The sequence below is a fragment of the Asanoa iriomotensis genome (assembly GCF_016862515.1).
GTDB lineage: Bacteria > Actinomycetota > Actinomycetes > Mycobacteriales > Micromonosporaceae > Asanoa > Asanoa iriomotensis.
In genome coordinates this window covers 56,307-111,085 of the sequence record NZ_BONC01000015.1, presented here as the reverse complement: position 1 = coordinate 111,085, position 54,779 = coordinate 56,307, and the positions used below count along the sequence as shown (strand labels likewise).

At 70.7% G+C, this 54,779-nt stretch carries 58 protein-coding genes, 2 pseudogenes and 1 riboswitch (1 of these 61 only partly in view); of the genes and pseudogenes, 27 read left to right on the top strand and 33 right to left on the bottom strand.

Going from position 1 to position 54,779, the window contains the following annotated elements; genetic code table 11:
• The 4 genes in view from Air01nite_RS13415 to Air01nite_RS13400 are tightly spaced (at most 55 nt apart) and all read right to left on the bottom strand, a layout consistent with a single transcriptional unit that may run on beyond the window.
• Window positions 1–602 carry the 5' portion of an ATP-binding cassette domain-containing protein gene (locus Air01nite_RS13415; protein WP_203702432.1) on the bottom strand. 202 nt of this gene lie to the left of the window's left edge, so the window shows 602 of its 804 coding nt (coding positions 1–602); the start codon lies at window positions 600–602; its stop codon lies beyond the left edge, outside the window.
• Window positions 599–1,639 carry an ABC transporter permease gene (locus Air01nite_RS13410; RefSeq protein WP_239090690.1) on the bottom strand — a complete coding sequence of 347 codons (1,041 nt, stop codon included), beginning with the start codon at window positions 1,637–1,639 and terminating at the stop codon, window positions 599–601. Before Air01nite_RS13410 ends, Air01nite_RS13415 begins: the two co-directional genes overlap by 4 nt.
• Window positions 1,636–2,622: a sugar ABC transporter substrate-binding protein gene (locus tag Air01nite_RS13405; RefSeq protein ID WP_239090689.1), complete on the bottom strand. Its 987-nt coding sequence runs from the start codon at window positions 2,620–2,622 to the stop codon at window positions 1,636–1,638. Before Air01nite_RS13405 ends, Air01nite_RS13410 begins: the two co-directional genes overlap by 4 nt.
• Before the next feature lie 55 nt (window positions 2,623–2,677).
• Entirely contained in the window at window positions 2,678–3,676 is a 999-nt protein-coding gene (locus tag Air01nite_RS13400) for a Gfo/Idh/MocA family protein (protein ID WP_203702430.1), read from the bottom strand.
• Window positions 3,677–3,771: 95 nt separating this feature from the next.
• Between Air01nite_RS13400 and Air01nite_RS13395 the strand changes: the two genes are divergently transcribed.
• From Air01nite_RS13395 to Air01nite_RS13380, 4 genes are read left to right on the top strand one after another with little or no spacing between them, the layout of a single operon-like run.
• Window positions 3,772–4,509, top strand: coding sequence for a GntR family transcriptional regulator (locus Air01nite_RS13395; protein WP_203702428.1), 738 nt, complete (start codon window positions 3,772–3,774; stop codon window positions 4,507–4,509).
• 10 nt (window positions 4,510–4,519) lie between these two features.
• Entirely contained in the window at window positions 4,520–4,735 is a 216-nt protein-coding gene (locus Air01nite_RS13390; RefSeq protein ID WP_203702427.1) for a hypothetical protein, read from the top strand.
• 12 nt (window positions 4,736–4,747) lie between these two features.
• Window positions 4,748–5,323: a dihydrofolate reductase family protein gene (locus Air01nite_RS13385; RefSeq protein WP_203702425.1), complete on the top strand. Its 576-nt coding sequence runs from the start codon at window positions 4,748–4,750 to the stop codon at window positions 5,321–5,323.
• Window positions 5,320–6,063, top strand: coding sequence for an SIR2 family NAD-dependent protein deacylase (locus Air01nite_RS13380; RefSeq protein ID WP_203702424.1), 744 nt, complete (start codon window positions 5,320–5,322; stop codon window positions 6,061–6,063). The genes Air01nite_RS13385 and Air01nite_RS13380 overlap by 4 nt, the downstream gene beginning before the upstream one ends.
• A 12-nt stretch (window positions 6,064–6,075) precedes the next feature.
• Here the strand turns inward: Air01nite_RS13380 and Air01nite_RS13375 are convergent, their stop codons facing one another.
• The 4 genes from Air01nite_RS13375 to Air01nite_RS13360 form a co-directional block, all read right to left on the bottom strand.
• Entirely contained in the window at window positions 6,076–6,279 is a 204-nt protein-coding gene (locus tag Air01nite_RS13375; RefSeq protein WP_203702422.1) for a DUF2795 domain-containing protein, read from the bottom strand.
• A 105-nt stretch (window positions 6,280–6,384) separates the two neighbouring features.
• Window positions 6,385–6,624 carry a hypothetical protein gene (locus tag Air01nite_RS13370; protein WP_203702421.1) on the bottom strand — a complete coding sequence of 80 codons (240 nt, stop codon included), beginning with the start codon at window positions 6,622–6,624 and terminating at the stop codon, window positions 6,385–6,387.
• Window positions 6,621–7,448 carry an NAD(+) synthase gene (gene nadE, locus Air01nite_RS13365; protein ID WP_203702419.1) on the bottom strand — a complete coding sequence of 276 codons (828 nt, stop codon included), beginning with the start codon at window positions 7,446–7,448 and terminating at the stop codon, window positions 6,621–6,623. Before nadE ends, Air01nite_RS13370 begins: the two co-directional genes overlap by 4 nt.
• A gap of 25 nt (window positions 7,449–7,473) precedes the next feature.
• Entirely contained in the window at window positions 7,474–8,247 is a 774-nt protein-coding gene (locus Air01nite_RS13360) for an SDR family NAD(P)-dependent oxidoreductase (protein WP_203702416.1), read from the bottom strand.
• Window positions 8,248–8,575: 328 nt separating this feature from the next.
• Here Air01nite_RS13360 and Air01nite_RS13355 point away from each other — a divergent pair, with 328 nt between their 5' ends.
• Entirely contained in the window at window positions 8,576–9,766 is a 1,191-nt protein-coding gene (locus tag Air01nite_RS13355; RefSeq protein ID WP_203702415.1) for an LCP family protein, read from the top strand.
• Here the strand turns inward: Air01nite_RS13355 and Air01nite_RS13350 are convergent.
• The 3 genes and pseudogenes from Air01nite_RS13350 to Air01nite_RS41895 all read right to left on the bottom strand — a co-directional run.
• Window positions 9,750–11,039, bottom strand: a complete 1,290-nt coding sequence (locus Air01nite_RS13350; RefSeq protein ID WP_203702413.1) for an MFS transporter — start codon at window positions 11,037–11,039, stop codon at window positions 9,750–9,752. The two genes, Air01nite_RS13355 and Air01nite_RS13350, sit on opposite strands and share 17 nt — an antisense overlap.
• A gap of 9 nt (window positions 11,040–11,048) precedes the next feature.
• Window positions 11,049–11,831, bottom strand: a complete 783-nt coding sequence (locus Air01nite_RS13345) for a hypothetical protein (protein WP_275408198.1) — start codon at window positions 11,829–11,831, stop codon at window positions 11,049–11,051.
• A gap of 25 nt (window positions 11,832–11,856) precedes the next feature.
• Window positions 11,857–12,234 (bottom strand): annotated as a pseudogene (locus Air01nite_RS41895) (aKG-HExxH-type peptide beta-hydroxylase); the annotation flags it as partial.
• 16 nt (window positions 12,235–12,250) lie between these two features.
• Between Air01nite_RS41895 and Air01nite_RS13340 the strand changes: the two are divergent.
• Window positions 12,251–12,859, top strand: coding sequence for an MmyB family transcriptional regulator (locus Air01nite_RS13340; RefSeq protein WP_239090688.1), 609 nt, complete (start codon window positions 12,251–12,253; stop codon window positions 12,857–12,859).
• 69 nt (window positions 12,860–12,928) lie between these two features.
• Window positions 12,929–13,717, top strand: coding sequence for an SDR family NAD(P)-dependent oxidoreductase (locus Air01nite_RS13335; RefSeq protein WP_203702411.1), 789 nt, complete (start codon window positions 12,929–12,931; stop codon window positions 13,715–13,717).
• A 17-nt stretch (window positions 13,718–13,734) separates the two neighbouring features.
• Here Air01nite_RS13335 and Air01nite_RS13330 read toward each other — a convergent pair whose 3' ends face one another.
• The 4 genes from Air01nite_RS13330 to Air01nite_RS13315 form a co-directional block, all read right to left on the bottom strand.
• Window positions 13,735–14,052 (bottom strand): hypothetical protein, encoded by a 318-nt coding sequence (locus Air01nite_RS13330; protein ID WP_203702410.1) that lies wholly within the window; start codon window positions 14,050–14,052, stop codon window positions 13,735–13,737.
• 54 nt (window positions 14,053–14,106) lie between these two features.
• The gene (locus Air01nite_RS13325; protein ID WP_203702409.1) at window positions 14,107–14,604 is read right to left on the bottom strand and encodes a DUF3592 domain-containing protein; all 498 of its coding nucleotides are present in this window, start codon (window positions 14,602–14,604) and stop codon (window positions 14,107–14,109) included.
• A 103-nt stretch (window positions 14,605–14,707) separates the two neighbouring features.
• Entirely contained in the window at window positions 14,708–15,250 is a 543-nt protein-coding gene (locus Air01nite_RS13320) for an RICIN domain-containing protein (protein ID WP_203702408.1), read from the bottom strand.
• 175 nt (window positions 15,251–15,425) lie between these two features.
• Window positions 15,426–16,364, bottom strand: coding sequence for a GntR family transcriptional regulator (locus Air01nite_RS13315; RefSeq protein ID WP_203702407.1), 939 nt, complete (start codon window positions 16,362–16,364; stop codon window positions 15,426–15,428).
• 94 nt (window positions 16,365–16,458) lie between these two features.
• Here Air01nite_RS13315 and Air01nite_RS13310 point away from each other — a divergent pair, with 94 nt between their 5' ends.
• From Air01nite_RS13310 to Air01nite_RS13300, 4 genes are all read left to right on the top strand, one after another.
• On the top strand, window positions 16,459–17,043 hold the full coding sequence (locus Air01nite_RS13310) for a GNAT family N-acetyltransferase (protein ID WP_203702405.1): 585 nt from the start codon (window positions 16,459–16,461) through the stop codon (window positions 17,041–17,043).
• 29 nt (window positions 17,044–17,072) lie between these two features.
• Window positions 17,073–17,948: an alpha/beta fold hydrolase gene (locus Air01nite_RS13305; protein WP_203702403.1), complete on the top strand. Its 876-nt coding sequence runs from the start codon at window positions 17,073–17,075 to the stop codon at window positions 17,946–17,948.
• 72 nt (window positions 17,949–18,020) lie between these two features.
• Complete coding sequence (locus Air01nite_RS41090) at window positions 18,021–18,206, top strand: hypothetical protein (protein ID WP_239090698.1); 186 nt, start codon at window positions 18,021–18,023, stop codon at window positions 18,204–18,206.
• Entirely contained in the window at window positions 18,146–18,889 is a 744-nt protein-coding gene (locus Air01nite_RS13300; RefSeq protein WP_239090696.1) for an exo-alpha-sialidase, read from the top strand. The genes Air01nite_RS41090 and Air01nite_RS13300 overlap by 61 nt, the downstream gene beginning before the upstream one ends.
• Window position 18,890: 1 nt before the next feature.
• Here Air01nite_RS13300 and Air01nite_RS13295 read toward each other — a convergent pair whose 3' ends face one another.
• Together Air01nite_RS13295 and Air01nite_RS13290 are read right to left on the bottom strand one after the other, a co-directional pair.
• The gene (locus Air01nite_RS13295; protein WP_203702400.1) at window positions 18,891–19,373 is read right to left on the bottom strand and encodes a hypothetical protein; all 483 of its coding nucleotides are present in this window, start codon (window positions 19,371–19,373) and stop codon (window positions 18,891–18,893) included.
• Window positions 19,374–19,486: 113 nt separating this feature from the next.
• Window positions 19,487–19,990, bottom strand: a complete 504-nt coding sequence (locus Air01nite_RS13290; RefSeq protein WP_203702399.1) for a winged helix-turn-helix transcriptional regulator — start codon at window positions 19,988–19,990, stop codon at window positions 19,487–19,489.
• Window positions 19,991–20,065: 75 nt separating this feature from the next.
• Between Air01nite_RS13290 and Air01nite_RS13285 the strand changes: the two genes are divergently transcribed.
• The gene (locus Air01nite_RS13285) at window positions 20,066–20,575 is read left to right on the top strand and encodes a pyridoxamine 5'-phosphate oxidase family protein (protein WP_203702398.1); all 510 of its coding nucleotides are present in this window, start codon (window positions 20,066–20,068) and stop codon (window positions 20,573–20,575) included.
• A 26-nt stretch (window positions 20,576–20,601) separates the two neighbouring features.
• Entirely contained in the window at window positions 20,602–21,264 is a 663-nt protein-coding gene (locus Air01nite_RS13280) for a Type 1 glutamine amidotransferase-like domain-containing protein (protein WP_203702397.1), read from the top strand.
• On the opposite strand, the gene Air01nite_RS13275 is transcribed toward Air01nite_RS13280, so the two are convergent.
• Window positions 21,261–22,283, bottom strand: a complete 1,023-nt coding sequence (locus Air01nite_RS13275; protein ID WP_203702396.1) for an aldo/keto reductase family protein — start codon at window positions 22,281–22,283, stop codon at window positions 21,261–21,263. The two genes, Air01nite_RS13280 and Air01nite_RS13275, sit on opposite strands and share 4 nt — an antisense overlap.
• Window positions 22,284–22,361: 78 nt before the next feature.
• On the opposite strand from Air01nite_RS13275, the gene Air01nite_RS13270 reads away from it, so the two are divergent.
• Window positions 22,362–23,837: a GGDEF domain-containing protein gene (locus Air01nite_RS13270; RefSeq protein ID WP_203702395.1), complete on the top strand. Its 1,476-nt coding sequence runs from the start codon at window positions 22,362–22,364 to the stop codon at window positions 23,835–23,837.
• Here the strand turns inward: Air01nite_RS13270 and Air01nite_RS13265 are convergent.
• Entirely contained in the window at window positions 23,831–25,231 is a 1,401-nt protein-coding gene (locus Air01nite_RS13265) for an MFS transporter (protein ID WP_239090687.1), read from the bottom strand. The genes Air01nite_RS13270 and Air01nite_RS13265 overlap by 7 nt on opposite strands.
• Window positions 25,232–25,299: 68 nt before the next feature.
• On the opposite strand from Air01nite_RS13265, the gene Air01nite_RS13260 reads away from it, so the two are divergent.
• Window positions 25,300–25,740, top strand: coding sequence for a winged helix-turn-helix transcriptional regulator (locus tag Air01nite_RS13260; protein ID WP_203702394.1), 441 nt, complete (start codon window positions 25,300–25,302; stop codon window positions 25,738–25,740).
• On the opposite strand, the gene Air01nite_RS13255 is transcribed toward Air01nite_RS13260, so the two are convergent.
• Together Air01nite_RS13255 and Air01nite_RS13250 are read right to left on the bottom strand one after the other, a co-directional pair.
• A complete protein-coding gene (locus Air01nite_RS13255; protein WP_203702392.1) occupies window positions 25,734–26,534 on the bottom strand; it encodes a L,D-transpeptidase family protein in 801 nt (266 codons plus the stop codon). The two genes, Air01nite_RS13260 and Air01nite_RS13255, sit on opposite strands and share 7 nt — an antisense overlap.
• Window positions 26,535–26,556: 22 nt before the next feature.
• Window positions 26,557–27,291: a DivIVA domain-containing protein gene (locus Air01nite_RS13250; protein ID WP_203702390.1), complete on the bottom strand. Its 735-nt coding sequence runs from the start codon at window positions 27,289–27,291 to the stop codon at window positions 26,557–26,559.
• Between the two features lie 213 nt (window positions 27,292–27,504).
• Here Air01nite_RS13250 and Air01nite_RS13245 point away from each other — a divergent pair, with 213 nt between their 5' ends.
• The 3 genes from Air01nite_RS13245 (at window position 27,505) to Air01nite_RS13235 (ending at window position 31,835) form a co-directional block, all read left to right on the top strand.
• On the top strand, window positions 27,505–28,893 hold the full coding sequence (locus Air01nite_RS13245; RefSeq protein ID WP_203702389.1) for a DEAD/DEAH box helicase: 1,389 nt from the start codon (window positions 27,505–27,507) through the stop codon (window positions 28,891–28,893).
• Between the two features lie 83 nt (window positions 28,894–28,976).
• A complete protein-coding gene (locus tag Air01nite_RS13240) occupies window positions 28,977–30,407 on the top strand; it encodes an SGNH/GDSL hydrolase family protein (protein WP_239090686.1) in 1,431 nt (476 codons plus the stop codon).
• A gap of 246 nt (window positions 30,408–30,653) precedes the next feature.
• A complete protein-coding gene (locus Air01nite_RS13235; RefSeq protein WP_203702387.1) occupies window positions 30,654–31,835 on the top strand; it encodes a Cmx/CmrA family chloramphenicol efflux MFS transporter in 1,182 nt (393 codons plus the stop codon).
• Window positions 31,836–31,936: 101 nt separating this feature from the next.
• Here the strand turns inward: Air01nite_RS13235 and Air01nite_RS13230 are convergent, their stop codons facing one another.
• From Air01nite_RS13230 to Air01nite_RS13220, 3 genes are read right to left on the bottom strand one after another with little or no spacing between them, the layout of a single operon-like run.
• On the bottom strand, window positions 31,937–32,197 hold the full coding sequence (locus Air01nite_RS13230; RefSeq protein WP_203702386.1) for a hypothetical protein: 261 nt from the start codon (window positions 32,195–32,197) through the stop codon (window positions 31,937–31,939).
• A gap of 47 nt (window positions 32,198–32,244) precedes the next feature.
• On the bottom strand, window positions 32,245–32,745 hold the full coding sequence (locus tag Air01nite_RS13225) for a DUF6985 domain-containing protein (RefSeq protein WP_203702385.1): 501 nt from the start codon (window positions 32,743–32,745) through the stop codon (window positions 32,245–32,247).
• Window positions 32,746–32,749: 4 nt separating this feature from the next.
• Complete coding sequence (locus Air01nite_RS13220) at window positions 32,750–33,226, bottom strand: HIT family protein (RefSeq protein ID WP_203702384.1); 477 nt, start codon at window positions 33,224–33,226, stop codon at window positions 32,750–32,752.
• Window positions 33,227–33,257: 31 nt separating this feature from the next.
• Between Air01nite_RS13220 and Air01nite_RS13215 the strand changes: the two genes are divergently transcribed.
• The 3 genes from Air01nite_RS13215 to Air01nite_RS13205 all read left to right on the top strand — a co-directional run bounded on the left by Air01nite_RS13215 (window position 33,258) and on the right by Air01nite_RS13205 (window position 35,658).
• Window positions 33,258–33,899, top strand: a complete 642-nt coding sequence (locus tag Air01nite_RS13215; RefSeq protein ID WP_203702383.1) for a TenA family protein — start codon at window positions 33,258–33,260, stop codon at window positions 33,897–33,899.
• 68 nt (window positions 33,900–33,967) lie between these two features.
• Window positions 33,968–34,966: a permease gene (locus Air01nite_RS13210; RefSeq protein WP_239090685.1), complete on the top strand. Its 999-nt coding sequence runs from the start codon at window positions 33,968–33,970 to the stop codon at window positions 34,964–34,966.
• A complete protein-coding gene (locus Air01nite_RS13205) occupies window positions 34,963–35,658 on the top strand; it encodes a TIGR03943 family putative permease subunit (protein ID WP_203702380.1) in 696 nt (231 codons plus the stop codon). The genes Air01nite_RS13210 and Air01nite_RS13205 overlap by 4 nt, the downstream gene beginning before the upstream one ends.
• Here the strand turns inward: Air01nite_RS13205 and Air01nite_RS13200 are convergent, their stop codons facing one another.
• The 5 genes from Air01nite_RS13200 to Air01nite_RS13180 all read right to left on the bottom strand — a co-directional run bounded on the left by Air01nite_RS13200 (window position 35,659) and on the right by Air01nite_RS13180 (window position 41,832).
• A complete protein-coding gene (locus Air01nite_RS13200; RefSeq protein ID WP_203702378.1) occupies window positions 35,659–36,756 on the bottom strand; it encodes a hypothetical protein in 1,098 nt (365 codons plus the stop codon).
• A 48-nt stretch (window positions 36,757–36,804) separates the two neighbouring features.
• Window positions 36,805–37,782, bottom strand: a complete 978-nt coding sequence (locus Air01nite_RS13195; RefSeq protein WP_239090695.1) for a ribonucleotide-diphosphate reductase subunit beta — start codon at window positions 37,780–37,782, stop codon at window positions 36,805–36,807.
• A gap of 17 nt (window positions 37,783–37,799) precedes the next feature.
• Complete coding sequence (locus Air01nite_RS13190) at window positions 37,800–40,145, bottom strand: ribonucleoside-diphosphate reductase subunit alpha (protein ID WP_203702376.1); 2,346 nt, start codon at window positions 40,143–40,145, stop codon at window positions 37,800–37,802.
• A 122-nt stretch (window positions 40,146–40,267) separates the two neighbouring features.
• Window positions 40,268–40,476, bottom strand: a riboswitch (cobalamin riboswitch).
• A gap of 135 nt (window positions 40,477–40,611) precedes the next feature.
• Window positions 40,612–40,764, bottom strand: coding sequence for a hypothetical protein (locus Air01nite_RS13185; RefSeq protein WP_203702369.1), 153 nt, complete (start codon window positions 40,762–40,764; stop codon window positions 40,612–40,614).
• A gap of 90 nt (window positions 40,765–40,854) precedes the next feature.
• Complete coding sequence (locus tag Air01nite_RS13180) at window positions 40,855–41,832, bottom strand: hypothetical protein (protein WP_203702368.1); 978 nt, start codon at window positions 41,830–41,832, stop codon at window positions 40,855–40,857.
• A gap of 89 nt (window positions 41,833–41,921) precedes the next feature.
• Between Air01nite_RS13180 and Air01nite_RS13175 the strand changes: the two genes are divergently transcribed.
• From Air01nite_RS13175 to Air01nite_RS13165, 3 genes and pseudogenes are all read left to right on the top strand, one after another.
• Complete coding sequence (locus Air01nite_RS13175; RefSeq protein ID WP_203702366.1) at window positions 41,922–42,431, top strand: MarR family transcriptional regulator; 510 nt, start codon at window positions 41,922–41,924, stop codon at window positions 42,429–42,431.
• Between the two features lie 50 nt (window positions 42,432–42,481).
• Window positions 42,482–42,601, top strand: a pseudogene (locus Air01nite_RS13170) (DUF779 domain-containing protein); the annotation flags it as partial.
• An 18-nt stretch (window positions 42,602–42,619) separates the two neighbouring features.
• Entirely contained in the window at window positions 42,620–43,033 is a 414-nt protein-coding gene (locus Air01nite_RS13165) for a DUF1801 domain-containing protein (protein ID WP_203702365.1), read from the top strand.
• 534 nt (window positions 43,034–43,567) lie between these two features.
• On the opposite strand, the gene Air01nite_RS13160 is transcribed toward Air01nite_RS13165, so the two are convergent.
• The gene (locus Air01nite_RS13160; protein WP_203702363.1) at window positions 43,568–44,158 is read right to left on the bottom strand and encodes an MYXO-CTERM sorting domain-containing protein; all 591 of its coding nucleotides are present in this window, start codon (window positions 44,156–44,158) and stop codon (window positions 43,568–43,570) included.
• Window positions 44,159–44,353: 195 nt separating this feature from the next.
• Here Air01nite_RS13160 and Air01nite_RS13155 point away from each other — a divergent pair, with 195 nt between their 5' ends.
• Both Air01nite_RS13155 and Air01nite_RS13150 read left to right on the top strand, forming a co-directional pair.
• On the top strand, window positions 44,354–45,460 hold the full coding sequence (locus tag Air01nite_RS13155) for an AI-2E family transporter (RefSeq protein WP_203702362.1): 1,107 nt from the start codon (window positions 44,354–44,356) through the stop codon (window positions 45,458–45,460).
• 67 nt (window positions 45,461–45,527) lie between these two features.
• Window positions 45,528–46,190, top strand: a complete 663-nt coding sequence (locus Air01nite_RS13150; protein ID WP_203702360.1) for an HAD family hydrolase — start codon at window positions 45,528–45,530, stop codon at window positions 46,188–46,190.
• On the opposite strand, the gene Air01nite_RS13145 is transcribed toward Air01nite_RS13150, so the two are convergent.
• Together Air01nite_RS13145 and Air01nite_RS13140 are read right to left on the bottom strand one after the other, a co-directional pair.
• Window positions 46,183–49,329 carry a BTAD domain-containing putative transcriptional regulator gene (locus Air01nite_RS13145; RefSeq protein ID WP_203702358.1) on the bottom strand — a complete coding sequence of 1,049 codons (3,147 nt, stop codon included), beginning with the start codon at window positions 49,327–49,329 and terminating at the stop codon, window positions 46,183–46,185. The genes Air01nite_RS13150 and Air01nite_RS13145 overlap by 8 nt on opposite strands.
• A 52-nt stretch (window positions 49,330–49,381) precedes the next feature.
• A complete protein-coding gene (locus tag Air01nite_RS13140; RefSeq protein WP_203702357.1) occupies window positions 49,382–50,083 on the bottom strand; it encodes a GNAT family N-acetyltransferase in 702 nt (233 codons plus the stop codon).
• 136 nt (window positions 50,084–50,219) lie between these two features.
• Here Air01nite_RS13140 and Air01nite_RS13135 point away from each other — a divergent pair, with 136 nt between their 5' ends.
• Window positions 50,220–53,678 (top strand): S8 family peptidase, encoded by a 3,459-nt coding sequence (locus tag Air01nite_RS13135; protein ID WP_203702356.1) that lies wholly within the window; start codon window positions 50,220–50,222, stop codon window positions 53,676–53,678.
• A gap of 4 nt (window positions 53,679–53,682) precedes the next feature.
• Here the strand turns inward: Air01nite_RS13135 and Air01nite_RS13130 are convergent, their stop codons facing one another.
• Window positions 53,683–54,648: a helix-turn-helix domain-containing protein gene (locus tag Air01nite_RS13130; RefSeq protein WP_203702355.1), complete on the bottom strand. Its 966-nt coding sequence runs from the start codon at window positions 54,646–54,648 to the stop codon at window positions 53,683–53,685.
• Between the last annotated feature and the right edge of the window lie 131 nt (window positions 54,649–54,779).

Sequence of the window (54,779 nt, the reverse complement as noted above, 5' to 3'; positions counted from 1 at the left end):
TGGGTGATGAAGATGACCCCCAAGCCGGCATCCCGAGCCTTGACCACATAACGAAGCACCAACCCGGACTGCTTGACCCCCAACGCGGCCGTCGGCTCGTCAAGGATGATGACCCGCGCCCCGAAGTAGATGGCTCGCGCAATCGCCACACACTGCCGCTGCCCACCCGACAAGCTCGCCACCGGCCGCTCGAGATCCGGGATCACAATGCCCATCTTGGACAGCTCAGCGGCACAGATCCGCTTCATCGACGCGATGTCGAGCATACGAAGAAGGCCCGAACGCAGCTCGTTGCCGAGGAAGAAGTTCCGCCACACCGACATCAGCGGCGCCAGCGCCAGATCCTGGTACACCGTCGCGATCCCGGCCGCCTGCGCGTCCCGCGGCGACCCGAACGACACCGGCGAACCGTCAAGCGACACCTCGCCGGCGGAATGCGGATGCAACCCCGACACGATCTTGATCAATGTGGACTTGCCCGCGCCGTTGTCGCCCAGCACGCAGGTCACCTCGCCCTGCCGCACCGACAACGACACATCCCGCAGCGCGTGCACATTCCCGTAGCTCTTTCCCACGTTCGACAACGAGAGGATCGCAGTCATCGCAGATCGGCCCGCCTCTTCACGTACAGGTTGACGATCGTCGCCAGCAGCAGCATCACGCCCAGGAACGTGCGGAACCAGTCCGGGTTCCAGCCCGCGTAGTTGATGCCCAGTTGGGTCATACCGAAAATCAATGCACCGATCGACGCGCCGACCACCGACCCGTACCCACCGGTCAGCAGGCACCCGCCGATCACCGCGGCGATGATGAAGATGAACTCCTTGCCGACGCCCTCGCCCGACTGCACGGTGTTGAACTGGAACAGCAGGTGCATGCCGGAGAGCCACGCGCAGAACCCGACGGCCATGAACAGCCCGACCTTCGTCGCGCGGACCGGCACGCCGACCGCCCGGGCCGCGCCGGCGTCGCCGCCGACGGCGAAGATCCAGTTGCCGATGCGGGTACGCAGCAGCACGTACGCGGCGATGAGCGTAAGAAGCACCCAGTACAACACCGTAATCTTTAAATTGATCGGACCAATAGTCACTTCAGAACCGAACACCGCGTGCGCACTGGCGAACCCGTCCATGTCGTTGATGCCGGCGCTGGCGACGTTGCCGGTCGCGATCCGGGTCACGCCCAGGTTGACGCCCTGCAGGACGAAGAACGTGCCCAACGTGACCAGGAAGCTCGGCAACCCGGTGCGCAGCAGCAGCCAACCGTTGAACGCGCCGATCGCGACCGCGAGCACCAGCGAGAACAGCACCCCGACCCACACGTTGAGGCCGAAGTTCCACGCCAGCAACGACCCGGACAGGCCCGCCGTGGTCACCGCCACGCCCGCCGACAGGTCGAACTCGCCACCGATCATCAACAGCGCCACGGGTACGGCCATCATCCCGATCGTCGACGCTCCATAGAGGATCGTGCCCACGTTGGCGACGTTGCGGAACGGCTCGGCGACCGCCATGAAGAGCAGGAAGATGACGACCGCCGCCACCAGCGAGCCGACCTCCGGGCGGCTGAGCACCCGGGCCGCGAGCGGCCGGCCGGCGACCCGGTCGTCCCGGGCCGCCAGCTCCTCGACGGTGCTCACCGCTTGCCGTTGTTGGCGTACTGCTCGACCGACGCCACGTTGCCGCTGTCGATGAAGGCCGGGCCGGTCAGCGTCGCCTGCCCGCCACCGATCGTGTTGCCGTTGGTCTTGTAGAGCCAGAGGCTGTCGACGGCGAGATACCCCTGCAGGTACGGCTGCTGGTCGACCGCCCACATCACCTGGCCGCTCTTGATGGCGCCGACCAGCTCCTTGTTGGTGTCGAAAGTGGCGACCTTTGCCTGGCTGCTGGCGTCCTTGATGGACTGCACGGACGCCATCGCGAACGGCGCGCCGAGGGTGAGCACCCGGTCGATCGCCTTGTCCTGCTGCAGCTTCGAGGTGACCGCGGCCTGCACGCCGGGCATGTCCGTACCAGTGACGTAGATCTTCTCGATGTTCGGGAAGCTCTCCTTGGCGCCGTCGCAGCGCGCCTCGAGACCGACGTTGCCCTGCTCGTGGATGACACAGAGGGCCTTCTGCGCCCCGTCGGAGGCGAGTTTCTGCCCGGCCGCCCGACCGGCGATCCGCTCGTCCTGGCCGAAGTAGCCGAGCACGCCCATCCCCTGCCAGGCGTCGATGCCGCCGTTGAGCGCGACGACCGGCACGCCGGCCTGCGCCGCCTTGGTCACGTTGGCCTTCATCGCGTCCGGCTTGGCCAGCGTCACGGCGATGCCGTCGACTTTCTTGTCCACCGCGGACTGCACCAGGTTGGCCTGCCCGGGACCGTCGGGGTCGGCCTGGTACTGGAGGTCCACGTTGTCCTTCTTGGCCGCGTCCTCGGCACCCTTGCGGACCAGGTCCCAGAACGTGTCGCCGGGCGCCGAGTGGGTGATGAACGCGATCGTCATCCGCGGCGTGTCGGCGGTGCCGGCGTTGGTGGACTCCTCTTCGGACTGCTTGCCGCCGCTGGAGCTGCACGCCGCCAGCGCGAGCACGGCCGCGGCTCCCGTCGCCAGCAGGGACATCCGAAATCGGTGCGTCATCTCGTTCTGCCTTTCTCTAACCGCCGGCTCGTCAAAGCGGCGATCTCGGTCGGGTTCACGCGCCCTTGATCTCCACCAGGGCGATGGGCTGGTGTGCCGCCCGGGACAGCTCACAAGCCTCGGCGACCCGGAACGCCGCCAGGGCGTCCCGCACGGTGCACGGCGACGGGCGGGCGCCACGGGCGACGTCGACGAACGCGGCCAGTTCGGCCTCGTAAGCCGGCCGGAAGCGGTCCATGAACGACTGGTGGCGCGGACCCGCGGGCCACGCGTCGACGGGCTCGGCGGAGTCGAGCGCGAGTGAGTGGTCGAGGCCGACGCCCAGCGCGCCCTTCTCGCCGAGCACCTCCAGCCGCACGTCGTGGCCCGCGCCGTTGTAGCGGGTCGCGGAGACGAGCACGATCGTGCCGTCGTCAAGGGTTAGCAGGGCGCCGCCGGTGTCCACGTCGCCGGCCGCGGTGAAGAACGGCGCGCCCTTGTTGGCTCCCGTCGCGTACACCGTGGACACCTCGCAGCCGGTTACGAACCGCACGATGTCGAAGTCGTGCACCGAGCAGTCGCGGAAGATGCCGCCGGAGGTGGCGATGTAGGCCGCCGGCGGCGGGGTCTGGTCGTGGGTGTTGGCGCGGATGGTGTGCACGAAGCCGAGCTCGCCGCATTCGATCGCGGCCCGGACCCGGCGGTAGCCTGCGTCGAAACGGCGTTGGAAACCGATCTGCACGGGTACGCCGCTGCGCTCCACCAGCGCCATCAGCTCGAGCGTCTCGTGCAGGGTGGCGGCGACGGGCTTCTCGCAGAAGGTGGGCAGACCCGCGGCGACGCCGGCCGCGAGCAGAGTGGCGTGCGCGGGCGTGGCGGCCGCGATGACGAGAGCGTCGACGCGGCCGATCAGTGTCGCGGTGTCCTCCGCGACCGGGACGCTCAGCTCGGCGCCGAGTGCGCGGGCGGCGGCCTGGTCGGCATCGGTGATCACGAGGTCGACGGCGTCCAGCGAGGACAGCGTGCGGGCGTGGAAGGAGCCGATCCTTCCCACCCCGACCAGGCCGATCCGCATGCAGCGTAGCGTGCACGCACGTCAATATTACGTCAAGTATTTGTTCCAACATTTTTACGTAACGTCAACCTAGCGCGACACGGTACAGTTCGCGCATGGCGCTCCAGGTGGGCGTGACGATCGACCGGTCGTCGCCCGTGCCCCTCTACCACCAGCTCGCCGAGCAGTTGCGCTCCGCGATCGACGACGGCCGGCTCAAGCCTGGCGACCCGTTCGAGAACGAGATCGCCCTCGCCGAGCGCCTCGACCTGTCCCGGCCGACCGTCCGCCGGGCCATCCAGGAGCTGGTCGGCCAGGGCCTGCTGCTGCGCCGCCGCGGGCTGGGCACCACGGTCGCCAACCGCAAGGTCCACCGGCGGGCCGGGCTGACCAGCCTCTACGAGGACCTGGAACGTGCCGCCGGGTCGCCCAGCACGGTCGTCCTCGGGCACGAAATGGTCCGCGACGAGCGGATCGCGGCCGAGCTCGACCTGCCACCCGACACCGACCTGCTCGCCATCGTCCGGCTGCGCCTCGCCGCCGGTCAGCCGCTGGCGATCCTGCGCAACTGGCTGCCACCCCGCTCGGCCAACCTGTCCGCCGAGGAGCTTTCGGCACAGGGCCTCTACGCCCTGTTGCGGGCCCGGGGCGTCCGGGCGGTGGTCGCGCACCAGGAGATCGGCGCCCGCACCCCGACCGCGTTCGAGCGCCGCCAACTCGGCCTCAAGGCGTCCGAGCCGGTGCTGACGATGACCCGCAGCGCGTTCGACGCGGCCGGTGTCGCGGTCGAATACGGGGACCACTGCTACCGGGCGCGGGACTACACCGTCGACGTCACCATCGACGAACGTTAGGCTGCGGACCGTGAAGCTCGGTTTCCTCGGCCTGGTCTGGCTGGCGTCGGCCGCGATGACCGTCTCGGGGCTCATGCACGCGCTCAGCGCGCCCGGCCGCTGGAGCGGCTTCGTGGTCATGCTCACGGTGACGGCCCTCGCCACCATTTTGCTGGCGGTGTCGATCCGGGGCTCGGTCGTTCGTGTAGGTGAGGAGAGGCCGGCGACGGACCGGCCACCCACCTGAGGGAGACCGACCATGGGCAAGCTCGTTGTGATCGAGAACGTGACACTGGACGGCGTGATGCAGGCACCGGGCGGCGCCGACGAGGACACCCGGGGCGGCTTCACCCACGGGGGTTGGGCCCGCCCCTACATGGACCACGTGATGGCGAAAACGATGGGCGAGGGCATGCGCGCCGAGGGCGCCCTGCTCTTCGGCCGCCGCACCTACGAGCAGTTCCACGGTTTCTGGGCGGGGCAGACCGACGGCAACCCGTACACCGAGGTGCTCAACCGGAGGCAGAAGTACGTGGCCTCGCGTACGCTCTCGGAGCCTTTGCCTTGGCAGAACTCGTCCCTGCTCGGCGGTGACGTCGTTTCGGCCGTGACCGATCTCAAGAGGACGGTCGACCTCGCCGTGCTCGGCAGCGGCGAGCTGGTGCGTTCGCTCGCGGCCGCCGGTTTGATCGACACCTACACGCTGTCGATCCACCCGCTCACGCTCGGCACGGGCATCAAGCTGTTCGGCGAAGGAATGGACACAATGGACCTCATCGAGGCGGTGCCGACGACGACGGGCGTCATCATCGCAACCTACGGCGTACGCGAATGATTGACGAGGCGGCGGCCGCGCTCGGCGCGGCCGGCCGCGTCGTCGTCTTCACCTGCGCGGGCATCTCGGCCGAAAGCGGCGTGCCGACGTTCCGCGACGACCTGACGGGCTTGTGGGCACGTTACGACCCGGAACAACTCGCCACCCCGGAAGCGTTCGACACGGACCCGGACCTGGTCTGGGGCTGGTACGAATGGCGTCGCGCCCGGGTCCGCCAAGCCTCGCCGAACGCGGGGCACGTGGCGGTCGCCGCGATCGAGGCCCGCGTCCCGGGCAGCGTGGTCGTCACACAGAACGTCGACGACCTCCACGAGCGGGCGGGTTCCACGGCGCCGATCCACCTGCACGGCAGCCTGTTCGCACCGCGCTGCGCCGCATCGGCCCACCCGGCGGAGCTTCCGGAGTCGGCGGCTGCTTCCGATGGCGGTCGAATAGAACCTCCACGATGTACGGAGTGCGACGCGCTCGTCCGCCCAGGCGTGGTGTGGTTCGGCGAGCCGCTGCCGGAAGCGGCGTTGAGTGCCGCGGTCGACGCCTGCGGCGACTGCGACGTGCTGCTGACAGTCGGCACGTCCGGCGTGGTCTATCCGGCGGCCGCGCTCCCGCTGATCGCCGCCAGGGCAGGCGCCACGGTGATCCAGATCAACCCGGACCGGACGCCGCTTGACGACGTCTGCACGTTCAACCTGCGCGGCACCGCCGCCCAACTCCTCCCGGCGTTGGTCAGGTCCGCCTTTTGATCCCCCGTCTCGTCACGCCGGGTCGGGAATGCGCTCCGCCCGTTCCCGCACCTCGACCAGGTTGCGGTAAACGCCGACCGGGAGCCGTCGGATCAGGCCGAGCGTCAGCTCGTCGACCTTCCGTACCCGCGCATGGTTGACCAGGTCCTGCCTGTTGGCGGGGAAGCCGGCGTCGCGCAACACCGTCGCGACCGCGTCCCATTGATTCTTCCGCATGAGTGGCTGATACCCGAGTTGAGCGATCGTCAATGACGCCCGCGCAAAAGGGCGCTTGCCACCAATGGCCCGCCAGTGGGCATTCGGCCCGCAGGCCAGGCCGCCTTACTCCGATGTCGCGCGCCAGCGGAATTGCTCGTCCGGCTCCTCCCGGCGATCGAGGACACCTGCTTGCACGAGCACCAACAAGGTTTCATGAAGTCCGTTCCCCAGCGCGTTGTCGGTCCAGAACACGCCCTTCGTCTCCGCGAACGCGCGTCCTTCGAACAGGCCGAGTGCGCGACCGAGCTCGTACTGCGCGCCGTCCCAATCGGTCCACTCGCCAAGGCGTTCAGCGAGCGTCATCGCCGCCACCAGTCGTCGAACGGAGTGGCCGGCACGGTCCGCTTGTGGCGGGTGGCGAGGTAGAGCGCCTCCACCTTCGCCGCCAGGTCCGGGGAGACGTCGAGACCTTCGAGATAGTCGTCGATGTGGGTGTACGTCAGGCCGAGCGCCACCTCGTCGGGCAGCGCCGGGCGGTCGTCTTCGAGGTCGGCGGTCGGGACCTTCTCCCAGGCGCTGGGTGGAGCGCCCAGCTCCTGCAGCAGCGCGGCGCCCTGGCGCTTGGTCAGGCCGGTCAGCGGCGTGAGGTCGACGCCGCCGTCGCCGTACTTGGTGAAGAACCCCGTCACCGCCTCCGCCGCGTGGTCGGTGCCGACGACGAGCAGGTTCAGCTGACCGGCGATCGCGTACTGGATGACCATGCGCTCACGGGCTTTGATGTTGCCCCGCACGAAATCCCGCAGGGGCAGATCCCCCAGACTCCCCGCCACCTCCGCCGCAACGGCGTCCGCGCTGGGCTTGACGTTGACCACGACCGTGCGGTCGGGCTGGATGAACCGCAGCGCGGTCTGCGCGTCGGACTCGTCGGCCTGCACACCGTAGGGCAGGCGCACGGCGACGAAGACCGCGTCGCGCCCGTCGGTCCTCAGCTCCTCGACAGCGAGCTGACACAGCCGACCCGTCAGCGTGCTGTCCTGGCCGCCGCTGACACCCAGGACGAAGCCCTCGGCCGGCGTCGACCGCAGGAAGCCCTTGAGGAAGTCGACCCGCCGCCGGATCTCGACCTTCGGAACGATGACCGCCTTGACACCGAGCTCGTCGAGAATCCGCTGCCGCACGTCCGCCACGCGGTCACTGTAGTGACCAGCGCGGTCAGAGGTCGAAGCCGCCCGACACCTCGATGTTCTGCGCGGTGATCCATCGGCTCTCGTCACCGAGCAGCGACACGATCGCCGCAGCGACGTCCCCGGGCTCGCCGATGCGGCCCAGCGCGGTCTTGGCGGCCAACATCGGGATCACGTCCGGGTACGCGTCGAAGCCGACCACACCGTTGGCGTCGGCGAGCCGGGTGTGTGTCGGGCCGGGAGAGACCGCGTTCACCCGGATCCTGCGGCCGGCCAGCTCCTTGGCCAGCATCCGCGTCCAGACGATCACACCGCCCTTCATGGTCGCGTACGCCGTGTAGCCGGGTTCGGCCGAGCCGGTCGGCACCGCCGAGCTGCTGCTGACGTTCACGATCGCTGCGCCCTCGGCAAGCAACGGCAGAAGCGTTTGAGTCAGGAAGTACGGCCCCTTGAGCAGTACGTTCATGAACCGGTCGAACAGATCTTCGGTCACGTCCTCGAACATGGCCATGCCGCCGAAGCCGGCGTTGTTCACCAGGTAGTCGAAGCGGTCGACCTGCCACGTGTCGCGCAGCGCCGTGGCGACCTGCTCACGGAACGCGGCGAACTCGGTGGTGCGGCCCACGTCGAGCCGGAACGCGACCGCCGTGCCGCCCTCTTTGGCGATCGCGGCCACGGTGTCCTCGGCGCCGGCCGGATTGCCGCTGTAGGTGAGGATCACCCCCACCCCGCGCTGCGCGAGCTGGACAGCCGTCGCCTGCCCGATTCCCGAGCTGCCACCGATGACGATCGCGACTGACATGGTTCAACCCTTCGTTTGGTACGTCGTACGTTGTGTCCCAAATATCGCCGGCCGAAAGGGTCTGACAGTAGAACGATTCTCGTCTGTTCTTGCCCATTCCTTTCAGATTCCGACGGCCATGCGGGCGCTCGGGATCGTTCGATGTCGGCGGCGGCCCGGCGCGACGGCACCACACTGTGGACGGATCGCCCCCTCCCGAGGTGGGCGTGGAAATGACCGAACAGCAGGTGTCGTTGCGTACCAGATCGCGGTCCGGGCGGGCCGCTGCAATGTTTGCGGCTGCCGGACTCGTCGTGGTTAGCGGACGTCGGCCAAGGGAGGAAACGCGATGGGTGCGACCAGACCGGGGAACGCGAAGCGCACGCGCGGACGCGCAGCGGTCGGTGCCGCGGCAGTCGGCGCCCCACCGCCGGACGCCGCACGGCGCCGGAAGCGCCCGGCCATCCCGCGGTGGACGCGCGTCTGCACCGTGCTCGGCGCCATCCTCATGGTCGTCAGCGGCGGCCTGCTGGTCTCGGCTGAGGCGCTGCTCGCCCGCTACGAGGGCGCGGTCGCGACCGAAGACCTCTTCGGCGACGGGCAGGCGGCCAAGGTCAGCGACATCAAGGGCCCGCTCAACATCCTCCTCGTCGGAATCGACCCGCGCGACGACACGACGCTCCCGCTCGCCGACTCCATCATGATCATGCATATTCCGGCCGGGCTCGACCGCGGTTACCTGTTCTCGTTGCCGCGGGACCTGCTGGTCGACATTCCCGCGTTCGAGAAGTCCGGGTACCGCGGTGGTCGCGACAAGCTCAACGCGGCGATGGCGCTGGGCAGCCGCCGGTCGGACACGACACCCGACCGGGCGCAAGGCTTCGAGCTGCTGTCCAAGACGATCTCCGGCCACACCGGCATCGAACGGTTCGACGCGGGCGCGATCATCAACTTCAGCGGCTTCCGCAACATCGTCGACGCGATGGGCGGCGTCACGATGTACATCGACCAGAACGTCAAATCCGAACACATGCGACCCGACGGGAAACACCGGCCCAGCAACAACTGCGGCTGCCCGCACCCCTATATCGGGCCGCGAGTCGAGTACACGGTGGGCACTCATCATCTCGAGGGCTGGCAGGCGCTCGACTACGTCCGGCAACGCTACGGACTGCCCAAGGGCGACTACGACCGGCAACGCCACCAGCAGCAGTTCGTCCGCGCGATGGCCAAGCAGGCCCTGAGCAGGGACGTGATCACCAATCCGCTCACGCTCGACAAGGTGCTGCGGGCGGCGGGCAAGTCACTGGTGTTCAGCGGCCGCGGCCACTCGGTCGCCGACTTCGGCCTCGCGCTGCGCGGCCTGCGCGAGGACACCATCTTGATGATCAAGCTGGAAGGCGGCAGCATCATCGAGAACGGCAGGTACCGCGGTGAAGAGCTCAAGCCCGTCGCAGAGGACTTCTTCGCCTCTGTCCACAACGGAACCGTCGACGCGTTCATCGCCCGCAACCCCCGCCTGGTCAACGCCGCCAAGTAGCACCGCGTGCCTCTCTGGGATCTCGGATCCGGAGGATGGACGGTCTGGCTATCAGTGGCATCACCAGAACGTTCCCGCAGCCGGCGAGGATCAATCCGACGTGGCTGCCCAGAGCGGTTCCGAGGATGCCACCGACAGCGCTGCCCAATGGCATGGACCCGTAGATGACGAAGCGGTAAACGCCTTCCACGCGTGCCAGGTCGCCATAGGCCACGGCGGACTGGCGTAGCGTGGGCGATAGAACGTTGAACCCGCCCAGCGCGACCGAGATGACGAACTCGAAGGCCATCAGATACAACGCCAGTTCCGTGCCGTGAAACGGCAGGATGGCCATCAGAAGCGGAACGGGACCCGCCACGACCATCAGTGCGGCCATGGCCCGCCCGTGACCCAGTCGGCGAGCGATGTGAACGACGATGACGGTTCCGATGAACGCGCCGACGCCGCCCACGGTGAAGATCAGGCCGTACAGCGAAGCCGTCACGCCGTTCTCGGTCACCGCCCAGATCACCAGATTGACCAGAAAAGCCTGGTTGGCCGCGTTGAAGATTCCGATGCTGGCTGTCACGTTACGCAGGGCTGGATTGCCCAGCAGAATGCGAATTCCGGTGGTGAAGCCACGAGGGCGGGCGTCGACGCCTTGACGCGGCTCCGCCCGACGCGCTGCCGCCACGCCGACGGCGCTCGCGACAAAGCTGACAGCGTCGACGATCAGCGCGATGGGCGCTCCGAGCGCGTTCACCAGGAACCCGCCCAGGCCTGGCCCGCCGATCGATGTCACGGTGGCCGAACCCTGCATCGCCCGGTTGGCGGCGCCGAGATCACGTTCCGGTACGAGCGAGGGCAGATAGGCGAAGGCGCCGATGTCGAACACGACAGTGGCCGCGCCGATCATGAGAGACACCGCGATGAGCAGCGGCAGGGACAGGGCGTCGAGCATGTACGCGACGGGGATGGTGGCCAGCGCGATCGCACGGAACAGGTCCGCGGCGATCATTATCCGGCGTTTCGGGCGGCCAGCGAGCCAGTTCCCTACGAACAGGGGAAGAAGCAGGTAGGGCAGTGACATCGCCGTCGTCACGGTGCTCACGCCGCTGGTGCCACCGTGCAAAGTGGTCGCCGTCAGCAACGGCAGCACCGTGAAGGTGGTCGCGGTGCCGATGGCTGACGCGCTCTGCCCCGCCCAGTACCACCGAAAATCGGGGTTCGACCTCAGTAGGCCACTTTCCCGAGATCTTCGGTCCCGCACCCGCGCGCGTAATGTCGAGGCCATCGGCGACAGCTAGTCGCCGACTGTCGTCACGTGTTGCAGCCAGCCGGAGAGCGCTATCGGATCGATGCGATCGCCGTGCTGCCTGGCAACGCGCTGATGCACCGCACGCACCACTTCAGGATGCGCAAGCAGCATCAGGCTCGCTGGACTGGCGGGCGCCTGACGCTCATAGGCGAGAGCGAGACCGCTCCAGGTGAAGTCATCGCCGCCGTCTTCCGAGATCTGACGAAGATATCCGGTCACGGCTTCCTCAAACCTGCCCATGACGAATGCGACGTCGGCGGCGCTCGCGTTGGCATCGACGCTGCCGAGCTCCGCGGGGTTGGCCTGCAGGTGCTCCATCCGTGCCGGGTCTTCGAGGAGGACGTACAGCAGTGCGATCCGGGGGTTGGTGCGGTGGGGCGCCGCGCTTTTGTCGAAGGTGAGGCGCACAGTGCCCGATGGCGCGGGGACTTCGCCGTGCGCTCGCCACGCCTGCGCCAGCCGGTCGATGTCAGCCATCTCCGGCCGCCGCAGCAACCGCCAGCTCACCAGACGGTCCGCCGTGGCGGCGTTGGCCCGGTCCAACGGCCCTGTCGGCACCGACTCGGCCGCCCACTGCTGGAGCTCGGCATCGAGCAGGGCGAGGAAACGACGCCCCATCTCCGTCAACGGACCGTTGGTGCGGGCCAGTGCCGTGGCTTTGATCTCCTGATCGCGCCAGTGCGCGAACTCGACGTGCGCCAACTCGCCCGCATCTGGTCGATGCCGGCGTACCCGCCAGAAGTCGGTCACGCCGAGTTGAGCGTAGATGCCATGAAAGAAGTGCGCCGAACGGTCGCGGGTCGTCCCGCCAAGGCGCGTAGTACCGCGGCTCCTCGTCCGGATCGAACAACCTCTCCATGTCGAGCAACGCGCCCAGTTTGAGGTGCTGGAACTCGTGGATGAGCGTCACCGCCAGCAGGGGCGCACTGTGCTGCCTGGTCGTGGCGATCGCCCCGAACGCGTCCGCGGAAGTGATCGCCGAGCTGCGCCGGTGCGGATACGGCTTCAGCGGGACAATCGCCTGCAGGCCAGCGGTCAGGCCCTCCACGTACTTGGGATAGTCCTCCTCGAGGATCTGCCACGCCTGCGCGAACAGGTCCTCGAACGATGCCGCCTCATCGTCGGACAGGCGAGAAGCCTGGTACACGTGGCTGGAGCAGGGCCGCGACATCAACGTCTCCACGGATGTGCTCGACGCGGTCAGCGGCGCCCTGCGGCTGAGCGCCGCGGAGCGGGCGCATCTTTACGTGCTGGCGGGCCTGCGGCCGCCGTGTGCCGACCTGCACGCCGACCGCGGCGCGGCGGTCACGCCCGAGCTGCGGCAGCTGTTGGACGGGTGGTCGCCGCGTCCGGCGGTCCTGCGCGACCGGCACTGGAACCTGCTCGCCGTCAACGACGCGGCCGAGACCATCTACGGGTACGGACCAGCGGACCACAACTGCCTCGTGACCTTCTTCACCAGCGCCCGCCACCGCGACGCGCACCTGCACTGGGCGGCGGCAGCGCCGGCGGTTGTCGCCGCGTTCCGGGCCGACGTCGCGCACGCACCGGACGATCCGCAGTATCGCCGGCTGATCGACGAGCTGCGCGCGATGAGCCCCGAGTTCGCGGAGCTGTGGGCCCGCCACGATGTGGACGTGCCGCGTCAGATGGTCAAGGCGGTGCGGCACCCCGAGGCCGGCGAGCTGTTCTTCGACACGACGACCCTCGCCGTGGTCGACCATCCGGCCTGGTTCCTCGAGCTGTCCAACCCTCGCCCCGGGACCGGCACGGCGGAGCGGCTGCGTACCCGCTGATCCTGGTGGTGCCAGACCCTGGATCGCGGCGCACTGGTCGCGTCGTCCGCGCGGCTCGACGCTGGTGGCATGCAGAACCTCTCCCGATTCGACGGCAGGATCGCTCTGATCACCGGTGGCACCAGCGGCATGGGGCTCGCCACCGCGCGCCGGTTCCTCGCCGAGGGCGCGCAGGTGGTCGTCACCGGGCGCGACAAGGCCCGGCTGGACGCCGCGGTCGAGACGCTCGACGGTGGTGAGCGCGTCCTCGCGGTGCGTGGCGACGTAGCCGACCTCGCCGACCTCGACGCGCTGATGGACGCGGTCCGGCAGCGCCACGGCCGCCTGGACGTGCTGTTCGCCAACGCCGGCACCGCCTCGTTCGTGCCGACGTCGTCGGTGTCCGAAGCCGACTTCGACCGTACCGTGGCCATCAATTTCAAGGGCGTGTTCTTCACGATCCAGAAGGCGCTGCCGCTGCTGCGGTCCGCGCCGACGGCGGCGGTCGTGATCAACGCATCGTGGACGCTCCACCGTGGACTGGCCAATGCCGCCGTGTACGCGGCGACGAAGGCCGCGGCACACAACCTGACGCACACCCTCGCGGCCGAGTGGGGTCCACAAGGGATCCGGGTGAACTCGGTGAGCCCCGGCTACATCGCGACGCCGATGTTCGATGCGGAGATCCCCGTCGAACAGCACGCCGGCGTGCTCGACCAGGTGGTCGCGGGCCGGTTCGGGACCGACGAGGACGTCGCGGGCGCGGTCGCGTTCCTGGCCTCAGACGAGGCGTCGTACGTCAACGGCCAAGATCTGATCATCGACGGTGGCCTGGTCTCTTCGGCGACGGCCCTCGGCATCGCGGAACTCCCCGACTGACCGCATCGGCTACCCGGTTACACGTCGGCCTGTCCGGCGTCGCGTGTAGAAGGAGAACGGCGGCGCCGCAGCCAGTTACGAACGTCGTGCGCGGCGATGATGGTCCAGAAGATGAGGGCGGGCCAGATCAGATGCGCCCAGCGGCCGCCGAGCAGCACCGCGGCGCCGAGCAGCACCAGAGCGGTGCTCTCCACCAGCACCAATCGGACGCTCTTGCCGGTGGAGTCACGGGCTTGCGCGCCGCCGCCGAGCAGCAGGGTCGCGGCGCGGCACAGGCCGACGCCGCCGAACACCAGGAGCATCCAGCCGCCCACCTCCGCCAACCAATTGGGCATCGGGGGCTCCCTGTCGTCGCCGCTCTATTGATCGAGTGTAGGTCGGGCCAGCGGCTACGCGCGCCGCTCCCGCAGCCGGCGCCGGAACCTCATCAGTTCCGCGGGTACGACCAGGCCGCCTGCCACCGCGAACGGCAGGGGCAGAAAATCGATCCACCGCCAGATCGACGCACTCACTTCCCGCACGACGGACGGGTGGTGCGGGTCGTAGCGGACCTGGATGACGTCACCCGGGCCCGGTCGTTGCTCCACGCTGTCCATAATGGCCGTGACACCGACCGGGCCGCTCTCGTAGGCCAGGTTGAGGGTGGGTGAGCGCCCGTCGTAGTTGGTGCGCACGACGCGAGCGTCGGCAACCTCTCCACGCCTCTCCAGCGCGACGTTCTCGTGCACCTGCCATCCCACCAACGTGACGAACAAGCAGGTGAGCAATGAGGTGAACAGAAGCCACAAGCCCGCCGTCAGCGCTGTCGTCCCGTCGCCACGTACCCACCCGAGGACGACCTCCTCGTAGCGCGACGCGCGGCCAACGGGATCCAGCTCCGGCGGCAAGACTCCGACTCCTTCGCTGCGACGACAGCCGACGGCGACAGTGTATTGCCGAGACGGCGGGCCGCCGCCGGATCGGGTCCGGCGGCGGTCGCGGCAGAGACGGTCAGGCGACGAACGTCCACAGCTGGTCCTGGGCGCTGTCCGTCGGTGACATCTTGCAGTCCCAGGTGACCAGCCACGTTCCGTTCGTGATGGCGCCGCCCGGGATGGCCAGGCACAGGCCGGTGACCTGGTTCACCAGGAAGTAGCGGTTCGTGGTGCCGTCGGCCAACCATGCCCGCCACATCGTTCGCGAGGGCATGTTCGCGTTGCAGAACTCCTGCGTCAGCTGCGAACCCTTGGCCCAGCCGGCCAGGCAGAGCCCGCTGTTCGTGTTCCGCAGACCGAAGACCTGGCCGCCGGCGGCCTCCTCCCACTTCCGGAACGTCTGACCGGGCTTCCTCGGGCTGTACTGGCAGTCCCAGGTCTGGATCTTCTTGCCCACGACGAGGGACGCCGCCGGCACGTCGACACATCGGCCCACTCGCTGGGGCGCGGCGTAGATGAGGAATGTTCCATCGGCGGCCTGGGCGGGAACGGTTGACATGCCCGCGATCGACGCCGCGACCAGGAACGCGGCGAGCAGACGGGCGAGAAAACGGTTCATCCGGTCTCCGTTCGAAACGACGGCGGGTCGGCGCCCACCGCTCGATCCAGAGAATCCCGACCCTGCCGGCAGTCCTCAACCACCTCGGCTGTTCGAGGTCGTTCGAGATCGTTCAGTCCCCGCAGCCGGAACCTGCCGTTCTGCCGTGCGACACACGCCCGTCGCCCAGCGGCAACTACACGCCGGTAAGGAGGACCGCGAAACCGTCGAGATGGCGCGCGAGGCCGAACTCGAAGAGCCCGTCCAGATCGGAGACCGCGTCCGGCGGGATCGCCGCCAACAGCGGGAACCGACCGCCGGACAGGAGTTCCTCGGTGCGCGAGCGCTGGGTCAGTCGCCAGCCGGCCAGCGTGATGCCGGTCTCCTGCTCCGCCTCGATCTCGTCCGACATGGACAGTGCGTGCGTGACGACCAGCCCGTGCAGCGTGAGCGCCTCGCGGATCCGCGTCGAGATGGGCAGGCCGAGCCCGTCCAGCGCACGCAGCGTCCACTCCGTGTGTGCCGCCATCGCGGGCACGAGCAGCGGGCGGGTGAACGACACCGCCCTGGGCAGCCACAGGTGGCGGCGGAACAGGTCCCATTCCAGCCGGGCCACGAGCTCGAGTTTGGCGCGCCATCCCGGCGGCCCCGGGACGGGCAACGCTGACTCGCCGAAGACCTCGTCGGCCATCTGCGCCACGAGGTCGTCCTTGTTCGCCACATGCCGGTACAACGACATCGGTCCGACGCCCAACTCGACCGCCAGGCGCCGCATCGACACCGCGTCGAGGCCCTCGACGTCGGCGATCTCGATGGCGGCGCGGAGCACCTGCTCGCGGCGCAGCGCGCGCCTGGCTGCGCCGGGCCGCCGCCCGCTCGGTGCCATGGTGCCGCCGGGCGGTTGCGTCAGGCTGACCACCGTGCCGGAGCCGACCGTGGCCTCGACCAGACCTTCGTCGCGGAGGGTCGCGATCACCTTGGTCGCGGTCGCGGCCGCGACACCCCACCGCTGAGCGATCTGGCGGATCGACGGGACCCGGTCACCCGGCCCCAGCTCGCCGGCCAGGATCCGGGCCCGGATTTCCGCCGCGACCCGCCGATATGGCGGATCGGGCCGCTGCGTGGACGAAGACATCGGAACCGAGTGTACTAGCTCACTCGCTCCCGACCCAGCTCACTTGATCGCGACGAAGGTGGCTACAGCAAGGGCACATTCTTAGGCTGACAGCATGACAGATACGGCGTACGCAACCGTCTCGCGGACGGACGACGCGGGCCGGCGGGCGGTGGTGGCGATCCTCACCGAGGCGTTCATGGACGACCCTGTCGTCTGTTGGCTCTTCCCCGACGCGAGCGAACGAGGTCGTCTCCAAGCCGGCTTCTACCGCTCCCTGCTCGCCCACCCCGCCGCACAGGCAGGCCTGGTCGGCCGAGGCGAAGGAACCGCGGTGTGGCTGACGCTCGCCGCCGGTCAAGCGCCCCACCCGGACCCGCCCGAGGCGGGCGGGGACTTCGGCGCGCACGGCGCCCGGCTGCTGGCGCTCGGTCAGGCGCTGGCGCAGCGACACCCCGGCGGCGAGCGGCACCTCTACCTGCCGGCGATGGGCGTGGTCCGGAGGCGGCAAGGAGCCGGGCTCGGCTCGGCGCTGTTGCGACACGGCTTGTCGCAGGCCGCAGGGCTCGGCGCCTATCTCGAAGCGAGCTCGCCGCGCAGCCGAACCCTCTACATGCGACATGGGTTCGAGGACCTCGGCGAGCCGATCCGCCTCGACGGCGGTCCACCCCTGTGGCCGATGTGGCGAGCACCGCGGTGAACGACTTCCCCACCAAGGATGACAGCTCCATGACGACCAACCACGACAGCGACCGGCGACCGCCGACCCTGGTGTTCCTGCACGGCACCCACACGTCGTCCTTCTGGGCGTCCGGCCTGATCAGAGAGCTCACCCTGCGCGGCCACCGCGCGGTGGCCGTCGACCTTCCGGGGCACGGCGACGAGGCGGTCATCCCCCGTGCGTACCAGGCCCCGCAGGACCTCGACGCGCTGGCCACCGAGCCGTCGCCGCTCGCCGCGGTCACCATCGACGACTACGTAGAGCGCGTCGTCGGCGTCGTCCGCCGAGCCCGCCGGCAAGGACCTGTGATCCTCGCCGGCGCCAGCCAGGGCGGCGTCACGGTGAGCCGGGTCGGCAACACCATCCCCGAACTGCTCGAACGGGTCGTCTACGTCGCCGCCTACTGTTGCGTCGACCTGCCGAACATGACCGCATACCTCGACACGCCGGAGAACAGCGAGAGCCTGCTCCCCCTGGTGGCGGCGCTGGCGGTCGGCGACCCGGCGGCGCTGGGCGTGGCCCGGATCAACTGGCGCTCGGCCGACCCGGCGGTGTTCCACGGCGTCAAGCAGTGCCTGGCCGGCGACTTCAGCGACGAGGCGGTGCGCCGCCTGCTGCACATGTTCGAGCCGGACGAGACCGCCAGCATCCCGCTGGCCGAAGCCCGCGGTGAAGCGGACTCCTGGGGTCGTATACCGCGCACGTACGTGCGCTTCACCCACGACCGCCTCATTCCGAAGGCGCTCCAGGACCGGTTCATCGACGAGGCCGACCGCCTGACACCGGACAACCGGACGGACGTGCGCAGCGTGCCAGCACCGCACTGCGGGCCGTTCGACCGGCGCGAACTGGTGGAGATCTTCGCCGAGCTGACGAGCCGCTGACCGCGCGGCAGGGTCGCCGGCCGGCCCTGTCCCAGACATTCTTGCCATTCGATGTCTTGTGGGGGGAGCGCGATGTCTGTTGTCCGTCGCACCGCGGCCGGTGCGCTGGCCTTGCTCACCGTCCTGGTCGGTGCCGCCGGTCCGGCGTACGCCGCCGTCGACGATCCCGCGCAGTCGGCGACGCCGTACCACGTCGGATTTCCGCTCTTCCGCAGCGCCAACATGGCGAACCGGAAGGGCGGCGGCACCTGTATCTGACCCGCAGCGTCGACGACGGCGCCACCTGGTCGACCCCGCAGGACCTGGCCACCCAACTGATTCCGGCCGGGTGGGCGTGGGACGCGGTCGGGCCCGGCATCGGGGTCAAGCTGAGCACCGGCGAGCTGGTCGTGCCGGCCAAGGGGCGCAACCTGATCGGCCGCGGCACGCCCGGCAACCGCACCTGGTCGATGCAGCTGCTCGGCGAGTCCAACAACGAGGGCACTGTCGCCCAGACACCCGACGGCCGGCTCTACCGCAACGACCGGCCGAACTCCGGCGACTACCGCCGGGTCGCCCGGGGCACGCTGGGCGGCTTCGGCGCCTTCGCCAACGACACCGGGCTGCCCGATCCGCAGTGCGAGGGCGCGGTCCTCGTCTACAACCTCGACGCGCCCGCACGGACGATCTTCCTGAACTTCGCCTCGACGAGCAGCCGCCGGGAGATGCGGGTGCGCATCAGCTACGACGCGGACGCCAACCGCTACACCTACGGCCGCAAGCTCGGCGACGCACCGATCGCCGGCGCCGGCAAAGCCAGCATGACCAAGACCACCGACTTCCGGATCGGTGCGCTCGTGGAGACGGACTTCTTCGAGTACGGCAGCGACCCGCGCTCGCACCGTGCGATCGTCTGGCGGCGCTTCAACCTGTCGTGGATCCTCAACGGCCCCGGGGCCTGAGTCAGCTCGCGGGCTTCGAGTAGTTCTCGTTCTGCCCGCAGGTGCGGCCGTCGTTGGTGGTGTAGTTGCAGAGCGTTATCTTGACGCGGTTGATGCCGCCGACCAGGTTCGTGTCGCCGATGGTGAAGCCCGGCTCCGAGTACCAACCGTGGACGCAGTACGCGACCCTGGTCACGGTGTGGATCTTCTTGCTGCCGGCGAACGACTCGAAGACGACCTCGGTGTAGAGGTGGCCCGTGCAGTTCCGCCAGCCCGACGGGTAGATCACGGGATACACGGTCGCCGTGCGGTTGTGCCATTCGATCTGGCCCTCGGTGCAGCCCCAGTCGATGGTTTGCGTGGCGTGGCACGCCACCGTGCTGTTCGGGTTGCCGGAGACGTTGAAGTTGGACACCGGTGCGGCTTGCGCGGGCGCCGCCCACGCGATCGTCGCGACGACGGTCGCCACGGTCAGCGCGAACGCCGTGAACACCTTGCTGCGCATCGAGTGATGCCCTCCCCCGGTGGAATCCGGGGGCAGACAGAAACGTCCACATTGGTGAACGACGCCCCCGCGATTGCCGGAGATCCTAAGCGGTCGGCATCGATGGCCGCAAACTAGCGCGCTTGCGCCACCGCGGCCTCGTACGCCGCCTGCAGCTCGGCGAAGACCGACGGCGTGCCCTCCGGACGCGGGATGCCCAGATGCTGCTCGCGCAGCTCGTCCATGAACCGCGACCACAGCGCCGGCCCGCCCCGCTCGAGCAGCTCGGCGCGCACCGACAGCTCGTGGCTGGCCGGCATGTGCCGCCGCCCCCACGAACCCAGCGCCGCCATCACCGGCACGAGCTGCACGCCCGCCTCGGTGAGGCTGTAGCGGATCTTCTGCCGGTGGGTCTCGTCGGACGACCGCCAGAGCAGCCCGTGTGCGACCAGCCTGCGCAGCCGGTCGGCGAGGATGTTGGAGGCGATCCCCTCCTGCGACCCCGTCAGCAGCTCGCGGAAGTAGTGCCGGTTGCCGAACATCATGTCGCGCAGCACGACCAGCGACCAGCGGTCGCCCATCACCTCGACCGCCAGGTTGATCGGGCAGCCGGACCGGTGCACCTGTCCCTCATCCATCAGACAACGATGGTAGCATCCAACCGATTGCACATTGCAATCGGTCTCGAAGGCGCAACCAGTTTCGGAGGCGTGATGAAGCCGACGACCGAACGCATCGACCGGCGCTACAGCGACCCCACGGCCCAAGCCGTCCCGTGGACCGACGCCGAGGCGAGACTGGCCGCGGCGGAGGTCGCCTGGGTCGTCACCGTGCGGCCCGACGGCCGTCCACACACGACACCGATGGTCCCGGTGGTCCAGGACCGCAAGGTCTACTTCCACACCGGCAGCACCGAGGTGAAGTACGCCAACCTCCAGGCCAACCCGCACGTGCTCGTGCTGGCCGGCGACACCGCCTGGGACCGCGGCCTCGACGTGGTCGTCGAAGGCACTGCCGCGCCGGTGACCGACGAGGTGCTGCTGCGCCGGCTCGCCGCGCTCTACCGCGACCGCTGGGACGGCCGCTGGGAGCTCGACGTCCGCGACGGCGCCCTGGTCTCCCCCACCCCCGACACCCAGCTCGTGGTCTTCGAGGTGACGCCGGACAAGGCGTACGGCCACGCCAAGGGCGACCCCTTCAGCCAGACCAACTACCGCCTCTGACCGGCGGCGACCAGCGAAAGGGCACCATGAAGCTTCTCCTCACCGACTCGGGCATCAAGAACGCCAGCATCAAAGCCGCCCTGCTCGACCTGCTGGGCAAACCGATCTCCGAGTCCACCGCGCTGTGCATCCCCACCGCGATCTACGCCAACCCCCGCGGTCCCTTCAACGCCTGGCAGTTCGTCAGCGGGCAGGACCCCGACTGCGCGATGACGGAACTGGGTTGGAAGGCCGTGGGTCTGCTGGAGCTGACCGCGCTGCCGAGCGTCGACAAAGACCGTTGGGTCCCGCTGGTACGCGAGGCCGACGTCCTGTTGGTCGGCGGCGGCGACGCCATCTACCTGCACCACTGGATGCGCGAGTCCGGGCTTGCCGACCTGCTGCCGTCGCTGACCGAGACGGTCTGGGTCGGGCTGAGCGCCGGCAGCATGGTGATGACCCCGCGCATCGGCGAGGACTTCGTCGGGTGGAAGTCTCCCGCCGGCGACGACCGCACGATGGGGATGGTCGACTTCTCGATCTTCCCGCACGTGGGCCACCCGTCCCTGCCGCTCAACACCATGGAAGCCGCCGAGAAGTGGGCGGCCGGCATCGGCGGTCCGGCGTACGCGATCGACGACCAGACCGCCATCAAAGTGATCGACGGCGACGTCGAGGTCGTCTCCGAAGGCCACTGGAAGCGCTTCTAACCGCGCGCCCAGCCCTCCTTGACCGCGAACATCTGCGCGGTCTTGCGGGCGTCGGTGTCGACCAGGTCGCCGAGCGTCTCGTCGACCCGCCGCAGGACGTCGTCGCCGAGCGACACACCCGCGGCGGCGGCGTTCTCGGTGACCTGGTCCGGCCGGGACGCCCCGATCAGCGCGGTGCTGACGCCGGGCCGGTGCAGGGTCCACGCGATCGCGAGCTGTGCCATCGACAGCCCGGCGTCGGCGGCGATCGGCCGCAGGCCCTGCACCCGGGTCAGCAGCTCGTCGCCGAGCACCCGGGCGATGAACCGCGGCGCGCGCCCGTCGCCGGCGGCCCGCGAACCGGGCGGCGGCGCCTGACCGGGCTGGTACTTGCCGGTCAGCACGCCCTGCGCGAGCGGCTGGAACGCGATCTGGCCCAGCCCTTCGGCGAGCGACAGCGGCACCACCTCGGGCTCGATGACCCGCCACAGCATGTTGTACTGCGGCTGGTTGGACACCAGCCGGCTGCGCAGCCCCAGCTCGGCCCCGATGTCCAGCGCGGCGCGGATCTGCTTCGCGGTCCACTCCGAGACACCGAGGTAGCGCACCTTGCCCTGGCGCACGAGGTCGTCGAACGCGATCAGCGTCTCGTCCAGCGGCGTGCGGTCGTCGAACCGGTGCGCCTGGTAGAGGTCGACGTAGTCGGTGCCGAGCCGGCGCAGCGACGCATGGCACGACTCCATGACGTGCTTGCGCGACAGGCCACGGTCGTTGGGGCCGGGGCCGGTCGGGTTGCAGACCTTGGTGAGGATCTCGACCGACTCGCGCCGCACCCCGCGCAGCGCCTCGCCGAGCACGGTCTCGGCGGCGCCCATCGCGTACACGTCGGCGGTGTCGAAGGTCGTGATGCCGGCGTCGAGGGCCGCTCTGACACACGCGGTCGCCGCCGCGCGCTCGACCGACTCGCCATGGGTGAGCCAGTTGCCGTAGGTGATCTCGCTGAGCATGAGTCCGCTGGCGCCGAGCTGACGATGCTTCATGATCATGCAGGGTACGCCTCTCTGCCGAATCTGCCGTATCTCGGGTGTACGGTTGAATTCGGGTATGAAATGTGGCTATTGCTCCTAATCGGGGCCGGGCTCGCGGGCGCCGTCCTTGGGACCGGCTCGCTGCTCCTCAGCGCGATCACCGCGATCGCGGCAACAGCCGTGCTCGTGGTCGTGCTGCTGGTCAAACGCCCGGCGGTGCCGGCGGCCTGGTGGCTCCTGGCCGGCTGCTCCGGGATCATCAGCTATGCCCGCCTGTCGTACGCGACACAACGCGCGGGAACGACCGCCACGCACGGGGTGGGGTCGGGCGACATCCGCGCCTGGATCGTCTATGCGGCGCTCGGCGGCGCGCTGATCCTGTTCACCGGCCGGGCGCGCGAGTTCGATCTGGAGGACACCCTCGACGCGCTCATCGTCGGCCTAGGGGCTTTTGTCATCCTTTGGGTGTTCCTGTTCTCTGACCACAGCCCGACCGCCGGCGAGGCCGTGAGCGTCACCGTCATCCGTCCGATAGCCGCAGCAGTCCTGCTCGGGCTGCTGACGCGGCTCCTCTTCCAGGTCAGCCCGCGAACGCCGGCCATGCTGATGGTCTCGGCGGCGACCCTGGCCGTCATCGTCGGATCCGTCGCGTACGCCCTACCCAGCCGACTGTCCAACACCGGCATCCTGTTCCCGGTGTTCTCGGTCCTGGTCGCGGCGGCCGCGCTGCACCCGTCGAGTGTGCTGAAACCGGGCAGACGCATCCGGGACCCGTCGCGGCTCGGTGTGGCCCGCATGACCCTGTTCGCGTTCCTGACCCTGCTCGGCCCGCTCGCCTGGGTGCTCGCGATCATCCCGAGCGCGTACAACCCCGTATCGATCAGCGATCTGGGGCTTCCGATCATCGCGGCCGCGCTGATCTCCCTCCTGCTGCTGTGGCGGCTCGGGCTCATCGCGTCGTTCGCCCGGCGGCGATCCCGGGAGCTCGAGGGACTCCAGGTCGAGCTGGCGCACCAGGCGGCGCACGACCCGCTGACCGGGCTGGCCAACCGCACCGTGCTGCTCGACAAGCTCGACGCGCTCTGCGGTCATGACGCCCGCCGGGACGGCCGCGGCGCTGCCCTGCTGCTGCTGGATCTCGACGGCTTCAAAGCGGTCAACGACTCGCTCGGGCACCCGGCCGGCGACGCCGTGCTGCTCGAGGTCGGCCGGCGCCTCGGCGCGGTCGCACCCTCCGCGAGCACGGTCGTGCGCCTCGGCGGCGACGAGTTCGCGGTGCTCCTCCCGGACACCGGCGCCAACGGCGCGGCCGCGGTCGCCGAGCAGGCCCGGGTCCGGCTCAGCCAACCGTTCCCCACCGCGTACGGCACGGTCACCATCGGCACGAGCATCGGCATCAAGGCCGACGCGCAGGCCAGCCACGACACCTCCGAGGCCCTCCGCGACGCCGACCTGGCCCTCTACGCCGCGAAGGCGGCCGGGCGGAACCGGCTGATGGTCTTCGCGCCGGCGCTGCGCGGCGGGCCGGCCGATCAACGATCGACCGGCCAGCCCGTGGATCAATGAGCGCGCGCCAGTTCCTCGACGGGTGCGGCTGAGCCGCGTCGCCGCAGCCCCGCGACGGTGACCAGGCTCGCGATCACCAGCGCCGCGACCGGCACCAGCAGGCCGGCCCGATAGCTGTCCAGCGTCGTGCCCGAGCCGGCCGCCGCGACCACCACCGCCGTCGTCACCGCGAGCCCCAGCGCCGAACCGAACTGGAACGACGTGGTGAGGATGCCGCTGGCCAGGCCCTGCTCCTCGGCGTCGACGTCGTCGGTGGCCGCGATCGTCAGCGGCCCGTACGCCAGCGCGAACCCGAACCCGATGGCCAGCAACCCGGGCAGCAGCGTCAGGAAGCTCCAGGTCATGCCCAGCGGCAGGAACCACGCGAAGGCCAGCGCGACCAGCACCAACCCGACCGCGATCACCCGCTGGTTGCCGTACCGGGCGACCAGGCGCGGCGTCAGCGTCGGTGCGATGACCGCGTCGATGCCGATCACCGCGAGCGCCAGCCCGGTCTCGATCTCCGACCAGCCCCGCAATTCCTGCAGATAGAGCACGGCGACGAACTGGAAGCCCATGAAACCGGCGACCAGCAGGAACGCGCCGATGTTGGCCCGCAGCAGCGGCCGCGAGCGCAGGATGCCCAGCCGCATCAGCGGCGCCGGCGAGCGACGCTGGACGGCCACGAACGCCGCGAACAGCGCCGCGCTGCCGGCCAGCGTCGCGGCCGTGACCCACGCCGCCACCTCCGGCAGGTGTACGACGGCCACCACGAGCAGCAGCATCGCCCCGGTCAGCGCCAGCGTGCCGGGGACGTCGAAGCGGGCCCGGCCGCCGGCCGCCGGGACGTCCCGCGGCACCAGCGGCAGCGCCGCGGCCAGCAGCAGCGACGCCATGACGACCGGCGCGAAGAAGACCCACCGCCAGTCGACGCTGGTCAGCAGGCCGCCGACCACCATGCCGAGCGAGAAGCCGCCCGCGGCCGCACCCGCGTACACGAGGACCGCTCTGTCTCTGGCCGCACCCTCGGGGAACGTCGTCGTGATGATCGACAGGCCGGCCGGAGCGAGGAACGCCGCCGCCACCCCGGTCGCGAAGCGGGCCAGGATCAGCATCCAGCCCTCGGTCGCGAGCCCGCCGAGACCGGAGAACGCGATGAACACCCCCAGCCAGCCGATGAACATCCGCCGGCGCCCGAGCAGGTCGGCGGCCCGGCCGCCGAGCAGCACGAACCCGCCGTAGCCGAGCACGTAGCCGCTGACCACCCACTGCAGCGCGGCGGTCGACAGGCCCAGGTCGGCGCGGATGGCGGGCAGCGCGACACCCATCATCGAGATGTCGACGCCCTCCAGGAAGATCGCCCCACACAGGACGAGCAACAGCGCCCAGCATCGGGCCCCTACCTTCGTTGGCACGTGATTCCCCCACGGTCGAGTCGGTTACCTCTTGTAACTGACCCCATCGTTGGTCACTATTGGGAACCATGGAAGAAGGCACTTCAACGTCACCTGGTTACTGCTGCGATACCGAGGGCGAGTTCAACGACGCCTTCCAGTGGGACGCACGGGAAGACTGCGAGGTCCGGCAGATCCTCGACCGCATCGCCGACAAGTGGTCACTGCTGGTCGTGGCGCTGCTCGAGCACCGCAAGCTGCGTTTCACCGAGCTGCGCCGGGAGATCGACGGCATCAGCCAGCGGATGCTGACGGTGACCCTGCGCCATCTCGAACGCGACGGGCTCGTCCGCCGCACGGTCCACCCGACGGTGCCGCCACGCGTGGACTACGCGCTGACCCCGCTGGGCGTGACGCTGCACCAGACCGTGCAGACCCTGGTCGCCTGGACCGACGCCAACCAGCGCGAGATCGCCGCCGCCCGCGCCGCCTACGACCGGCGCGAGGCCGAGTTCGCCGCCGCTCAGTAGCGGTCGAGCTCGGCGGCGGGCGCCATCACGATGCGGGGTTTCGCCGTCGGGTTCAGCCAGCGCAGCACCTTGACCAGGTCGGACTCCGCGATCGCGACGCAGCCCGCGGTCGCCCGGCCCGGGATCATGACGTGCAGGAAGATGCCGCTGCCGCGCGGCGGGTCGGCCTCCTTGACCGGGATGTTGTAGTTGATGACCGCGAAGTAGCGGTACTGCGGGTCGGTCTCCCACAGGGCCTCGCTGGGGCCGCCCGGGTCCGCGCCGTGGACGAACGAGTTGTAGCCCGGCGTCTCCGCGTTCTCGTTCCACCAGTCGTTCTCGACCAGGCGGTGGTAGCTGTAGCGGACGCCCGGGTTCGCGGCTATGCCGTACATCGTCGAACCGATCGGGTAGACGCCCGTCGGGGTCGCCGGCTTGCCCTCGGCCGCTCGGTCCGTGAAGCCCTGGCTCCCTAGACGCGCGGTCATCCGCGCGAACGCCGGCGCCCACGCGCCGGCACGTTTCTCGAACGCCTGCAACGTGCCGGTGCTCGTGCCGAAGCCGCTGGACTTCACCACGATCACCTGCGTGGTGCCCGACGGCAAGGTGCGCAACCGCGACGCGTCGTTGACCGGCGTCGTGCTCCTCGGCGTCGTGCTTTTCGGCGTCGGGACGCTCTCCGACCGGCTCGGCGGCTGGTCGGAGCGGCGGGCCAGCTGGTCGCGGGCCGCCGCCGTCTCCGCGGGCGCCGCGTCCGCGCGGGGCTCGACGGTGCCGCAGGCAGCCAGCGCCAGCACGGCCACGACGGCAGCCACCGACCGCAGCAGGCAGCTCACCTCATGCCCGCCCGGGCGCACCCAGGTCGCGCATCTGACCTTCCACGTGCGCCCGCAGCCGCACGCGGTACTCACTGCGCAGAGCCTCGAGCTCCTCGATCTGCTGCAGCGTGGCGGCGCGGCCGGCGGCCAACTCGCTCATCGCCGTCTCGTAGCGTTCACGCGCGCTCCGCTCCATGGCCTCGGCCGCGGCGACCGCCTCGTCGGCGATCCGTTGCGCCGTCGAGCGGGCGTCGGACAGCAGATCCTGCGCTTCCCGCCGAGCTTCGACAAGGTGGCTGTCGGCCGTGAGCTCGGCCATGGTGAGCACCCGCGTCGCGTGCTCGCGGTCACCGGCGGTCGCTCTGCCGCCACCGGTGCGCGCCTGCTCCAACTCGGCCCGCACCGCACGGGCCACCTGCTCCGCGGCTGCCTTGTCGCGCAGGACGCGCTCCAGCCGCGCGCTCATCTCCTCGACCGCACCCGCCAGTCGCGGGTCGTGGCCCTGCCAGTCCGATCCGCCGTCGCGCGCGACCGCACCGCGCAGGTCGTTGTTCTCCTCGATCAGGCGGACTAGGTCCTGTTCGAGCTGGTCCAGGAAGGCATCGACCTCTTCCTGGTCATAGCCGCGTTTGCCGATCGACGGTTTGTTGAAGGCGACATTGTGTACGTCGGCCGGAGTTAACGGCATCGGGACTCCTCCTCGGGTACGGCTCACGTCGGAACCGGTCCCGCGCGTCGTCGCCGTGACAACCATGGACCTCCGCGGGCCGATGCGCCAGAGTTCTTCCGAATCTTGGTGCGCGCGCCGTCGCGCGCGGGCACTCCGGGGCCCCATCCGCGCCGCTCAGGTACGCTGGGATCACGGTTTCACGGTTCTGCCCCCGGCCGCGATCGACGCCGGCCACCCCCAAAGCGCACGGCCGCCGGCCAGCGCCGGGCAGTTCGCCCTTCCACGTTCGGAGAATTCATGGCGGTCCGCCGCCCGCGGAACACCCCCACCTTCGCCTCGCTCGGCCTGCCGGACCCGTTGGTCTCGGCGCTTGCCGCACGCGGCGTCACCACCCCGTTCCCCATCCAGGCCGCCACGCTGCCCGACGCACTCGCCGGGCGCGACGTCCTCGGCCGCGGACGCACCGGTTCCGGCAAGACCTACGCGTTCGGATTGCCCCTGCTCGCCCGGCTGGCGGCCCATCCCGCACCACGCCGTCCGGGGCGGCCGCGGGCGTTGATCCTCGCACCGACCCGTGAGCTCGCCGCCCAGATCGAGGCGTCCATCTCACCCCTGGCCGCGGCCCTGTCGCTGCGCACGCTGACGGTCTTCGGCGGGGTCTCCGCCGGCCCACAGGTCGCCGGCCTCCGCGCGGGAGTCGACGTGCTCATCGCCTGCCCGGGTCGCCTCCTCGACCACCTCCAGAACGGTCACGCCAACCTCGGCGCCGTCGAGGTGACCGTGCTCGACGAGGCCGACCACATGGCCGACCTCGGCTTCCTGCCGGCCGTACGCAAGCTGCTGGACCAGACACCGCGGCGGGGCCAGCGGCTGCTCTTCTCCGCAACCCTCGACGCCGGTGTCGACGTCCTCGTCCGGCGATACCTCACCAACCCGGTCACCCACAGCGTCGACACCGCCGCGGCGCCGATCAGCGTGCCGCACCACATGCTGCACATCGAGCGCCAGGACCGGCTGGCCGTCCTGGTCGAGTTGGCCGCCGCCCCCGGCCGCACGCTGGTCTTCGCCCGCACGAAGCGGCGGGCGCGGCTGCTCACCCGGCAGTTGGTCGAGGCGGGCGTGCCGGCCACCGAACTGCACGGCGACCTGGCCCAGGGCGCCCGCAGCCGCAACCTGACGGCGTTCGCCGAGGGCAGTGCGACCACCCTCGTCGCGACCGACATCGCGGCCCGCGGCATCCACGTCGACGACGTCGCGCTGGTCGTGCACGCCGACCCGCCGGCGGAGTTCAAGGCGTACCTGCACCGGTCGGGCCGCACCGCCCGGGCCGGCGCGACCGGCACCGTCGTCACGCTGATGACCGGCGACCAGGTCGACGGGGTCCGCCATCTTGCCCGCCAGGCCGGCATCGCACCGACCACCACGCGGCTGCGACCCGGGCACCCGCTTCTCGGCGAGATCGCGCCGGGCCCGCGCACGCTGGTCGCACCACCACCGGCCGGAGAACAGAAGCGGGCGACCCGCCGCGGCGGCCCCCACGCGTCCGCGACCGTCCCGCGCGGTCAGGCCGTGTCGCGCGCCGGCGGTGGTGGCCGGCACGCGGCTACGCCGACGGCACGTCGGTCCTCCGGTGCGGCCGAGTTCTCCGCGGGTAGCCGAGTCGGCAGGTCCCGAAGGTCCCGATAGCTCGCAAGGCTGCGTCCACCCGAACGGGCGACACCGTTGCGGGTCCGGTCGGGCATGCCCGCACCGTTGCGATGATCGGTGGCGTGGCCCGCTCGCTGTCGACGGTGCTGGTCGTCCTGTGGTGCCTGCTGGTCGGGCTGCCGCTGGCCGTGACGCTCACGCCGGACGTCGAGTTGACGGTCGCCGGTCAGCACCTGTCAATCGGCGCTCGGCAGCCGAGCCTCAGCCTCTCCGGGCCGGCGCAGGTCGTGCAGATCGGCAACACCGCGCTGGACGTCCCCGCGTTGCGGGTGTACGGGCCGTTGCGCCCGCGCCTGAGCATCGGCCCCGTCGACCGGGACGCCGCGGCCAGCGCGCTGTCCCCCGAAACAGGCGCGAAGACCCGGTCCGCCGCCGCGACCACGATCGGCATCGGCTTCGTCCGCTGGTACGCATCGGCCACGGTCATCCTGATCGGCCTCACCGCGGCGGCGATCGGGGTGGCCGGCTGCGCGGCGATGGTCCGCACGGTGCGCCGGCTCAGCCGCACGGAGCCGGGCGCCGTCGCCCACGTCTGGCGGCACACGGCCGGCCGGCTGCGCGGCATGGCCACCGCGGCGCTGACGGTCACGTTGACCGCCTGGGCCGCCGCCGGAGTCCTCGCCTACGACGGCGCCGCGCACGGCCTGCGACAGGTCAAATCCCTTTCGGACCTCGTCGGCACCCACCGGTTCTCGCCCTCGCCGGTCGGGCCGAAGGTGCACGGCTACGCCGGAGTGGTGATCGGTGACTCCCGCGCCGCCCGGTTCGGCGGCCCGACCGCACCCGACGCGTCCGCCGACGACCGCGCCTGCGCGCGCAGCACCGACTCGCTCGCCGCGGAGGTCGGGCAGCTCACGGGTGCGCCCGCGGTCAACCTGGCCTGCACCGGCGCCTCGATCGCCGCGGGCCTGCTCGGCGCGCAGACCCTCGGCGACCGGGTGCTGCCACCGCAGGTGGGCCTGCTCAAACAGGTCGAGGGCGTGCGGTACGTGGTCGTCGTGATCGGCCCGAACGACCTCTACTGGACGGACTTCCTGCGCTACTGCTACGGCGTCGACTCCTGCGAGGACAACCTGACGCAGGGCGAGTTCGGCTACCGGTTGGCGGCCTTCGACCGCGACTACGGCGATCTGCTGCGCGACCTCGCCGACCTGCCGACGCGGCCGCGGGTGGTCGTGTCGGCCTCGTACGACGTCTTCGCGCCGGACGCGGACTGCCCGGACACCCGCGGCCCGGCCGGCGCCTCCGGGCTCTCATCCGACGAACTGCGCATGCTGATCGACATGAACCGCCGGTTCAACGAGGTGCTCCGCGCCGGTGCCGACAAGTACGGTTTCGCGGTCGCCGAGCCCCGCCTGACGCCGCTGTGCGCCACCGGCTCGCCGCTGGGCCCGGACCTGCAACACCTGTCGGATCCGGCACCGTTCCACCCGACCGCGGTCGGCATCGTGCGAATGGCCTCGGCGGTCGCCCAGGCCCTCGCCGCGAACTGAGCTGTCAGGCACGTCCTGGGTGGAATCCGGTTGCGTGGTGACCGGTGGGTTTGAGTAGTGTCTGCGCCATGTCGAGCCCTGAGGCATCCAAGGTGGGGGCTTTCGGTCACGCCGTCAGCCCCCTGAACCACTGAGTTCATAGCCCGCTTCCCAGCAGCCTTCGCTGCGTGGGCATGTGCGCGCACCCTTGGGCGCTGGCCGCGGTGACGAGACGTCTCCTCGTTCTCTCTCACCTCGGAGTTCTTGATGCCTCTTGCGCTGCACCTGCTTGCCGTGGCGGTCTTCGCCATGGGCACCTCGGAGTTCATGCTCGCCGGCTTGGTGCCGGACATCGCCGCCAGCCTCGACGTGTCGGTCGGGGCCGCCGGGCTTCTGACCTCGGCGTTTGCTCTCGGGATGATCGTCGGCGCGCCGCTGATGGCGGCGCTTGCGCGCTGGTGGCCCGTCCGGGCCAGCCTGTTGTGCTTCGTGCTGGTCTTTGCCGCGGCCCACGTCGCAGGCGCGCTCACGACGAGTTTCGCGGTTCTGCTTATCACCCGGGTGATCGCCGCCCTGGCCAACGCGGGCTTCCTTGCTGTGGCACTGAGCACGGCGGCCACGCTCGTCGCAGCAGACCAGAAAGGGCGCGCGCTGGCGGTGCTGCTCTCGGGTACGACGGTGGCCACCGTTGCTGGAGTTCCCGGTGGCGCGATCCTCGGCACGGTGCTCAGCTGGCGGGCAACCTTCTGGGCGATCGCACTGCTCTGCCTTCCCGCTGCCTTCGGTGTCATCAAGGGCATCCCGGCCCGTGTCGGAAAGGCCCCTCGGGACACTCCGGCTGGTTCGTCTCTTCGGAGCGAGATCGCCCAGCTCGCGATGCCCAGACTGGTCCTGGTCATGCTGCTCGGTGCCCTGGTCAACGCTGCCACGTTCGCCACGTTCACGTTCCTGGCACCGATCGTGACCGACACCGCCGGCATGGGCGAGCTGTGGGTCTCGGTCGTGCTGGTGCTCTTTGGTGTTGGGTCCTTCCTCGGCGTCACCCTCGCGGGACGGCTCTCCGATCAGCGTCCCGGCATCGTGATCGCAGTCGGTGGCCCGTTGCTGTTGCTCGGGTGGGTCGCGTTGGCGACCCTGGCTGCCCAGCCGGTGGCGCTTCTGCTCCTCGTGTTCGCGCAGGGCACGCTTTCCTTCGCGTTGGGCAGCACCCTGATCGCCAGGGTGCTCTACGCGGCAGCAGGCGCCCCCACCATGGGAGGGTCGTATGCGACCGCGGCGCTCAACATCGGTGCCGCTGGCGGACCCGTCGTTGCCGCAGCGACCCTCGGGGCCGATGCCGGCGACCTTGGCCCGGTCTGGGTCAGCGGCCTCCTGGTTACGGTCGCACTGCTCATCGCGCTGCCGCTCGGGCGATTCATCGCACCCCGCGTTGGCCAGGCGGTTCGATGACCCCGCGCGAACGCTCCGTTGAATGTCGAGGGACGGCGGCGGCTCATGGAACGACTCCGAACCCGCCCTCCGGAAATGGCGAGGTCGGGCCCACAAGGGGGCTAAGCCTGGCGGAGCACCAGCAGGGTCTCGGGCCGCACGCCGTCGTGGTTCATCGCGGCCTTTGCCTCGTCGCTGCGCATGAACGCCTGGAACGCCTTCATGTCGGGGATCTCGGCGATCAGCCCGACGCGGTTCGAGCCCTCGGGGTCCCAGAACGCGCGCACCGTGATGCCTATGGGCCCGAAGACCTCTTCGCGCTTGGGCGATGCCTTCCACGCCTCGACGTCGTCGACCTCGTGCGTGATCAGGTAAGTGGCCACTGTGAACTCCCCCGTGATCGGCTGAGTAAGGCTACCGCCACGGAGTGTCACCGAATCGTCGACTCGCCCGAGTTGTGGTAGACGTACGCGGACGGGTTGCTGAGGTGGCCGTCGTACGGGCCGACCTTGGTCACCTTCACGCCGTCGCGGAACACGATCTGCAGGCCGTGCTCGGGTTCCCAGGCACACTCGCTCTCGATCGAGACGCAGACCCGCTGACTTCCCTGGGAGTCCCGGCTCACCGTCGGTTCGGTGCCGAGCCGCACGTGGTCGAAGACCTGTTCCGGGCCCTGGATCTCGATGTCCGCGTCGGCGACGTCGCGGTAGTACGCGTAGACGTGCGGCGCGGCTGCCTGCAGTGCCGACTCGTCGAGCGCCAGGAAGGCGCGGATCGCCGCGTGGAAGTCCCCCTGCCGGGCGTCGTCGTCGTACCCGTCGACGACGAACCGGCACTCGACGCCGCCCAGCACCGCCACCGGCATCGGCGCGCTGACGTACCACTCGGACTCGACGTCCTCGACGACCTCGCCGAGACCGGGGATCCGCATCGCGTCACCCTACTCCCGCGAGCCGGCCGATTTCGGTGGTCAGCTCAGCCCGCAGGTCGTCGTGGTGCGGGCCGAGGAGGGCTTCGGGAGCGTCGCGGACCTCGGCCGGGCGGTGCCAGGCCGGGACGCCGATGAACTCCGCCGGCTCCCAGTCGTATCGGGGGTGCAGGTGAGCGTGCAGGAACGCGTCGGTGTTGCCGAGGATCGCGTAGTTCATCCGCCGGAACGCCGGGTCGCGGCGCGCGCAGACCGCCGCGATGGCCTCGCCGAGCAGGTCCATGTCGGCCAGGAAGGCCAGCCGGCGCGGGCGGGGCAGGTCCAGCAGGCGGTCGATCGCCGGGTCGTCGGGCAGGAGCACGCAATAGCCGGGCAGGAACTGCGTGTCGCCGATCACCGCGAAGCCCGACTCCAGGCGGGCGAGCACCGTCGGGTTCTCGCCCCGCAACGCCGAGCCGATCCGGTCCGTGCGCCAGTCGATCATGCGGACACCCTAGCGAGATACGTTTGCCGGCGTGACCGTCGCACGCACGCTCTGGCAGGACAACGCCGACCTCGCCGAAGCCGCCCGCACGCATCCGTTCGTCCGCGGGCTCGCCGACGGGACGCTGGAGGAGGCGACGTTCGCCGGCTACGTCGCGCAGGACGCCTTCTACCTCGAGTCGTTCGCCCGCGGCTACGCCCTCGGCGTCGCGCACAGCCCCGACCGGCAGGGCCTGGACGCCTTCGCCGACCTGCTCGCCGGGCTCCGCGAGGAACTGCGCCTGCACGAGGCGTACGCGACGAAGCTGGGCATCGATCTTGCCCGCGTCGAGCCGTTGCCGGCGACGCTGGCCTACACCGACTTCCTGCTCGCGACCGCCGCCCTCGGCGATCTCGGCCACCTCTGCGCGGCGCTGACGCCCTGCATGCGGCTCTACGCCCACCTCGGCCAGTCGCTGGCCGCCGAGGCGCACGCCGACCGGTACGCCGACTGGATCCGCACCTACGCCGAACCCGGCTTCGACGCCCTGGCCGCCCGGCTGGAGAACCTGCTCGACAGGTACGCCCGCCCCGGCGACGACCGCACCGCCACCGTCTACCGCCGCGCGATGCGCCTCGAGGTGGCCTTCTTCGAGTCCGCCTACCGCGCGGGCCAACCGACCACGGCCGGCTAACCTTCTTGCGTCCCTAAATGGAAACGACTACCGTTTCGCGGCGGAGTCGCTCCGAGCAAAGGACGCAGGTGAGTCCGCAGACCGAGGCCGTCCACGATGGCCAGACGAGCCCCACCAGAACCCGGCGGATCGGTTCCGTCGAGGTCCTCGCCGTCGTGCTCGTGCTGCTGGTCGTCTTCCGCGGCCCCGTCTCCGCGGCCATCTCCAGCCCGCGCCTGCAGACCTGGACCACCGTGTTCGTCTCGGTCATGGTGCAGGCCGTGCCGTTCCTGGTCTTCGGCGTCGTGCTCTCCGCGGTCATCGCCGTCTTCGTGCCCGCCAGCTTCTGGGCGCGGGCCCTGCCTCGGCACCCGGCGCTGGCCGTCCCGGTCGCCTCGGCCGCCGGCGTCGTGCTGCCCGGCTGCGAATGCGGCGCGGTGCCGATCGCGGGATCGCTGATCCGCCGCGGCGTGACGCCCGCCGCGGCTCTCGCGTTCCTGCTCGCCGCGCCCTCCATCAACCCGATCGTGCTCACCGCGACCGCGGTCGCCTTCCCCGCCAACCCGGAGATGGTGCTGGGCCGCGGCGTCGCCAGCCTGATCGTCGCCATGATCATGGGTTGGCTGTGGTTGCGTCTCGGCAAGACAGAGTGGATCCGGCTCCCCCACCGCCACGACGACGGCGCCACCAAGCTCGTCGCGTTCTGGGCCGCCGTCCGCCACGACGTCGTCCACGCGGGCGGCTTCCTCGTGCTGGGCGCGATGGCCGCGGCCACCATCAACGTCGTCGTGCCGGAACGCTGGCTGCTCACCCTCGCCGACAAGCCGGTGCTGTCGGTGCTCGCGCTGGCCCTGCTCGCCGTACTCCTGTCGATCTGTTCCGAAGCCGACGCCTTCGTCGCGGCCTCGCTGTCGCAGTTCTCGCTGACCGCCCGGCTGGCGTTCCTGGTCGTCGGCCCGATGGTCGACCTCAAGCTCGTCTCGATGCAGGCCGGCGTCTTCGGCCGGCGGTTCGCGGCACGCTTCTCACCGGCGACGTTCATCGTGGCGGTCCTCGTCGCCGTCGGCGTGGCGGCGGTGGTCCTGTGAACCGGCAGGCGCAAGGCGTCGTCCTGCTGCTGCTCGGCGGCGCCGTCCTCAAGGCCAGCCTGACCGACGTCTACCTGCGCTACGTCAAGGAAGGGCTGCAACCGTTCCTGATCGCCGCCGGCGCGGTGCTGGTCGTCACCGCCGTGTTCACCTTCGTGCACGACCTGCGCCAACAGAAGCAGAGCAGCCACGAGCACGGCCCGGCCGTCGGTTGGCTCCTCGTCCTGCCGGTCCTCGGCCTGCTGCTGGTCGCACCGCCGGCGCTCGGCGCGTTCGCCGCCGGACAGGCCGGCACCGCCCTGTCGAGCCAGGCGATCTCGGACTACCCGCCGCTGCCACCCGGAGATCCTGCCAAGATCAGCATTTTGGAGTACGCGTCCCGCGCGGTCCACGACAACGGCACCTCGATCGGCGGCCGCACGGTGCGGATGTCGGGCTTCGTCATCCCGGGCCCCGATGGCGAACCGATGCTGGCCCGGATGATCCTGTCGTGCTGCGCGGCCGACGGCCGGCCCATCAAGCTCGGCATGACCGGCAACGCCCCGGTCGACCTGCCCGCCGACACGTGGATCGAGGTCACCGGCGGCTACACGGCCAAGGCGGGCACGGACCCGGTCAACGGCGAGCGCATCCCGTACGTCGACGTCCACACCTGGACCCCGATCGAAGCACCCCGCAACCAGTACCAGTAGCTACGACAGGGTCCGCAGGTCCACGGCGGACCAGGACAGGCGGTTCTCGAAGCCGCTGGACCACCAGAGCCAGCCGCCGCGCGACACCACGCTGACCGCGTCCGCCGCCACGCTCACCGTCTGGTCCCGGGTGAGGTCGTAGACCGACAGCGGCCGGCCCTGCGCCGCCCGGGTCGCCGGGTCCAGCGAGGTCAGGAGCTCGAACCGGTCGAGTACGGCGACGTCCGTCACCGGGAACCCCACGTCCGGCCCGGCGACGCGGCGCCGCTGCGTGCCGTCGACCCGCACCAGGTCGACACCGTCGCTGGCACCGTCGGACAGGACGATCGCCCGGCACCAGGTGGCACCGCAGGCCGGGAAGTCGGCCGGGCCGGCGGTGAACTCTCGCCGAGACCCCGTCAACCGGTCCATCAACAGCACCCGGCCGCCGCCGACGGCGTCGGTGTCGTCGAGCAGCCACGGCCAGCCCACCGGCGACCACGACCCGGCCACGCTCTCGACACGTTCGTCGCCACCGCCCAGCGACACCGACCGCAACTGAGTCGAGGACGGCTCGCCCGGACCCACCGCCGTCCAGTGCAGTCGCCCGTCCACGATGGTCAGGTCGTGCGCGGAGTCGGTCTGCTTCACGTCACCGGCGTCGGCCACCAGGCGCCGCGCGGGCCCGTCCCCGCCGCCGACCCACATCGCCGTCGTGCGCTTCCCGGCCGCGTCTTCCACCGACTCGGCCCACGCCACCCGACCGCCGCCGCCGGCCACGAACCCGAAGTACTGCGGCGCCGACACCGCCGGCAACCGCCGCAGCTCCCGGACGCCGCCCACGCTCACGGAGACCAGCCGGACGGACGCGCCGTCCGCGGTCACGGCCTGGCCGACCGACGAGCCGGCGTCGAGGAACAGGCCCGGCGTGTATTCGGCGCCGTCCGGCAACGAACCGGACACCGTGCCCCGGATCGCCTCCGGCCACGCCGACGCGAAGCCGCGTGCGGCCGGCCGGGCCTCGTCGACCGCGGCCGGCGGCAGAGACAACAACCAGGCGCCGGCCACCAGGGCGGCGACCAGCCCGGTCCACCGCACCTCACGGCGGCCATCGAGCACGCCCGCAGGCTATCGGACAACTGCCGCCCGCCGCCGGCACGTCACCCCTTAGAAGTCGTCGTCGAAGCTGACCGTGCCCGTGACGCCGACCTGGTACGCCGAGACCCGGCGCTCGAAGAAGTTCGACAGCTCCTGCACATCCTGCAGCTCCATGAACGCGAACGGGTTCCTGCTGCCATAGACAGGCGGCAGCCCGAGCGTGGCCAGCCGCCGGTCGGCCACATGCTCCAGATAGGCACGCATGTCCGAGAGCGACAGTCCGCTGATGCCCTGCTCCAGCAGGTCCTCAGCGAACCCCACCTCGCATTCCACCGCCTCGGCGAGCATCTCGGTGACGGCCGCCGTCAGCTCGTCGTCGAACAGGTCCGGCTCCTCGCGCCGGACCGTCTCGACCACGTCGAACGCGAACGCCATGTGCATCGACTCGTCGCGGAACACCCAGTTGGTGCCCGAGGCGAGGCCGTGCAGCAGCCCGCGGGAGCGCAGGAAGTACACGTACGCGAACGCGCCGTAGAAGAACAGCCCCTCGATGCAGGCCGCGAAGCAGATCAGGTTGAGCAGGAAGGCCCGACGGTCCTCCCGGGTACGCAACTCCCGCAGCGAGAAGATCGAGTCGATCCACTTGAAACAGAACTCGGCCTTGCGGGCGATCGACGGGATGTTCTCCACGGCCGCGAACGCGTCGTGCCGCTCCCGCTCGTCCGGCACGTACGTGTCGAGCAGGTTGAGATAGAACTGGACGTGCACGGCCTCCTCGAAGAGCTGCCGCGACAGGTAGAGCCGCCCCTCCGGCGAGTTGACGTGCTGATAGAGGTTGAGCACCAGGTTGTTGGCGACGATCGTGTCGCCGGTCGCGAAGAACGCCACGAGCCGCGAGACCAGGTGCCGCTCGGCGGGCGAGAGTTTGGCCAGGTCGGCGAGGTCGGAGTGCAGGTCGACCTCCTCCACCGTCCACGTGTTCTTGATGGCGTCCTTGAACCGGTCGAAGAACGCCGGGTAGCGCATGGGTCGCAGGGTCAGGTCCATACCGGGGTCGAGCAGGGTCACTGGCACGCCTCGCAGCTCTCGGGGTTCTCCAGGGAGCAGGCCACGGCGTCGGGGGCGACGATCGCCACGGTGGCCTGCTGGATCCGGGTCGCGGGGCGCGACCGCAGGTAATAGGTCGTCTTCAGCCCGGATTTCCAGGCGTAGAGGTACATCGAGGACAGCTTGCCGATGGTGGGCGCGCTCAGGAACAGGTTCAGCGACTGCGACTGGTCCACATAGGGCGCCCGGGCGGCCGCCAGGTCGATCAGCGCCCGTTGCGGCAACTCCCACGCGGTGCGGAACACCTCGCGCACCTGCGCCGGCAACGACGCGATGTCCTGCACCGAACCCTCGGCCCGCTTGATCCGCTCCCGGGTCTCGGCGGTCCAGAGCCCGCGCACCTTCAGCTCGCGTACCAGATAGGTGTTGATCTGCAGGAACTCGCCGGACATGGTCTCGCGCTTGAACAGGTTGGACACCTGCGGCTCGATGCACTCGTAGCAGCCGGCGATCGACGCGATCGTGGCCGTCGGCGCGATCGCGACGAGCAGCGAGTTGCGCAACCCGTGCTCCGCAACCCGTTGCCGCAACGAGGCCCAACGGTCCGTCTGGGTCGGCGTGGCACCCCACAGGTCCGGGTGCAGCGCCCCACCCGCGGCCCGCGTCTCCGCGAACGCCGGATGCGCACCGAACTCCGCCGCGAGACCCGCCGAGGTCTCCAGCGCCGTCAGCAGGATCTCCTCCTGGATCCGGGTCGACAGCTCGCGGGCCTCGTCCGAGTCGAACGCCAGCCGCCGCGCGAAGAACACGTCCTGCAGGCCCATCAGCCCGAGCCCGACCGGCCGCCAGCGGGGGTTCGACGCCGCCGCCTGCGCCGACGGGTAGTAGTTGATGTCGATGACCCGGTCCAGGAACACCACCGCGGTGCGCACGGTGGCGCGCAGCTTGTCCCAGTCGATCCCGTCGGCGGTGACGTGCGCGGCCAGGTTGACCGAGCCGAGGTTGCAGACGGCGGTCTCGTCGTCGGAGTTGACCTCGAGGATCTCGGTGCACAGGTTCGACAGGTGGATGGTGTTGCCGGGCGCACCGACCTGGTTGGACAGTGCGTTCGACCGGTCCTTGAACGTCATCCAGCCGTTGCCGGTCTGCGCGAGGGTGCGCATCATCCGCGCGTACAGGTCGCGGGCCTTGACCGTCTTCACGGCCTTCTTCTCCGCGGCGCGGTAGGCCTCGTCGAACGCCTCGCCGTGCAGGTCCGGCAGCTCGGGCGCGTCGGACGGGTCGATCAGCGACCAGTCGCCGTCGGCCTCGACGCGGCGCATGAACTCGTCGGGGATCCAGTTGGCGAGGTTGAGGTTGTGCGTGCGCCGCGACTCCTCGCCGGTGTTGTCGCGTAGCTCGAGGAACTCCTCGACGTCCGGGTGCCACGGCTCCAGGTAGACGCACGCGGCGCCCTTGCGCCGGCCGCCCTGGTTGACCGCGGCCACACCGGCGTCGAGCGTACGCAGGAACGGGACGATGCCGTTGGACCTGCCGTTGGTGCCGCGGATCAGCGCGCCCCGGCCCCTGATCCGGGACCAGGAGATGCCGATCCCGCCGGAGAACTTCGACAGCTTCGCGACCTGGTGGTACCGCTCGTAGATCGAGTCGAGCTCGTCGCGCGGCGAGTCGACCAGGAAGCACGACGACATCTGCGTGTGCCTGGTGCCGGAGTTGAACAGCGTCGGCGAGCTGGGCAGGTAGGCCAGGCTCGACATCAGCCGGTAGAAGCCGATCGCCTCGCCCGGGTTCGTCGACAGGCCGCAGGCCACCCGCAGCAGCCAGTACTGCGGCGTCTCGACCACCAGGCGGGTCTCGGGGTGTTTGAGGAGATAACGGTCCGCCACGGTACGCAGGCCGAAGTACTCGAACTTCTGGTCGTTCCTCAGGTCGACGGCGTCGTCGAGCTTGCGGGCGTTGCGGGCCACGAACGCGGCGGTCTCGTCGCCGATCAGCCCGAGTTGGTGCGCGTACCGGATCGACTGGCTGAAGGTCGCGACGCCCTGGCCGCGGACCTCCTTGTCGACGTACGCGGCGAGCAGGCGCGCGGCCAGCCGCGAGTACTGCGGTTCCTCGCCGGTCAGCTCGGCGGCGGTCTGGATCGACAGCTTGTCGAGCTCGGCGGTGGTCGCGCCGTCGTAGAGGCCGGTGATCGTCCGGGTCGCCACCCGCAGCGGGTCGACCTCGTCGAGGTCGCCGACCCACCGCTCGACCGCCTTGACGATCTTGTTGACGTCGACCGGCTCCAGGTCGCCGTTGCGCTTGCGGACCTGCATCACGTGCCGCCGCTGCTCCGGCACGGTCTTCTCCTGCGTGACCGTCATCGGTCCCCCTCCGCACGCTTCGGAAGGTCGTCGGACACGCGGGCGGACGCCGCCGGCCCGCGACGGCGCGGCCCGGTGCTGGCATCGGCCGTCCCGCGCGGCCTTCGACCGCCGCACGCCGAGCGGCGTGCGGCGCGCTGGCAGGTCTTCGGACTCGCGGGCGTCGTGCTCGTTCCTACTGGCCGTCGCTTCCCGGGCCCGGGCCCAGTGCTTGCTTGACGGCGGTCGTTCCCACTCACCGCTGCGGGGCAGTCCCGGACTCGCACCGGGTTCCCTCTTGCCTCGACCGTCCCTTGTGGGGCTCGGCCGAACCAGCTGCGTGAGACACCATATATGGGTGCCCCCTGGATCGCGCAACACCAGATGTGGTGTCGGCGTGTCGGGGTAGGTGTATGCCGAACGTCACCTTGCGCACCGGCGCGGCGCGGCCGACGCGGCGCACCGCGACCGGTAGGGTCGCGGCCCCTCAGCGCATCAGCAGGCCGGCGACGGCGGCGAACGCGAGCAGCAGACCCAGCCGCAGGGCGACGACCACGGACGCGGCAACCACGTCCGAGCGACGGGCACCGTGCGCCCGGCTGCGGCGGATGATCTCGCGGCGACTCGACCAGGCGTCCACGCCACAAGGCTCGGCGCGTCGCAGCGCCCGCACCAAGCGTCTTGACGTGTCCTTGACCGCGCGGCCGGGATTCCTGACGCGTTCTTGCCGTCAGGCGGCGTGGCGGCGCAGCGTGGTCTCCGGCAGGCCGGACTCGGCGGCCAGGCCGCGCCAGGTGGCGCCGGCACCGCGGCGGGCCGCGATGTAGGCGGTCAGGGTCGGATAGCCGAACGCCTGGGCGACCGCCGCGCCGCGCGCCTGCGCGAGGTGGCGTTTGGTGGCGTGCGCGACCGCGCGCAACCCGTGCTCGCCCAACGCCGCCCGCACGGTCGGCGGTGACACACCGGCCTCACGGGCGATGGCCGCGACCGTACGGTGCTCGTCGACGTGCCGGGCGCGTAGATAGCTCGCGGTGTCGGCGAACCCCAGGCGCAGCGCGGCCGGCCGCAGGCGACTGTCCGAACGCGACGGTGGCACGACGCCCGGTGCCACGCCGCGCAGCCGCCGGGACACCCAGTCCTTGTGGAGGCCGGCCTCGCGGCTGATCGCCGCCATGCTCAGGCCCCGGTCGAGCCGGTCCGCGACGTACCCCGGGAAGTCCGCGAACCCGAACCCGGCCGCGACCGCCGCCGCCAACACGGCCATCCGGTCCGCCGCGGCGCGCCGGCTGCCGTCGGCCCGCGCCACGCGGCTGATGCCGGCCAGCGTGCGCAGGGTCTTGGCGCGGCGCTCGGGCGGATGCGGCCGGCCCCGGGCGGCGTCGGCGGCCGCGGCGGTCAGCGCGCCGCTGCGGGCGCGTTCGTGGGCGCGGGCGTGCGCGTGCTGGATCGCCGGCTCGGCCGCGAACCGGGCGGTGAACGCGGCCGCGCGCCGCTTGCGGGTGGCCTCGCCCGTCAACGGGTTGCCCAACTCCAGCCCGAACGCGGCGACGTAGTCGGTCTTGACCCAGCCGTGCACCCGGATGTGGCTGGCCACCGACAGGAAGAAGCGCCCGCAGAGGTGGCAGCAGACCCGGTCGCCGTCAGCGACCATCCGGCCCACCGGCGCGTAACAGGGCGTGCCGTCCGCGAGTCTCCCGAGAGGTCGCATCGCCCCACCACCATCCGTTCGGTAGTCACAATGAGACTACCGGCAGGATCGCCCGCCCGGAAGCCGCCCGAGGTTTTAGGCTGTCGGCCGTGGTCGACCTGCCTCTTGGTACGTGGATCGTGCTGGCGCTCGTCGACGAGGCGCCCACCCACGGGTTCGCAGTCGCGGCGCTGACCGCCGAGGGTGCCGAGATCGGCCGGGTGTGGCAGATCCCCCGGCCGCTGGTCTACCGCTCGATCGACCGGCTGATCGAACTCGACCTGGTGACGGTGGAGTCGACGGAGGCCGGTGCCCGCGGACCCCGACGGTCCATCGTGGCCACCACCGCCGACGGCGCCGCAGCCGCCGCCGGCTGGCTCGACCGCCCGGTCACCCACGTCCGCGACATGCGCTCGGAGCTGCTCGTCAAGATCGCCCTCCGGATGCGCCGCGGCCTGAGCCTCGGCCCGCTGGCGTCGGCACAGCGCGCGGTGCTCACCGACGTGCACGCCGCCCTGGACCACCAGCGCGCGGCGTCGACCGGCTTCGGCCGCGTCCTGCTGAGCTGGCGCCTGGAGAACGCCGAAGCGGCGCTGCGCTTTCTCGAAGACATCGAGTAGCCGCCCCGCCCTCGCAGAAACCAACATCCGCGTGGGGCGGCGCCGGCGCCGTGACGGTCGACGTCGTACCCGGGCGCGGCAGTGGTTTCTCGCTCGAAGCCCCGGAAGGCGTGCGCTTCCTGATCCGTTCCCGGCTCCTGACCCCGGAGGAGCTGGCGGTTCTCGACTGACCTGGGACGATGGGCGGCATGTCCACGCAATCGACCAACGCGGCCGTCGAGCCGTTCCTCGACGCCGTGGCCGACGAGCGGCGCCGGGCCGACGCGTACCGGCTCCTCGCGATCATGGGTGAGATCAGCGGGGAGCCGGCGCGGATGTTCGGCGCCAGCATCGTGGGGTTCGGCAACTACCACTACCGGTACGAGAGCGGGCGGGAAGGTGACGCGCCGCTGGTGGGTTTCTCGCCGCGCAAGACCAGCCTGGTCGTCTATCTGGTCGGTGGCTACGAGGAGCGCTATCCGCGGACGGTGGCCCGGCTCGGGACGTTCAAGACCGGCAAGGGATGTCTGTATCTCAACCGGCTCGCCGACGTGGACGAGGCCGCGCTGCGGGAGTTGATCGAGCGTACGGTGCGGGTGCATCGCGGGGTGGACACCGCCTAGGCGATCTCATCCAGGCGGTCGATGGTCGCTGTTGGTTGAGCCGCCGGGGATCTGGGGGTTGCGCATCGCGCGCGGTGTTCGCCTGGTCGGGTGTGCCAGAACCGGGAAACCGTTTTGCAACGGCCGGTTCGTGATCGGACGCTGGCGACCGGGATCCCGAGACACCCGCGCGTGATCAGGTGCGGCTGGTCGCCACGGTTGGACGCCCTGCGGCGTGATCGTGTGCGGCTGGTCGTGTTCCCGCACGGCGTGTCGACCAGACCTGGTGCACACGATCAGCGGTGCGGCCCAGGAGCTTCCTGATGAGTCCCACATGATCATGGCCCGGTGGGGCGGCCGGCGCCGGTGGCCCACCCCCTTACGTACGCCGTCCCACAGGTGCGAGGCTCGTACTCGTCCAGCTTCAACGACCGGTTCTGTCGATCGTTAGCGACCCGCGGACGGCGACAATCCCAAGGCCCGTCCCGCCGCCCTGACCCGCGAGGCACCCCCAAGCGCCGGGCACCCGTTGCTGGTGCCCGGCGCTTTCGCCGGTCAGGCGGTGCGGCGTCGTCGTTGGAGGGCGACCAGGAGCAGGCCCGCGAGGGTCATCGCGCCGCCGAGGCCGGCGACCCTGGTCACGGACTGGCCGGCTACCTCCGGGCCCGTGACGGGCAGGCCGGCCGGGCAGGTTTGTGCCAGGTCGAAGGTGCCGTCGGCGCCGGTGATCACCGCGGTGGCGTTGATGATCGAGAACGGGTTGACCAGCTCGCCCGACGGTGACAGGCCCGCGGACGTGCGGATCCAGGCGCGGTCGCCGACGATCGCGCGGTCGGCCGCCGGTGTCGTAGTGATTGTCTCGGTGACCGGGCCGCCCTCGGTGGCGAACTCGATCGTCACGGAGCGGAACTCGCCCTGCTCCTGGGGGCGTGGCAGGGCGAAGACCCAGACGTCCTCGCCGGCGAACGGGCCGCCGCCGAGGTTCGGGTCGCACTGGTGCACGGGGAACGCGGCGGCGGTCTGGCCGACGTCCGCCTGGTCGATGTGGATCGTCACCCCGGAGGCCGAGGCCGGCGCGGCGCCAAGACCGATCACGGCCGCCACGACGGCAGCTCCGCCGAGGCGGGCGAGCACGGATATCGTCACAAGATCACCCCAACTGGTCGCTGTGCGGGTAAAGCTCATGAATCCGCTGTCAGGTAACCATGTTGGACAGATCTTCATGTTCGTTATCGGCAGGTTCCCATCCGTACGTCATTCGCGATTTGTGCCCTAAAATGGTGGTACGTGATGAGATGAACTGTGCGGACCGGCGGGGACGATCGGCGCGGCACCGCGGGAGTGACGCGTGCCCTGTTCGTCACCGCGGCGCTGGTCGTGGTGATCGCCGGGATGCGCGCGGCCGGCGAGCTGCTCGGTCCGATCCTGCTGGCGCTGATCCTCGTCGTCACGCTGAGCCCGATCCGCACGATGCTGGCCCGCTGGATGCCGGGCTGGCTGGCCACCACGGTGTTGATCCTCGCGTTGTACGGCATCCTGGCCGCCGGCGTGGCGTCGCTGGTCGCGGCCGGCGTCCAGTTGGCGGGGATCGCGCCGCGCTACTCGGACCGGGTCAGCGACATCGTCGACAGCGTGCAGCAGTGGCTGCAGGACCAGGGCGTCGAAGCCGGCAACGCGCAGCAGTTGGTCACCCGCCTCGACCCGAGCACGTTGGCCAACATCGCCTCGAGGGTCGCCGGCGCGGTGCTCAACCTGCTGACCAACACCGTCTTCCTGATCACCCTGCTGCTGTTCATGGCGGTGGAGACGGGCGGCTACCCGAGCCGGATGGCGCGCGTGGACCTGATCCGCCCGGGCCTGACCAAGGCACTGCGCCAGTTCGTCTCGGGCACCCGCCGCTACCTGGTGGTCTCCACGATCTTCGGCCTGGTGGTAGCCATCTTCGACGGCATCGCACTGTGGATCCTGGGCATTCCCCTGGTGGTCATCTGGGCGGTGCTGGCGTTCGTCACGAACTACATCCCGAACATCGGCTTCGTCATCGGCCTGGCCCCACCAGCGGTGCTCGCCCTGTTGGAGGGCGGCGTCGGCCTGGCGGTCGTGGTGATCGTCGTCTACAGCGTGATCAACTTCGTCCTGCAGTCGATCGTCCAACCGAAGATCGTGGGCGACACCGTCAACCTGTCGGTGACGGTGACGTTCCTGTCGCTGATCTTCTGGACCTTCATCCTGGGCGGGGTGGGTGCGGTGCTCGCGGTCCCCCTGACGCTGTTGGCCCGCGCGTTGCTGGTGGACGCCACGCCAGGCACGCGCTGGATCGACCTGTTCCTGGCGGGCAGCGGCAACATCCGCGGCGAGGTCCGCTGGCGCGCGAACCACCCACCACGCCGCCCCCGCCGCCGCTGGCTACGCCATCGCCGCCGCCCCCAAAGCCCGTGGCGCGAATGACCTGAGCCCGCAGACACGCCTGCGTCTATATGATCCACGGACAGCGCCAGCGTGACGGAGGACGCGAGTGATCAAGGCGGTCTTTCTCGATGTCGGCGGGACCATTCTCGACGAATCGCGCGAGTTCGAGACCTGGGCCGACTGGCTCGGCGTTCCCCGGCACACGCTCTCGGCGGTCCTCGGTGCGGTCATCGCGCGGGGTCTCGACTACAGCGAGACGTTCGAGGCCTTCCGGCCGGGAATCGACCTCGCGGCCGAACGCGAGCGCCGGGCAGCCGCGGGCAAGGCCGAGTCGTTCGGCGAAGAGGATCTCTACCCGGACGCGCGTGCGTGCCTGACCGCCTTGCGGGAGCAGGGTCTGTTCGTCGGCCTGGCCGGCAACCAGCCGGCACACGCCGAGCCGATCCTCCGCGCGCTCGACCTGTCCGTGGACATGATCGGCACGTCGGAGGGCTGGGGCGTGTCGAAGCCGTCACCGGCCTTCTTCGAACGGGTCGTCCACGAAGGCGGCGGCGACCCGTCGTCGATCCTGTACGTCGGCGACCGGCCCGACAACGACGTGCGCCCGGCGCACGAGGCCGGCATGCGAACCTGCCTGATCCGCCGCGGCCCGTGGGGCTACATCCTCGACACCGCGTCCGTGTCCGACCAATGCCTGTTCCGCATCGATTCGCTGGACGAACTCCCGACCCTGGTCGCGAGGCACAACGCAGACTTCGCGATCAGCTGACCGCGGATTCCTGGTCGATGTCGGCCAGGAACCGCTCGGCGCGGCGCGAGAACAGGTAAGCCCCGCGTTCGTCCGATCGGGCGCGGGCTGCCTCGGCGGCGGCCCGTACGACGTCGACGGATGCGCCGCGGACGTGCAGCAGGCGTGCGCGCAGCAACAGCAGGAGCCCTTCGGCGAAACGTTGGCCGTAGGCCGTGAGGGCCTGGTCGGCCCGGTCGAGGGCGGTTGCGGCCGCGTCGGGCAGGTCGGCTGCCAGCCACATCTCGGCGATGAGTCCGTAGTGGTAGGCGATGCCCCAGCGCGGCGGGTGCAGGAGAGTCGCGGCCAGGAGTTGTTCGGCCTCTGCCGCCTTGCCGGCGGGGTCGTCGCCGGTCAGCGCACAGGCCCAGAGCCAGTCCAGCCGGATGTAGTGCTCCTGCGCGACGCCGGAGCGGTCGGCGCCGGCCGCGATCCACCGCTCGGCCGCCCACCTCGCCCATCGTGCGTCACCGGCCATCGAGGCCGCCATGGTGTGGTAGTAGGCCCAGACCGACATCGCGAACGGGTCTTCGTCGGCTTGGTAGGCCTTGTCGATCGCGGACCGTGCCGTCTCGACATCGCCGTGCAACGCGGTGATCACGGCCAGCCAACCGATCCATTCGTTCGGCACCTTCCACGGTCCGAGGTCGCTGGCACGGTGGTGTGCGCCGGTGTCGCCCAGGGCGCGCAGGCAGCGGTACGCCTCGCCGATGTCGCCGATGTCCCACTGGTACAGGCCCCAGGCTTGCCGACCGTACGCCTGGACGATCGGGTCGGCCGACGCCTGTCCCCGCTCGTACAACCGGCGAGCCCACCTCCCACGGTCCTTCTCGATCGACGTGTAGGCGCCGACCAGCCGGATGAACAGGAAGTCGACGGCCTGCGTCTCGTGGCCGAGCGTGCGGGCCAGGTACTCGGCCCGCTCCAGCAGGTCGAACGTCGAGCCGCCGTATCCCGCGTGCCGCCTGGCGACCAGGGTGAGCAGTGACAGGACCGACAGCTCCAGGTCCCGCAGGCCGGCCGTGCGCGCGATCTGGGCGGCCGACTCCAGGTGCCGAGCCGCGGCCGCGAACGCGAGCTTGGCCGCCGCGCGGCGGCCGGCGCGGGCCAGTGCCTTCGCGGTGCGAGCCGGGTCGGCGAGCGGGCCGGCGGCCCACAGGTGGTACGCGAGGCGTTCGGCGACAGACTCGTCGTCCACGTGGGTGCGTTCGAGGGCGTCGGCAACGCGCAGATGCAGCCGGACGGCCTGCTGCCGCGTGGTGGTCTCGGTGACCGACTCGCGGACGAGGTCGTGCGCGAACCGGAGCGAGTGCGGGCTTTCCGGCCTGGTTTCCAGCAGACCGAGCGCGTGAAGCGGTTCGAGGCGTTCGAGGCAGTCCGCGACCTCGACGCCGGCCGCGCCGGCGAGCAGGGCGAGGTCCACGTCGCGGCCGATGAGCGCGGCGACCTGCAGCAGGTCGCGAGCGGTGTCGTCGAGACCGGTCAGCCGGTCGCGGACCACGTCTCGTACGGTGGCGGGCACCCCGGCCGCCTCGCCGTCGCGCAGCGAGCCGCCGTCGTTCAGGAGCCGGGACAGCTCGCGCACGAAGAACGGGTTGCCAGCCGTACGCGCATGGATGCCGCGGGCGACGTCAGCGTCCGGTTCCTGGCCGGTTTCGCGGCGGATGAGCTCGGTGACCTCGGTCAGGCCGAGCGGGCCGAGCCGGATCCTGCGGTGGTCCGGCAGCCGACTGGCCGCGGCCAGGACCCGCGACAATTCAGAGCCGGGCACGGGTGCCCGGTCACGGAACGCGCCGATGATCACCGTGCCGGCGGGTAGCCGGGCCGCGAGGTGGCCGAACAGCCGGAGCGAGGCGATGTCCGCCCATTGAAGATCATCGACGATCAGCAGCGTGGGCCGTTGCGCCGAGGCCTGCCCGACGACGGTGACGACCTGTTCGAGCAGGCGGAACTGGGCGCCGCTGTCCGGCACCGCGGGCGCGACCGCCGTGTCCGTTCGCGGTTCGAGGAGGCCGCCGAGCTCACCGGCGAGCCAGTGCTCCCGCAACGGCGCCGGCAGGCTGTCGAGGATCGGGCGGAGCACCTGCTCCCACGGCCACATCGACGGCGTTCCATCACCTTCCAGGCAGGAACCCCAGACCACGAACGCGCCGAGCCGGCTCGCTTCGGCGGCGGCCTCCTGCAGCAGGCGGGTCTTGCCCACGCCCGGTTCGCCTTCGACGACGGCGAGCGCCGAGTGGCCGGTGAGTGCCTTCTCGACGGCGTGCCGCAGGATGGCGAGCTCCTCGGCCCGGCCGACCAGCCCGGCCGCCGCTGGCGCCGACGGGCCGTCACCCGCGACGTCCGCACCCGACACGACCGGAGACGTCGGAGGCTGCGCCAGTACCCGCAGATATGCCGCTTGCAGCGCCGGGCCGGGGTCGACACCGAGCTCGTCGGCAAGGCAGGCGCTGACCGCCCGGAACGTCGACAGCGCCTCCGCACGGCGTCCGGCGGCCCCGAGGACGGCAATGAGGCTGGCCTGCACCGATTCATGGAACGGCGCCGTCGATGCGGCCAGCCGCAAGGCCGGCAGCAGGAGCTCCGGCCGGCCCAGCGAGATCGCCAGTTCGGCCGCCGCCGCGCATGCGGTGTGGAACTCGTCGTCGAGGGCCGCGAAGATCGGCAACGCCGTCGGCCCATGCGTGAATCCCTCGCCCGCACGGCCCTGCCACAGGCCGAGCGCTTCGATGTAGCGATCGAGCGCCGTTTCGTGACGATGCCCCGCGAGGGCCTCCTCCGCCGCCTCGACGAGCCCCCGGAAGGCCACCAGGTCCAACATGCCGGACGGAGCCGTCAACAGGTAGGCGTTGCCGCGGCGGTGCAGGTACGAGCCGGTAGTCCGGGAAGGGAGCGCGGGTTCGAGCAGCCGCCGCAACGCACCGACGTACTTCTGGACGACGTTGAGCGCGCTGCTGGGTGCGTCGTCGTCCCAGATCAGATCGATCAACTCGCTGGCGCTGACCGGCCTGCCCGCCCGAGCCAGCAGCAGGGCCAGCAGGTACGCCTGCTGCCGGGGGCCGATCTCCAGCTCGACACCGTCCCGCCACGCCCGCAACGGGCCGAGGACCTGTAGGCGCACACCAACGCCATCGTCGTCCGGCTGGACCGGATGAACTGGCAAGGCCACGCGGTCAGGACTCCTCGGCCAGGCGCAGGCTCAGGTGCCAGCCCAGGTCCCGGAACCCCAGCGCCGCCGCCACCCGGCACGATGCTTCCTCCCGCGCCCGCCACTGTGGCAGCAGGCCCTCCGCCAGCGCGTCCGACACCGCCGCCGACGCCACGCAACGGCCCAGGCCGCGACCACGCTCGGCCGGATCGGTCAGCACGGACAGGTGCGCGGTGCCGCCCGGCCAGCGGCGATAGCCGGCCGCCGCGACCACCCGCGCCTCCTCGCGGACCACGAACGCCGGCGACGTGATCTCCGCCAGGCCGGACTCGTCGGTGGCGGGCACCGAGGCGAGCAGCGCCTTCACCCCCGGATCGTCCGCGGCGACCGCATCGCACCCGGCCGCCGCGGGCCGGAACGACTCAGGCGCGAGGTACGACAGTCGGGCCGGCCCGACCTCCTCGACCACCGGCAGCCCGGCGAGCACCGCACCGGCCGACAGCCACGACTCCCGCGGCAGACAGGCCAGCGTCCGCATCGTCGGCGTGTCCGGGACCGTCGCGATGGCCACCTCACCCAGAGCGACCACCCCCACCCACCCCGGCGGGCACAGCGCCGAGCGCGGTGCGACAGCCATGTCGATGCCCGTACCCCCGAAAACCACCGGTGACCCGGCCAGCAGACACCAGAGCCGGCGGGCCCGGGTCAGCAGTGGATCATCGGTCATTGCCGCATCATGTCAAGACGCCGGCAAATGTGTCCACATCGCGCCATGTCCGCACTGCGGCAGGCTCAGGTAACACGAACATGAATATCGAGACTCCAGGATGCGAGCAGCGAACCACCGCGCGAAGGAGTCCCCCATGTTCAGTCGTCTGCTCGCCGGCCTCGCCGTCGGTGTGGCGGTCCTGCCCGGAGCCGCGGTGGCCCACGGATCCCCACCCGGGACCGCGGCCACCCCCGCCGCCAAACCGACCGGCGCCCAGATCACCCTCGTCACCGGCGACACCGTCAGCCTCGTCCAGGCCGCCGACGGCCGCTACGCCGCCACCGTGCAGCCGGCCGAGGGCCGCGAGCGCATCACGTTCCACACCCTGGAGGTCGACGGCGGGCTGCGGGTCGTGCCCAGCGACGCCGTGCCCCTGATCGAAGCGAAGCGTCTCGACGTCGACCTCTTCGACGTGCGCCGGCTCATCGCGGACGGCTACGGCGACGCGGCCACCAGGACCCTGCCGCTGATCGTCCGCGGCGGCGTCAACCAGCGCACCGCACCGAACCTCCCGAGCATCGGCGCGAGCGCGATCGCACCGGCCAAGGACACCCTCGCCGACTTCTGGCGGGCCCAGACCAACCCCGCCGCCCGGACGGCGCAGGGCACCATCTGGCTCGACGGCAAGGTCCGCGCCGCCCTCGACCAGAGCGCCGCACAGATCGGCGCGCCGCAAGCGTGGCAGCGCGGCCTCGACGGGCGCGGCGTCACCGTCGCCGTGCTCGACACCGGCGTCGACGCCACCCACCCCGACCTGGTCGGCAAGGTCGCGCAGGCCCGCAACTTCAGCCTCAGCGCAGACGCGGTCGACCACCACGGCCACGGTACGCACGTCGCGTCCACCATCGCCGGCACCGGCGCCGCGTCGGACGGGCGCCGCAAGGGCATCGCGTACGGCGCGAACCTGCTCGTCGGCAAGGTCCTCGACGACAGCGGATCCGGGTACGAGTCGCAGATCATCGAGGGCATGCAGTGGGCCGTCGACAGCGGCGCCAAGGTCGTCAGCATGAGCCTCGGCGGCGAACCGACCGACGGGCTGGACCCGATGAGCCTCGCCGTCGACGAGTTGAGCGAGCGCAGCGGCGCCCTGTTCGTGATCGCGGCCGGCAACGCGGGCGGTGCCGGCACCGTCGGCGCACCGGGCGCGGCCCGCAGCGCGCTGACCGTCGGCGCCGTCGACCGCCAGGACAAGCTAGCCAGCTTCTCCAGCCGCGGCCCCCGCGTCGGCGACCAGGGCCTCAAGCCCGAGATCACCGCGCCCGGTGTCGACATCGTCGCCGCCCGCGCCGCCGGCACGACCATGGGCACGCCGGTCGACGCCCGCTACACGGCCGCGTCCGGGACCTCGATGGCGACCCCGCACGTCGCCGGCGCCGCCGCGATCCTGGCCCAGCAGCACCCGGACTGGACCGGCACGAAGATCAAGGACGCGCTGGTCAGCACAGCGGCAACCGCGCCGGATCAGCCGGTGTACGCGCAGGGCGCCGGCCGCGTCGACGTGGCCCGCGCGAGCGCACAGGCCGTCACGGGCACGGGCATCGCCGACTTCGGCCTGCACACCGTCGGCGAGCCACCGACCGACGGCAGACGCACCATCACGTACGCCAACAGCGGCAGCACCCCCGTGACCCTCGCGCTGACGGGCCCGGCCGCGGTCACGCTCAGCGCCACCACCGTCACCGTCCCCGCCGACGGCACCGCCACCGTCGACGCGACCGTCGACTTCGGCACCCTCCCAGTCGGCACCCTCAGCGGCTGGATCACCGCGACCGCCACCGGCGTGCGGGTCACCACCGCCGTCGGCGCCGTCAAGGACGGCCCGGTCCACCACGTCACGGTCCGCGCCCTGGACCGCACGGGCCAGCCGACCATGGTCCCGGTGGTGACCCTCTTCGGCGACGACGCCCGCTCCGACATCCTCGCCTGGGCCGGCGAGGGCGGTTCGACGTTCGAGGTCCGAGAGGGGACGTTCATCCTGCAGGCGGTGTTCGAGGACGGCGCCCGCAACGACGAGCAGGCCAACGTGACCCTCATCCCGGAGCTGACGGTCGACCGCGACATCGAGGTGGTCGTCGACGCCCGCAAGGGCCGCCCGATCCGGATCGAGACCCCGAAGCCGGCCGAGCAGCAGACGGTGCTCAGCTACTACGCGCACCGGGTGACGGGCACCGGCCGGTCGATCGCCCACGGCGTCATGCACTTCAGCAACGTGGAGCAGGTCAACACCGTGCCGACCGATCGGGTACGGGCGGGCAGCTTCGAGTTCTCGTCCCGCTGGCAACTGGTGGCTCCGATGGTCGAGGCGCGGGTGCCGGGCGTCAAGGGCCCGGTGGACCTCAACCTGATGGGCAACTCCCCCGCCTACGCCGGCACCCGCCGCTTCGCCCTGGCCAACTGGGGCGACCGGGACGTGCGCGGCAAGGCCGTGCTGATCCCGGCGGACGAGCAGGACGAGCTGGCCCGCATCGACGCGGCGGCCCGGGCCGGGGCGGCGGTCGCCCTGCTCGTGCGGCCACCGGACTTCTCCACGTGGACGAGCTGGACGCCGGACGGCGAACGCCTGCCGGTCGTCTCGCTGGTGCTCGACGAGCCCACCGCCGCGGCACTGACGCGACGGTCCACGTTGGAGCTCAAGCTGACCACGTCGAGCCCGTACCTCTACGACGTCATCCAGGTCTCCCCCGGGCGCATCCCCGCCCAGGTGGTGCACAAGGTGACGCCGGCCAACAGCCAGCGGGTCACGACCCGCTACGCGGACAACGGCGGTTTCGACTGGGTACGCGAGCAGCGGTTCGGCTGGCGGCCGTGGCAGGAGTACGCGTGGAACGACACGTCCCGCGACGCCCGCACGCCCTCGGTCCGGGAGGAGTGGGTGTCTGCCGGCGACTCGCTGTGGCAGCACTACGTGTCCGACGGCTACCCGTGGGGCTGGGGTCCGCTGATGACGGGCTTCCGCGACCAGCCGAAGTCGGTCAAGCCGGGGCGCTCGCAGGAGAGCTGGGGTGCGCCGGTCGTCCGGCCGACGGACCTCGGTTCGAGCCGGGTGGGCGACGTGCTGCGGCTGCGGGTGCCGGGCCTGGTCGACAGCGAAGGCCATTACGAGCACATCCCGGAGGCGAGCGCGACCCTGTGGCGCGACGGGACGGTGCTCGCCGAGCTGCCCGACGGTTGGCAGAACGTCGACACGACGCCGGGTGACGCGGCCTACCGGTTGCGGGTCACCACGGCACACGGCGGCGACGACTGGACGGTGGGCATCCGCACCTCGACGGAGTGGACGTTCCGCTCCGGTGCGGCCGGGGATCTGCCTCTGTTGACTGTGGACTATTCCGTACGCCGCGATGGTGTCGCCCTGGCCTTCAACGCGAAGCTGCGGGACCTGCGTGTCGAGGTGTCCACTGACGACGGTGCACGGTGGAAGTCGGCGTCGGTGCGGGACGGCACCGTGGTCGTGCCTTCTGGTGACACCCCGGTGTCGCTGCGGGTGCGGGCCACCGACCGGGCCGGGAACAGCATCGACCAGACCGTCATCCGCGCGTATCCCCGCGCCTGACGCTTCAGGAACGGCCCGCCGGGGCGGTCAACCAGCCTCGGCGGGCTGCCTGGAACGCCAGGCCTGTGCGGGTGTCGACGCCCGCCAGGCCCATCAGGCGGTCCAGGCGGCGCTGCACCGTCCGTTTGCTCACGCCCAGGTGCGTGGCGATGGACTTGTCGGGCAGGCCCGAGACGACCAGCGACAGCAGCAGCACCTCGGCCTCGCTCAGGTCGTCGGCCGCGGAGCCGTCGGCGCGCAGCGGGGTCGCCCGCTCCCAGAAGCTCTCGAAGAGCGCCACGAGCGCGTCGAGCAGCTCGCTGGAGCGGATCAGCGCCGCGGTCGGCTCGCCCAGATCCCGCGCCTCGTCGGGCACGAGCGGGCAGATGGCCAGCTCACGGTCGGCGATCGCGAGCCGCACCGGCAGTGCCGGCAGGGTCCGGGCGTGCTCGCCGGCCGCCATCGACGCCAGGATGCTGGGCAGCTCCCCCGGCTTCTCCAGCAGTTCCCGCTCGTAGATCGCCCGGTACCGGACCCCGCGGGCCAGCGCCGAGTCCTCCTCGGTGTTGTCCGGGCCCGCCATCGCGAGCGGGTTCGCGCGGCAGAACCAGAGGATCTCCGTGCGGGCGCCGTCCTGCATCTCCCGCAGCCGGCCCCGCAGCGCGTCGCGGCCGACGATGACCTCGACCAGGTGGTCCGCGTCGCGGCGGCGGCTGTGGCGGCGGTAGTCCTCGCTGAGCGCCGCGACCGTGCGCCGGGCGTCGTCGAGCATCTCCTGGCGGCGCAGCAGCGCGTCGCCGAGCGCCACGTCGGGTGCCAGCGGCCGGGCCACCGTGCCCGCGCTGACCAGGCCTTTTGCCCTTAACGCGGCCAGCAGTGCCGCGGCGTCGCCGGCCGGCAGGGCCGCCGCGAGCTCCGCCGTGTCGGCCTGACCGAGCCGGACCAGCAGCCGGTACGCCTCCCGTTCGGCGGCCGTGAGCAGCTCATCCATGCGGGCCACTGTACGAATGATCTCCTCGGCAGGCCGTCCCGCCCTTGTGATCAAGGGCACTGGACGGATTAACCCACCAAGGCAGTAGGTTAAGCCGAGTTATGCACCCCGATCGGAAAGACGAGCCGCCC

Coding starts and splice junctions, on each gene's coding strand:
- Air01nite_RS13140 (WP_203702357.1), bottom strand. CDS start 50,083: ATGACCGATGATCCACTGCTGACCCGGGCCCGCCGGCTCTGGTGTCTG.
- Air01nite_RS13190 (WP_203702376.1), bottom strand. CDS start 40,145: ATGACGGTCACGCAGGAGAAGACCGTGCCGGAGCAGCGGCGGCACGTG.
- Air01nite_RS13250 (WP_203702390.1), bottom strand. CDS start 27,291: ATGGTTGTCACGGCGACGACGCGCGGGACCGGTTCCGACGTGAGCCGT.
- Air01nite_RS13310 (WP_203702405.1), top strand. CDS start 16,459: ATGACAGATACGGCGTACGCAACCGTCTCGCGGACGGACGACGCGGGC.
- Air01nite_RS13295 (WP_203702400.1), bottom strand. CDS start 19,373: ATGCGCAGCAAGGTGTTCACGGCGTTCGCGCTGACCGTGGCGACCGTC.
- Air01nite_RS13235 (WP_203702387.1), top strand. CDS start 30,654: ATGCCTCTTGCGCTGCACCTGCTTGCCGTGGCGGTCTTCGCCATGGGC.
- Air01nite_RS13400 (WP_203702430.1), bottom strand. CDS start 3,676: ATGCGGATCGGCCTGGTCGGGGTGGGAAGGATCGGCTCCTTCCACGCC.
- Air01nite_RS13165 (WP_203702365.1), top strand. CDS start 42,620: ATGTCCACGCAATCGACCAACGCGGCCGTCGAGCCGTTCCTCGACGCC.
- Air01nite_RS13385 (WP_203702425.1), top strand. CDS start 4,748: ATGGGCAAGCTCGTTGTGATCGAGAACGTGACACTGGACGGCGTGATG.
- Air01nite_RS13330 (WP_203702410.1), bottom strand. CDS start 14,052: ATGCCCAATTGGTTGGCGGAGGTGGGCGGCTGGATGCTCCTGGTGTTC.
- Air01nite_RS13335 (WP_203702411.1), top strand. CDS start 12,929: ATGCAGAACCTCTCCCGATTCGACGGCAGGATCGCTCTGATCACCGGT.
- Air01nite_RS13375 (WP_203702422.1), bottom strand. CDS start 6,279: ATGCGGAAGAATCAATGGGACGCGGTCGCGACGGTGTTGCGCGACGCC.
- Air01nite_RS41090 (WP_239090698.1), top strand. CDS start 18,021: ATGTCTGTTGTCCGTCGCACCGCGGCCGGTGCGCTGGCCTTGCTCACC.
- Air01nite_RS13290 (WP_203702399.1), bottom strand. CDS start 19,990: ATGGATGAGGGACAGGTGCACCGGTCCGGCTGCCCGATCAACCTGGCG.
- Air01nite_RS13355 (WP_203702415.1), top strand. CDS start 8,576: ATGGGTGCGACCAGACCGGGGAACGCGAAGCGCACGCGCGGACGCGCA.
- Air01nite_RS13320 (WP_203702408.1), bottom strand. CDS start 15,250: ATGAACCGTTTTCTCGCCCGTCTGCTCGCCGCGTTCCTGGTCGCGGCG.
- Air01nite_RS13195 (WP_239090695.1), bottom strand. CDS start 37,782: ATGGACCTGACCCTGCGACCCATGCGCTACCCGGCGTTCTTCGACCGG.
- Air01nite_RS13220 (WP_203702384.1), bottom strand. CDS start 33,226: ATGATCGACTGGCGCACGGACCGGATCGGCTCGGCGTTGCGGGGCGAG.
- Air01nite_RS13305 (WP_203702403.1), top strand. CDS start 17,073: ATGACGACCAACCACGACAGCGACCGGCGACCGCCGACCCTGGTGTTC.
- Air01nite_RS13315 (WP_203702407.1), bottom strand. CDS start 16,364: ATGTCTTCGTCCACGCAGCGGCCCGATCCGCCATATCGGCGGGTCGCG.
- Air01nite_RS13370 (WP_203702421.1), bottom strand. CDS start 6,624: ATGACGCTCGCTGAACGCCTTGGCGAGTGGACCGATTGGGACGGCGCG.
- Air01nite_RS13360 (WP_203702416.1), bottom strand. CDS start 8,247: ATGTCAGTCGCGATCGTCATCGGTGGCAGCTCGGGAATCGGGCAGGCG.
- Air01nite_RS13405 (WP_239090689.1), bottom strand. CDS start 2,622: ATGACGCACCGATTTCGGATGTCCCTGCTGGCGACGGGAGCCGCGGCC.
- Air01nite_RS13285 (WP_203702398.1), top strand. CDS start 20,066: ATGAAGCCGACGACCGAACGCATCGACCGGCGCTACAGCGACCCCACG.
- Air01nite_RS13395 (WP_203702428.1), top strand. CDS start 3,772: ATGGCGCTCCAGGTGGGCGTGACGATCGACCGGTCGTCGCCCGTGCCC.
- Air01nite_RS13280 (WP_203702397.1), top strand. CDS start 20,602: ATGAAGCTTCTCCTCACCGACTCGGGCATCAAGAACGCCAGCATCAAA.
- Air01nite_RS13135 (WP_203702356.1), top strand. CDS start 50,220: ATGTTCAGTCGTCTGCTCGCCGGCCTCGCCGTCGGTGTGGCGGTCCTG.
- Air01nite_RS13180 (WP_203702368.1), bottom strand. CDS start 41,832: ATGCGACCTCTCGGGAGACTCGCGGACGGCACGCCCTGTTACGCGCCG.
- Air01nite_RS13380 (WP_203702424.1), top strand. CDS start 5,320: ATGATTGACGAGGCGGCGGCCGCGCTCGGCGCGGCCGGCCGCGTCGTC.
- Air01nite_RS13275 (WP_203702396.1), bottom strand. CDS start 22,283: ATGAAGCATCGTCAGCTCGGCGCCAGCGGACTCATGCTCAGCGAGATC.
- Air01nite_RS13225 (WP_203702385.1), bottom strand. CDS start 32,745: ATGCGGATCCCCGGTCTCGGCGAGGTCGTCGAGGACGTCGAGTCCGAG.
- Air01nite_RS13260 (WP_203702394.1), top strand. CDS start 25,300: ATGGAAGAAGGCACTTCAACGTCACCTGGTTACTGCTGCGATACCGAG.
- Air01nite_RS13245 (WP_203702389.1), top strand. CDS start 27,505: ATGGCGGTCCGCCGCCCGCGGAACACCCCCACCTTCGCCTCGCTCGGC.
- Air01nite_RS13350 (WP_203702413.1), bottom strand. CDS start 11,039: ATGGCCTCGACATTACGCGCGCGGGTGCGGGACCGAAGATCTCGGGAA.
- Air01nite_RS13130 (WP_203702355.1), bottom strand. CDS start 54,648: ATGGATGAGCTGCTCACGGCCGCCGAACGGGAGGCGTACCGGCTGCTG.